60 protein-coding genes (1 of these 60 running past the window's edge) are annotated in these 54393 nt (G+C 63.9%); 31 read left to right on the forward strand and 29 right to left on the reverse strand.

The annotated features are described in order from the left end of the window. The first annotated feature begins 58 nt into the window (after nucleotides 1–58). Nucleotides 59–853, forward strand: a complete 795-nt coding sequence (locus BLR66_RS18080; RefSeq protein ID WP_093290049.1) for an MOSC domain-containing protein — start codon at nucleotides 59–61, stop codon at nucleotides 851–853. Nucleotides 854–958: 105 nt separating this feature from the next. Beyond that, the gene (locus BLR66_RS18085) at nucleotides 959–1387 is read left to right on the forward strand and encodes a VOC family protein (protein WP_093290050.1); all 429 of its coding nucleotides are present in this window, start codon (nucleotides 959–961) and stop codon (nucleotides 1385–1387) included. A gap of 16 nt (nucleotides 1388–1403) precedes the next feature. Here BLR66_RS18085 and BLR66_RS18090 read toward each other — a convergent pair whose 3' ends face one another. Further along, nucleotides 1404–1739, reverse strand: coding sequence for a hypothetical protein (locus BLR66_RS18090; protein WP_143014699.1), 336 nt, complete (start codon nucleotides 1737–1739; stop codon nucleotides 1404–1406). A gap of 162 nt (nucleotides 1740–1901) precedes the next feature. Here BLR66_RS18090 and bla point away from each other — a divergent pair, with 162 nt between their 5' ends. Beyond that, nucleotides 1902–2801 carry a class A beta-lactamase gene (gene bla, locus BLR66_RS18095; protein ID WP_093290052.1) on the forward strand — a complete coding sequence of 300 codons (900 nt, stop codon included), beginning with the start codon at nucleotides 1902–1904 and terminating at the stop codon, nucleotides 2799–2801. Nucleotides 2802–2900: 99 nt separating this feature from the next. Continuing rightward, entirely contained in the window at nucleotides 2901–3590 is a 690-nt protein-coding gene (locus BLR66_RS18100; RefSeq protein WP_093290053.1) for a GNAT family N-acetyltransferase, read from the forward strand. Between the two features lie 16 nt (nucleotides 3591–3606). On the opposite strand, the gene BLR66_RS18105 is transcribed toward BLR66_RS18100, so the two are convergent. Beyond that, nucleotides 3607–4278, reverse strand: coding sequence for an NAD-dependent epimerase/dehydratase family protein (locus tag BLR66_RS18105; protein WP_093290054.1), 672 nt, complete (start codon nucleotides 4276–4278; stop codon nucleotides 3607–3609). Nucleotides 4279–4353: 75 nt separating this feature from the next. Between BLR66_RS18105 and BLR66_RS18110 the strand changes: the two genes are divergently transcribed. Together BLR66_RS18110 and BLR66_RS18115 are read left to right on the forward strand one after the other, a co-directional pair. Then, on the forward strand, nucleotides 4354–4863 hold the full coding sequence (locus tag BLR66_RS18110) for a DUF1697 domain-containing protein (RefSeq protein WP_093290055.1): 510 nt from the start codon (nucleotides 4354–4356) through the stop codon (nucleotides 4861–4863). 288 nt (nucleotides 4864–5151) lie between these two features. Continuing rightward, entirely contained in the window at nucleotides 5152–6177 is a 1026-nt protein-coding gene (locus BLR66_RS18115; RefSeq protein ID WP_255402772.1) for a COG3904 family protein, read from the forward strand. A gap of 108 nt (nucleotides 6178–6285) precedes the next feature. Here the strand turns inward: BLR66_RS18115 and BLR66_RS18120 are convergent, their stop codons facing one another. From BLR66_RS18120 to BLR66_RS18135, 4 genes are all read right to left on the reverse strand, one after another. Continuing rightward, a complete protein-coding gene (locus BLR66_RS18120; protein ID WP_093290056.1) occupies nucleotides 6286–6567 on the reverse strand; it encodes a GIY-YIG nuclease family protein in 282 nt (93 codons plus the stop codon). An 85-nt stretch (nucleotides 6568–6652) separates the two neighbouring features. After that, nucleotides 6653–6877 carry an RNA-binding S4 domain-containing protein gene (locus BLR66_RS18125; RefSeq protein ID WP_093290160.1) on the reverse strand — a complete coding sequence of 75 codons (225 nt, stop codon included), beginning with the start codon at nucleotides 6875–6877 and terminating at the stop codon, nucleotides 6653–6655. Between the two features lie 117 nt (nucleotides 6878–6994). Next, nucleotides 6995–7660 carry a serine/threonine protein kinase gene (locus BLR66_RS18130; RefSeq protein ID WP_143014700.1) on the reverse strand — a complete coding sequence of 222 codons (666 nt, stop codon included), beginning with the start codon at nucleotides 7658–7660 and terminating at the stop codon, nucleotides 6995–6997. A 27-nt stretch (nucleotides 7661–7687) separates the two neighbouring features. Further along, nucleotides 7688–8188: an RNA polymerase sigma factor gene (locus BLR66_RS18135; protein ID WP_093290161.1), complete on the reverse strand. Its 501-nt coding sequence runs from the start codon at nucleotides 8186–8188 to the stop codon at nucleotides 7688–7690. Nucleotides 8189–8393: 205 nt separating this feature from the next. On the opposite strand from BLR66_RS18135, the gene BLR66_RS18140 reads away from it, so the two are divergent. The 3 genes from BLR66_RS18140 (at nucleotide 8394) to BLR66_RS18150 (ending at nucleotide 12525) form a co-directional block, all read left to right on the forward strand. Continuing rightward, nucleotides 8394–9419, forward strand: coding sequence for a fatty acid desaturase family protein (locus BLR66_RS18140; RefSeq protein WP_176943960.1), 1026 nt, complete (start codon nucleotides 8394–8396; stop codon nucleotides 9417–9419). 189 nt (nucleotides 9420–9608) lie between these two features. After that, a complete protein-coding gene (locus tag BLR66_RS18145; protein WP_093290059.1) occupies nucleotides 9609–11627 on the forward strand; it encodes a DEAD/DEAH box helicase in 2019 nt (672 codons plus the stop codon). Nucleotides 11628–11805: 178 nt separating this feature from the next. Next, a complete protein-coding gene (locus BLR66_RS18150; protein ID WP_093290060.1) occupies nucleotides 11806–12525 on the forward strand; it encodes a pseudouridine synthase in 720 nt (239 codons plus the stop codon). 7 nt (nucleotides 12526–12532) lie between these two features. On the opposite strand, the gene BLR66_RS18155 is transcribed toward BLR66_RS18150, so the two are convergent. Next, complete coding sequence (locus tag BLR66_RS18155; RefSeq protein ID WP_093290061.1) at nucleotides 12533–13480, reverse strand: DMT family transporter; 948 nt, start codon at nucleotides 13478–13480, stop codon at nucleotides 12533–12535. 57 nt (nucleotides 13481–13537) lie between these two features. On the opposite strand from BLR66_RS18155, the gene BLR66_RS18160 reads away from it, so the two are divergent. Next, complete coding sequence (locus tag BLR66_RS18160; RefSeq protein WP_093290062.1) at nucleotides 13538–13927, forward strand: TfoX/Sxy family protein; 390 nt, start codon at nucleotides 13538–13540, stop codon at nucleotides 13925–13927. A 247-nt stretch (nucleotides 13928–14174) separates the two neighbouring features. Here BLR66_RS18160 and BLR66_RS18165 read toward each other — a convergent pair whose 3' ends face one another. The 3 genes from BLR66_RS18165 to BLR66_RS18175 form a co-directional block, all read right to left on the reverse strand. Then, complete coding sequence (locus BLR66_RS18165) at nucleotides 14175–15041, reverse strand: DUF72 domain-containing protein (RefSeq protein ID WP_093290063.1); 867 nt, start codon at nucleotides 15039–15041, stop codon at nucleotides 14175–14177. Continuing rightward, nucleotides 15038–15466 (reverse strand): VOC family protein, encoded by a 429-nt coding sequence (locus tag BLR66_RS18170; RefSeq protein WP_093290064.1) that lies wholly within the window; start codon nucleotides 15464–15466, stop codon nucleotides 15038–15040. Before BLR66_RS18170 ends, BLR66_RS18165 begins: the two co-directional genes overlap by 4 nt. A gap of 77 nt (nucleotides 15467–15543) precedes the next feature. Beyond that, on the reverse strand, nucleotides 15544–16353 hold the full coding sequence (locus BLR66_RS18175; RefSeq protein WP_176943961.1) for a helix-turn-helix domain-containing protein: 810 nt from the start codon (nucleotides 16351–16353) through the stop codon (nucleotides 15544–15546). Nucleotides 16354–16538: 185 nt separating this feature from the next. On the opposite strand from BLR66_RS18175, the gene BLR66_RS18180 reads away from it, so the two are divergent. The 3 genes from BLR66_RS18180 to BLR66_RS18190 all read left to right on the forward strand — a co-directional run bounded on the left by BLR66_RS18180 (nucleotide 16539) and on the right by BLR66_RS18190 (nucleotide 20018). Next, the gene (locus BLR66_RS18180) at nucleotides 16539–17570 is read left to right on the forward strand and encodes a lipid A deacylase LpxR family protein (protein WP_255402773.1); all 1032 of its coding nucleotides are present in this window, start codon (nucleotides 16539–16541) and stop codon (nucleotides 17568–17570) included. A gap of 29 nt (nucleotides 17571–17599) precedes the next feature. After that, on the forward strand, nucleotides 17600–18079 hold the full coding sequence (gene rraA / locus BLR66_RS18185) for a ribonuclease E activity regulator RraA (protein ID WP_093290067.1): 480 nt from the start codon (nucleotides 17600–17602) through the stop codon (nucleotides 18077–18079). Between the two features lie 103 nt (nucleotides 18080–18182). After that, on the forward strand, nucleotides 18183–20018 hold the full coding sequence (locus BLR66_RS18190) for an ABC transporter ATP-binding protein (protein WP_304442088.1): 1836 nt from the start codon (nucleotides 18183–18185) through the stop codon (nucleotides 20016–20018). Between the two features lie 146 nt (nucleotides 20019–20164). Here BLR66_RS18190 and BLR66_RS18195 read toward each other — a convergent pair whose 3' ends face one another. Continuing rightward, nucleotides 20165–21979, reverse strand: a complete 1815-nt coding sequence (locus tag BLR66_RS18195) for a DUF885 domain-containing protein (protein WP_093290163.1) — start codon at nucleotides 21977–21979, stop codon at nucleotides 20165–20167. Nucleotides 21980–22102: 123 nt separating this feature from the next. On the opposite strand from BLR66_RS18195, the gene BLR66_RS18200 reads away from it, so the two are divergent. Both BLR66_RS18200 and BLR66_RS18205 read left to right on the forward strand, forming a co-directional pair. Next, nucleotides 22103–22453 carry a GFA family protein gene (locus BLR66_RS18200; RefSeq protein WP_093290068.1) on the forward strand — a complete coding sequence of 117 codons (351 nt, stop codon included), beginning with the start codon at nucleotides 22103–22105 and terminating at the stop codon, nucleotides 22451–22453. Then, nucleotides 22450–23370 (forward strand): DUF2785 domain-containing protein, encoded by a 921-nt coding sequence (locus BLR66_RS18205; RefSeq protein WP_218119680.1) that lies wholly within the window; start codon nucleotides 22450–22452, stop codon nucleotides 23368–23370. The genes BLR66_RS18200 and BLR66_RS18205 overlap by 4 nt, the downstream gene beginning before the upstream one ends. Nucleotides 23371–23406: 36 nt before the next feature. Here BLR66_RS18205 and BLR66_RS18210 read toward each other — a convergent pair whose 3' ends face one another. Continuing rightward, a complete protein-coding gene (locus BLR66_RS18210; RefSeq protein ID WP_093290069.1) occupies nucleotides 23407–24333 on the reverse strand; it encodes a LysR substrate-binding domain-containing protein in 927 nt (308 codons plus the stop codon). A gap of 113 nt (nucleotides 24334–24446) precedes the next feature. Here BLR66_RS18210 and BLR66_RS18215 point away from each other — a divergent pair, with 113 nt between their 5' ends. Both BLR66_RS18215 and BLR66_RS18220 read left to right on the forward strand, forming a co-directional pair. Beyond that, nucleotides 24447–25358 (forward strand): DMT family transporter, encoded by a 912-nt coding sequence (locus BLR66_RS18215; protein WP_093290070.1) that lies wholly within the window; start codon nucleotides 24447–24449, stop codon nucleotides 25356–25358. Continuing rightward, entirely contained in the window at nucleotides 25355–25579 is a 225-nt protein-coding gene (locus tag BLR66_RS18220; protein WP_093290071.1) for a cyclase, read from the forward strand. The genes BLR66_RS18215 and BLR66_RS18220 overlap by 4 nt, the downstream gene beginning before the upstream one ends. A gap of 87 nt (nucleotides 25580–25666) precedes the next feature. Here BLR66_RS18220 and BLR66_RS18225 read toward each other — a convergent pair whose 3' ends face one another. From BLR66_RS18225 to BLR66_RS18235, 3 genes are all read right to left on the reverse strand, one after another. Then, nucleotides 25667–27076, reverse strand: a complete 1410-nt coding sequence (locus BLR66_RS18225) for a DUF2867 domain-containing protein (RefSeq protein ID WP_093290072.1) — start codon at nucleotides 27074–27076, stop codon at nucleotides 25667–25669. Between the two features lie 39 nt (nucleotides 27077–27115). Next, a complete protein-coding gene (locus tag BLR66_RS18230; protein WP_093290073.1) occupies nucleotides 27116–27430 on the reverse strand; it encodes a metalloregulator ArsR/SmtB family transcription factor in 315 nt (104 codons plus the stop codon). A 177-nt stretch (nucleotides 27431–27607) separates the two neighbouring features. After that, nucleotides 27608–28534, reverse strand: coding sequence for a peptidylprolyl isomerase (locus BLR66_RS18235; protein WP_093290074.1), 927 nt, complete (start codon nucleotides 28532–28534; stop codon nucleotides 27608–27610). 145 nt (nucleotides 28535–28679) lie between these two features. On the opposite strand from BLR66_RS18235, the gene BLR66_RS18240 reads away from it, so the two are divergent. From BLR66_RS18240 to BLR66_RS18250, 3 genes are all read left to right on the forward strand, one after another. Continuing rightward, nucleotides 28680–29045 carry a PadR family transcriptional regulator gene (locus BLR66_RS18240; protein ID WP_093290075.1) on the forward strand — a complete coding sequence of 122 codons (366 nt, stop codon included), beginning with the start codon at nucleotides 28680–28682 and terminating at the stop codon, nucleotides 29043–29045. Beyond that, nucleotides 29042–29947: a sensor domain-containing protein gene (locus tag BLR66_RS18245; protein ID WP_093290076.1), complete on the forward strand. Its 906-nt coding sequence runs from the start codon at nucleotides 29042–29044 to the stop codon at nucleotides 29945–29947. Before BLR66_RS18240 ends, BLR66_RS18245 begins: the two co-directional genes overlap by 4 nt. A 133-nt stretch (nucleotides 29948–30080) precedes the next feature. Then, nucleotides 30081–30299, forward strand: a complete 219-nt coding sequence (locus tag BLR66_RS18250) for a DUF6289 family protein (RefSeq protein WP_093290077.1) — start codon at nucleotides 30081–30083, stop codon at nucleotides 30297–30299. An 82-nt stretch (nucleotides 30300–30381) separates the two neighbouring features. Here the strand turns inward: BLR66_RS18250 and phaZ are convergent, their stop codons facing one another. Together phaZ and BLR66_RS18260 are read right to left on the reverse strand one after the other, a co-directional pair. Further along, nucleotides 30382–31626 carry a polyhydroxyalkanoate depolymerase gene (phaZ, locus tag BLR66_RS18255; RefSeq protein WP_093290165.1) on the reverse strand — a complete coding sequence of 415 codons (1245 nt, stop codon included), beginning with the start codon at nucleotides 31624–31626 and terminating at the stop codon, nucleotides 30382–30384. Nucleotides 31627–31792: 166 nt separating this feature from the next. Continuing rightward, nucleotides 31793–32386, reverse strand: coding sequence for a class I SAM-dependent DNA methyltransferase (locus BLR66_RS18260; RefSeq protein ID WP_093290078.1), 594 nt, complete (start codon nucleotides 32384–32386; stop codon nucleotides 31793–31795). A 167-nt stretch (nucleotides 32387–32553) separates the two neighbouring features. Here BLR66_RS18260 and BLR66_RS18265 point away from each other — a divergent pair, with 167 nt between their 5' ends. Continuing rightward, nucleotides 32554–32985, forward strand: a complete 432-nt coding sequence (locus BLR66_RS18265) for a CopD family protein (RefSeq protein ID WP_093290079.1) — start codon at nucleotides 32554–32556, stop codon at nucleotides 32983–32985. Between the two features lie 137 nt (nucleotides 32986–33122). Here the strand turns inward: BLR66_RS18265 and BLR66_RS18270 are convergent, their stop codons facing one another. Next, nucleotides 33123–34814 (reverse strand): alkaline phosphatase, encoded by a 1692-nt coding sequence (locus tag BLR66_RS18270; protein ID WP_093290166.1) that lies wholly within the window; start codon nucleotides 34812–34814, stop codon nucleotides 33123–33125. A 140-nt stretch (nucleotides 34815–34954) separates the two neighbouring features. On the opposite strand from BLR66_RS18270, the gene BLR66_RS18275 reads away from it, so the two are divergent. Together BLR66_RS18275 and BLR66_RS18280 are read left to right on the forward strand one after the other, a co-directional pair. Beyond that, nucleotides 34955–36304, forward strand: a complete 1350-nt coding sequence (locus tag BLR66_RS18275; RefSeq protein ID WP_093290167.1) for a dicarboxylate/amino acid:cation symporter — start codon at nucleotides 34955–34957, stop codon at nucleotides 36302–36304. Further along, nucleotides 36291–36713 carry a GNAT family N-acetyltransferase gene (locus BLR66_RS18280; RefSeq protein ID WP_093290080.1) on the forward strand — a complete coding sequence of 141 codons (423 nt, stop codon included), beginning with the start codon at nucleotides 36291–36293 and terminating at the stop codon, nucleotides 36711–36713. The genes BLR66_RS18275 and BLR66_RS18280 overlap by 14 nt, the downstream gene beginning before the upstream one ends. 3 nt (nucleotides 36714–36716) lie before the next feature. Here BLR66_RS18280 and BLR66_RS18285 read toward each other — a convergent pair whose 3' ends face one another. The 3 genes from BLR66_RS18285 to BLR66_RS18295 form a co-directional block, all read right to left on the reverse strand. Continuing rightward, a complete protein-coding gene (locus BLR66_RS18285; RefSeq protein ID WP_093290081.1) occupies nucleotides 36717–37124 on the reverse strand; it encodes a hypothetical protein in 408 nt (135 codons plus the stop codon). Between the two features lie 78 nt (nucleotides 37125–37202). Beyond that, nucleotides 37203–38069: a bile acid:sodium symporter family protein gene (locus BLR66_RS18290; RefSeq protein WP_093290082.1), complete on the reverse strand. Its 867-nt coding sequence runs from the start codon at nucleotides 38067–38069 to the stop codon at nucleotides 37203–37205. Nucleotides 38070–38124: 55 nt separating this feature from the next. Further along, nucleotides 38125–38547, reverse strand: coding sequence for a hypothetical protein (locus BLR66_RS18295; protein ID WP_093290083.1), 423 nt, complete (start codon nucleotides 38545–38547; stop codon nucleotides 38125–38127). A 109-nt stretch (nucleotides 38548–38656) separates the two neighbouring features. Between BLR66_RS18295 and BLR66_RS18300 the strand changes: the two genes are divergently transcribed. Then, a complete protein-coding gene (locus BLR66_RS18300; protein ID WP_093290084.1) occupies nucleotides 38657–39172 on the forward strand; it encodes an acyl-CoA thioesterase in 516 nt (171 codons plus the stop codon). A gap of 36 nt (nucleotides 39173–39208) precedes the next feature. On the opposite strand, the gene BLR66_RS18305 is transcribed toward BLR66_RS18300, so the two are convergent. Then, nucleotides 39209–39931 (reverse strand): C40 family peptidase, encoded by a 723-nt coding sequence (locus BLR66_RS18305; protein WP_093290085.1) that lies wholly within the window; start codon nucleotides 39929–39931, stop codon nucleotides 39209–39211. Nucleotides 39932–40132: 201 nt separating this feature from the next. Continuing rightward, nucleotides 40133–40714, reverse strand: a complete 582-nt coding sequence (locus tag BLR66_RS18310) for a C40 family peptidase (protein WP_093290086.1) — start codon at nucleotides 40712–40714, stop codon at nucleotides 40133–40135. Nucleotides 40715–40809: 95 nt separating this feature from the next. Here BLR66_RS18310 and BLR66_RS18315 point away from each other — a divergent pair, with 95 nt between their 5' ends. The 3 genes from BLR66_RS18315 (at nucleotide 40810) to gorA (ending at nucleotide 44050) form a co-directional block, all read left to right on the forward strand. Beyond that, nucleotides 40810–41289: an FKBP-type peptidyl-prolyl cis-trans isomerase gene (locus tag BLR66_RS18315; RefSeq protein WP_093290087.1), complete on the forward strand. Its 480-nt coding sequence runs from the start codon at nucleotides 40810–40812 to the stop codon at nucleotides 41287–41289. 146 nt (nucleotides 41290–41435) lie between these two features. Continuing rightward, nucleotides 41436–42686, forward strand: a complete 1251-nt coding sequence (locus tag BLR66_RS19460) for an NAD(P)/FAD-dependent oxidoreductase (RefSeq protein WP_255402774.1) — start codon at nucleotides 41436–41438, stop codon at nucleotides 42684–42686. Continuing rightward, a complete protein-coding gene (gene gorA / locus BLR66_RS18320) occupies nucleotides 42683–44050 on the forward strand; it encodes a glutathione-disulfide reductase (protein WP_255402775.1) in 1368 nt (455 codons plus the stop codon). Before BLR66_RS19460 ends, gorA begins: the two co-directional genes overlap by 4 nt. A 33-nt stretch (nucleotides 44051–44083) precedes the next feature. Here gorA and BLR66_RS18325 read toward each other — a convergent pair whose 3' ends face one another. The 6 genes from BLR66_RS18325 to BLR66_RS18350 all read right to left on the reverse strand — a co-directional run bounded on the left by BLR66_RS18325 (nucleotide 44084) and on the right by BLR66_RS18350 (nucleotide 51023). After that, entirely contained in the window at nucleotides 44084–45244 is a 1161-nt protein-coding gene (locus tag BLR66_RS18325; protein ID WP_093290089.1) for an iron-containing alcohol dehydrogenase, read from the reverse strand. Between the two features lie 10 nt (nucleotides 45245–45254). Then, complete coding sequence (locus BLR66_RS18330; protein WP_093290090.1) at nucleotides 45255–46652, reverse strand: aldehyde dehydrogenase family protein; 1398 nt, start codon at nucleotides 46650–46652, stop codon at nucleotides 45255–45257. Between the two features lie 82 nt (nucleotides 46653–46734). Next, on the reverse strand, nucleotides 46735–47163 hold the full coding sequence (locus tag BLR66_RS18335; RefSeq protein ID WP_176943962.1) for a hypothetical protein: 429 nt from the start codon (nucleotides 47161–47163) through the stop codon (nucleotides 46735–46737). Between the two features lie 96 nt (nucleotides 47164–47259). Continuing rightward, nucleotides 47260–48627: a glutamine synthetase family protein gene (locus BLR66_RS18340; protein ID WP_093290091.1), complete on the reverse strand. Its 1368-nt coding sequence runs from the start codon at nucleotides 48625–48627 to the stop codon at nucleotides 47260–47262. A 65-nt stretch (nucleotides 48628–48692) separates the two neighbouring features. Beyond that, nucleotides 48693–50183 carry an amino acid permease gene (locus tag BLR66_RS18345; RefSeq protein ID WP_093290092.1) on the reverse strand — a complete coding sequence of 497 codons (1491 nt, stop codon included), beginning with the start codon at nucleotides 50181–50183 and terminating at the stop codon, nucleotides 48693–48695. A 39-nt stretch (nucleotides 50184–50222) separates the two neighbouring features. Then, nucleotides 50223–51023, reverse strand: coding sequence for an N-formylglutamate amidohydrolase (locus BLR66_RS18350; RefSeq protein WP_093290093.1), 801 nt, complete (start codon nucleotides 51021–51023; stop codon nucleotides 50223–50225). A gap of 105 nt (nucleotides 51024–51128) precedes the next feature. Here BLR66_RS18350 and BLR66_RS18355 point away from each other — a divergent pair, with 105 nt between their 5' ends. The 4 genes from BLR66_RS18355 to BLR66_RS18370 all read left to right on the forward strand — a co-directional run. Then, on the forward strand, nucleotides 51129–52043 hold the full coding sequence (locus BLR66_RS18355) for a MurR/RpiR family transcriptional regulator (RefSeq protein ID WP_218119681.1): 915 nt from the start codon (nucleotides 51129–51131) through the stop codon (nucleotides 52041–52043). A 9-nt stretch (nucleotides 52044–52052) separates the two neighbouring features. Further along, complete coding sequence (gene hutG / locus BLR66_RS18360) at nucleotides 52053–52829, forward strand: N-formylglutamate deformylase (protein ID WP_093290095.1); 777 nt, start codon at nucleotides 52053–52055, stop codon at nucleotides 52827–52829. Next, complete coding sequence (locus tag BLR66_RS18365) at nucleotides 52826–53785, forward strand: DMT family transporter (RefSeq protein ID WP_093290096.1); 960 nt, start codon at nucleotides 52826–52828, stop codon at nucleotides 53783–53785. Before hutG ends, BLR66_RS18365 begins: the two co-directional genes overlap by 4 nt. Nucleotides 53786–54274: 489 nt before the next feature. Then, nucleotides 54275–54393 carry the beginning of a TrbL/VirB6 family protein gene (locus BLR66_RS18370; RefSeq protein WP_093290097.1) on the forward strand. 2158 nt of this gene lie beyond the right edge of the window, so the window shows 119 of its 2277 coding nt (coding positions 1–119); it begins with the start codon at nucleotides 54275–54277; its stop codon lies off the right edge, out of view.

Raw genomic sequence — 54393 nt, forward strand, 5'->3', positions numbered from 1 at the left:
TCCGACAGATCGTAAACAGGCTCTACCATGCAGGTTTCCGTAATTCGGAAACCGTTCGATGCAGCTCTCCGGCCTCTATCTGTACCCGATCAAGTCCTCCGCGCCGCTCGAGATGCGAGCGGCGGTGGTGGAACCACGCGGCCTCCGGCACGACCGCCGCTGGATGGTGGTGGATGCGGAGGGCCGCTTCCTCACCGGGCGGCAGCTGCCGCGCTTGACCTTGGTGCGCGCGCAGCCGGACCCGCAGGGCCTTTCGCTGGACGCTCCCGGCATGCCGTCGTTGCAGGTCCCGTTTCCGCAAACCGGAGCGACCGTACCGGTCAACGTGTGGAAGAACGAAGTCGCCGCCAAGCGCGTAGACGCAGCCGCCGACGCATGGCTGAGCGAATTCCTGCAACTGCCCGTGCATCTGGTGCATATGGACGCCGGCGTCGCCCGGCCGATGACCGACCCGCATTCGCGGCCTGGCGATGAAGTCAGCTTTGCCGATGCCTTTCCCTTGCTGCTGATTTCGCGCGCTGCGCTGGATGGCTTGAACGCCCGCCTGGCCAAGCCCGTGTCAATGCTGCAGTTCCGCCCCAATCTGGTGGTGGACGGCGTGGCCGCGCATGCGGAGGACGGCTGGAAACGCATCCGCATCGGCGAAGTGGAGTTCGACGTGGCCAAAGCCTGCACGCGCTGCGTCTTCACCACGGTCGATCCAGCACGCGGCGAACGCGATCCGGACGGAGAGCCCCTGCGCACTCTGATCGGCTATCGCCGCACTCCCGAGGGCGTCACCTTCGGCCAGAATCTCATCCCGCGCTCCCTGGGCAGCGTGCGCGTCGGCGATGCGGTGGAAGTGCTGGCCTGAATCGAAAGCTGGGCGCCACCGATGTCGATTCCGGTTTCTCCGGTTCGTCGTCTTCATGAAAAGCGCGCTTTTATCCCGTCTACGATCAGCCTGTGAGGACCCATCATGTACATCCAGCCCTATCTATCTTTCGATGGCCACTGCGATGATGCCATCGCTTTCTACCGCCAGGCGCTGGATGCCGAGGTGGTCATGCTCATGCGCTTCGGCGAAGGCCCGGGAGGAAGCGCAGAATGCCCGGGCGGCGCGGCGCCGCCGGCCGACAAGGTGATGCACGCCTGCTTGCAGATCGGCCAGACGCAGGTATTCCTATCCGACGGATTCAGCGCCGGGAAGCCGGAGTTCAAGGGAATTTCCCTGTCGCTGTCGGCGGCCGACGATGCCGAGGCCAGACGTTTGTTCGATGCGTTGGCCGAAGGCGGCCAGATCCAGCAGCCATTGATGCCGACGTTCTTCTCTTCGGGCTTCGGTATGTTGCTCGACCGCTTCGGCGTGTCGTGGATGGTGGTGGTGCCGGGTCAGGCAACCGGCTGAGCACGGCCGCCCTGCGTCAAGGCGACGGCCTCTTCGGCTTGCGCTGCCGAGGCTTTTTGTCGGAGGTCGCCGCAGGTTGGCCGTAATCAGCGTCCTCAATGCGATCCCTGTCCTGGTTGCGGCTGGTGTTGTCGTCGCGGAATTGGTCCGCGGACCGGCTTACGTTCTCCACCAACGCGCCATAGGGATCGGTTCGCGGATCCTGCGCTGCGCGGACCGTTGGCGGTTGGGTTTTCGGCCGTGGTGCGCTCGTTGCCGGCGCCGGGTTGCGGGTCTGTTCTTCGAGTGGCTGTGCCGAAGCGGGCGCGAATGTAAATTGAGCGAAGACCAGGCTGAAAAACAGGGCTTTCATAGCCAACTCCATCCACGCGTCGGGACAAGGATAACCGAGGGCATCCCTCATGACGAAGCCGTGTGCTTCCAGTGATGAACCAGGCCCAAAGGGGAGGCGTACCGCCAGTGGAGCGCGTAGCGATAAACGCATCGATCGGAGCTACACTTTTCGCATCCAGGAATGAGAGGCGAACAGAACTTGAACTTCAATCCGACCCGTCGCTCGTTGCTGCTTGCCGGCGCCAGCGCTGCCGCGCTCGCGCACTTCGAGCGGGCATTCGCAAAGAGCCTGCCGACTCCCGATGCGAGCGGCCGGCTGCAGGCGCTCGAGAGCCTTCATGGCGGCCGTCTCGGCGTCTCCATTCTCGACACGGGCACCGGAAAGCGCATCGGCCATCGCGCCGATGAGCGCTTCCCGATGTGCAGCACCTTCAAGTTCCTGGCCGCGGCGCAGGTGCTGTCGCGGGTGGATCGCGGCGAGGAGCGGCTGGATCGCCGCATCGTCTACGCCAAGGACGATTTGGTCGCGTACTCGCCAGTGACCGAAAAGCATGTCGCCACCGGCATGACTCTGGCCGAGTTGTGCCGCGCCACCATCACAGTCAGCGACAACACCGCCGGCAACCTGTTGCTGGCCAGCTTCGGCGGCCCGGCGGGCCTGACCAGGTTCGCGCAGTCGCTGGGCGACAGCGTGACCCGGCTGGACCGTTGGGAAACCGAACTAAACGAAGCGGTTCCCGGAGATCCGCGCGACACCACTTCCCCGGCCGCGATGCTCGACGACATGCGCTCGCTGTTGCTGGGCGATACGCTCTCGCCGGCTTCGCGCAAGCAACTGACCGATTGGCTGATCGCCACGACCACCGGCGACAAGCGCATCCGCGGCGGTCTGCCGAAAGAATGGCGAGCGGGCGACAAGACCGGCACCAGCAACAACGGCGTCACCAACGACATCGCCATCGTCTGGCCGCCGGGCCGCGCGCCATTGCTTGTCGCCGCTTACTACGCCGAATATGCGCAGCCAAAGGAAGCTCGCAACGCGGTCATCGCCGAAGTCGGGCGCATCGCCGCAAGCCTGTAGCGATTGTTTGCGGACCGACCATGGCCGAAGAGCGGTGCCGCATTCCTGCCATAACGCGCTGGAAAAGTTTGCGCTAACGATGGCAGACTCTGCGCTTCTATGAACCCGCATCCTCTCGACAATCCCATCTGGGAATCCCTGGCCAGCCGGCACCGCTCGCTGGCCTTGCGCCAGCACGATGCGGCGCGCTATCCGCCGGATGTTGCGCCTTTCCTTGGCGTGCCGGCCGACGGCATCGACGCGACTGCATCGCTGGAAGCGCTGGTTCCGCACGGCGACACCGTATTGCTGCTGGGCCGGGCCCCGGCCGAAGCCGAGGGCTGGCGATTGCAGCAGCTGGCGTTGCTGGCGCAGATGGTTTGCCCGACACGGATTGCCGAAGTGGATGGCCCGGAGCTTATCGAACTGACCGAAGTCCACCGCGCCGACGTGTTGGCGCTGACGGCGCTGGTCTACCCGCATTATTTTCGCCCGCGCACTGTCGAGCTGGGCCGCTATTTCGGCATCTACCAGGACGGCCGGCTGGCCGCGATGATCGGCGAGCGCATGGGCATGGACGAGTACACGGAGATCAGCGCGGTCTGCACCCATCCCGATTTCAACGGACGCGCTTACGCAAGACGGCTGATGGCGTGGCTGTCCAACGATGTGCTTGACCGCGGCTTGACGCCCTTCCTGCATGTAAGCCACGAAAACCGCAGGGCCAAGGAACTGTACGAGAGAAACGGTTATCGCATCCGCCGCGACATCCCGTTCTGGTCGTTGCGACGCACGGACAGCAACGCTTGAAAGCCGATGGCGCGGCTTAGTCCGGCTGCGCCTCGCTGTTGATGTCGCGGCTTTCCAGCACCCGGCTGGGTCCGCCGCGCGCGGTCGCGTTGATCATGGCCAAACCCACGCGCTCGGAAGTCGTCATTCCACCCGGCGCGTAGCGCACGGCCAGCGACAACAGCGGCGCCGTCGCCGCGTAGATGGCGCGTATCCACCCGACCTTGGGCCGTACGCCATGCAGAGGTTGGATGCCGCCAGGCCTGAACAGATAGACGGCCTTGAACGGCAGGCGCAGCAATGCGTTTTCGGTGCGGCCCTTGATCCTGGCCCACATCGACCGTCCTTGCTCGCTGGAGTCGGTATTGGCGCCGCTGACGTAGATGAAGGTCATGCCGGGATTGAGCCGGGCCAGCACGTCGGCCACGGCCAGGGTCATGTCGTAGGTGATGCGCTTGTACTCGGCTTCGGCCATGCCGACCGAGGACACGCCAAGGCAGTAGAAGCATGCGTCGTAACCTCGCAGCCGGTCCTCTACGGCCGACAGGTCGTACAGATCGGCATGGACCAGTTCCTGCAGCTTGGCGTCCTGGCGTCCGCTGGCGGTGCGGCCGAGCGAAAGCACGTGTTCGACCCGCCGATCGCGCAGACACTCGATCAATACGCCTTGTCCGACCATTCCGCTGGCGCCCAACAGGATTATTCTCATTGCCGCTTCCCCGATAATGGAGGAAGAGTAACCCGCCCGCCCTACTATCCGCCGATTCGGCTCCACGAGACTCCCATGAACAATTACATCGCCTTGTTGCGCGCGGTAAACGTCGGCGGAACCGGAAAACTTCCCATGGCCGATCTGCGCGCGATGTGCGAGTCGGCCGGTTTCCAGGACGTGCGCACTTACATCGCCAGTGGCAACGTGGTGTTGCGAAGCACGTCCACTGCGGCGCAGGTGAAGGCGACGCTGGAAGCGTCTTTGGCGCGGTATGCCGGAAAGCCGGTAGGGGTGCTGCTGCGCACCGCTGCCGAGATGGCGGCGGTCCTGGCCGCCAACCCCTTTCCGAAGGCTGCGCCCAACCGTGTCGTGGCGATCTTCCTGGACAACGCACCGCCCGCGGACACGCTGGCCACGCTCAGCCATCGCAACGGAGAAGAAGTGGTCTTGGGAAAACGCGAGATCTATGTGCACTACGGCGAGGGCATGGCCGATTCGAAGCTCAAGATCCCCGCAGCAAAGAGTGGGACGGGCCGCAACATGAACACGGTCTCCCGACTGGCGGCAATGGCGATGGAGTGATGCGCCGCACGACGGAGCGCTACCGGCGCTTCGCTTCCGTGAATTGCGCGTGCACGGGAACTTCCCGTCATCGAGGGTGCATTCATCCTTGGTTTTGTTCGTTTCCCGGACACGCACTAGACTGGGCCCATCGCGCGACATCGCGATGCTGCGCCCCAGCGGTGCTCCCCTCATCCCGGAAAGCGACGCGGCATGCCCATTCCAAAAAGGTTTCTGTTCGTTCTGGCCGTCTGCCTGACGGCCTGTCAGCAAAAGGCTCCGGTCCAGGCTCCGGTCAGGATTGTCGATGTGCCCGCCAACGCAGGGCAGGGCGGCGCGCTGAGTGGCGGATCGCCGGCGCCCGCGCCGGTCGCGCGCAAAACCGATGTGTTGAAAGGCACGGATTGGCCGGCGGTCGAGTTGACTTCCGGAGAGGCTTCGATCAGCTGCGAATCCGTTCCGATCGAAGCCAAGGGTCCGATCAGGGAGAAAGATCAAGTCGAAGTAAACGGTCAAATCGAAGAGACGAGCGGTCAGACGCTCACCGATCTCTCGTATGCGGAGGTAACCGCAGCGCTGGAAAAATGTAAAGAACCCGGAACCCTTCGATTGAACTACGAGGGCAAGATCGCGACCGATTTCACCGCCCTGGTGGAGCGAGTGGGCAATGTCGCCGAGCGGCTGAAAATAGAGCAGCGCATCCTGGATCTGGATTCAAGCGGCGGCCACGTGGAAGACGCCATGAAGGCGGGCGACGCCATCGGCGCCTCGCAATGGACCATCCGCGTGGGGGAGCACGCCATCTGCCACAGCGCCTGCGTGTTGATACTGGCTGCGGGCGACGATCGCCAGATCGCCGGCAAGGTCGGTATCCACCGGATGATCCGCGTGGACTCCACCGCGACCACGCGCGCGGAGCTGAGCCAGGAGCTGCGCGAGGTCTACGAAAACATGAAGGAATACCTGGAGCGCAATGGCGCGTCGGTGGCGGTCGCGGATCTGATGATGACCGTGCCCAACCGTAAGCTGCGGCTGCTGTCGGCGGACGAGCTGGTGGAATACGGGCTGGATGGCACCAATGCCGTGCAGGACGATCTTGAGCGCATCCGGCTGACGCGCAAATGCGGCGAGGATTTCGTGCGGCGCAAGGACGAATTCATGCGCGCCTTCGAGCGTGAATGCCAGTTGCCCGACAGCTCCGCAGAGAAGGTGGATGCTTGCGGGTTGGCGTTGCGGGAAAGCTTCGGCTTCCCCGACGGCAAATGTCCCATCGAAAGTCCGCTCTCCGCCCATGGCGACACGCGGCCGGCGGCCGGCAATGTAGGCAGCGAATAGCCCGGCCTTCGATCAGCGTGTCGATGCAGCTGTGAGCGCCGCAGGAGCGACGTGAGTCGCGAATCCACAACGCCGAAACTTTCCCTTGCTTCGCGACTCACGTCGCTCCTACGCGCTCACTGCCCATTCTTCGCACAAGGCCCGCTTCTGCGCCGCCGTCAGCTGCTTGATGCGGTATTCCGCGCGGCTGGCCTCGGAGCGATCGGCGTACGCGCATTGGCCCAGCAGACGTAGCGGCGGATGCGCGCGGGTGTAGCGCGCTCCTTTGCCTGCCACATGCTTCGCATAGCGCGACGCCACGTCGATGGCGATGCCGGTATACAGGCTGCCGTCGCGGCATTCGATCAGGTAGACGTACCAGGACGAGGACGGTTTTTGATGTCCGGGCATAAATGACCTGTCTTCGTTGGCCGTACCAGTGGTTGTCGATAAGGCCGCTCTCGACTTCGGGCTGCGGCAAGGCGTACGCGGAAACTCAGTGGGACGGGTCGATCACGCGAATGGTCACGTCGTCCAGCTGCACGGTCTGGCCTGCGCGGATCTTGCAGGTCTTGCGCAGTTCGGTAGCGCCGTCCACCGAGACCGCGCCGCTGGCCACCAGCGCCTTGCCCGCGCCGCCGCTGTCGCACAGTCCCGCCAGCTTCAACAGCTGGTTCAGTTCTACATGGTCGCGTTCCAGTTCGAATTCGAGGACTATCATGGTCTGGCGGACAACCTTGCGGAAGAAGACGCATTGCGGGGCGGCAGGATCGCACGACGCCATCGCCGCCGCCAACGCCTGTCAGCTTGTCGATCAAGTCTGCGGCAGCGGACAGATTCATTCCTTCTCGAACTGCGCGATCTCGTCGAAGATGCGCTGTGCCTTGAGTAGGCTGCCGCCAGTAACGCTGTCCTCCATCGCCTTGGCCAATCTGGGGCGTTTGGCGCTACGCGACCAGCGATGGAACCACCAGGTCGCCAGCAGGCCGGCAACGCCGATGCCCAGGCCGATCCAGACCACCGAGGGGGCCCTGGCATACAGGTCCACGCCAGCCAGGCCGGACAACACCATCAAGACCGGAACCCACATCAGCCACCAGGGCAGCCCGGCGATCATGCCGTTGATGATGTAGAAGCGGCGTAGCTTGGCGAGTTGCTTCTGAATGGCCAGCACCGGCGCGGAGTAATCGATGGTCCTGATCAGGCCCATGGTGCAGCCCGCCAGCGCGATGGTCGCCACGCCGTAGACATGCACGAAAATACCGGCCAGCAACAACGGCAGCGGCGGCCTGCTTTCAAGCCCGGCCCACAGGCAGCCCGCCAACAAGACGAAGGGCAGGCCGATGAGCAGCATCTGGGCCAGCTGACCCCAGAACAGCGGACGCAGGCTGGTGCGGGCCTTTTCCAGCTTCTTGTCCTTGAACAGCTCAAGATTGATGCGGTTGTTCTGTTCCAGCCGGCGATCCAGCGCTTGCCAGGTGGCTTTCAGTTCGTCGAGTTCCATGATGTTTTCCATGATCGTCTTGTCGGGTCAGATTTCGTTGCGGATGCGCTGCTTGAGGCGGCTGATCTTGGTGGCCACGTTGGTTTCGCTGATGCCCAGGATTTCGGCGATCTGGCGATAGCTCTGGTCTTCCAGATACAGCAGCAGCAAGGCGCGGTTGAGCTTGTCCAGCTGCGCGATGAAGCGGTGCAGGGCGCGCACCTGCTGGTCGGTTTCGTGATCGGCGCCGTTGTCGTCGGCGATGTCGTGCAGGGTTTCGTCCAGCGGCACCGAGTGCTTGCCCCGGCGCGCGGTGCCGCGCACATGGGTGATGGCCACGTTCAGCGCGATCCGGTACATCCAGGTCGAAAACGGCCTTTCGGCGTCGTAACCGGGAAAGGCGCGCCATAGCTGGGCGGCGATCTCCTGGACAAGTTCGGCGCGGTCCTCCGGATGGAAGCCGTAGGTGTTGGCGACCTTGAAAACGATCCCGCGGTGCCGTTCCAGCAGCTCGCCGAAGCGCTCCTGCGGTTGCGTTTCCCCTGCCATGATTGCCATCTGCCCCATTCAGCTGCCTGCGCGATTGTGCTGGTCTGCACCATGATTCGCACCGGCGCGGCGAAAATCACGGCTCGGCGCGCCCAATGCGCCAATAAAGTGGGCAGGGATGAACAAAACCAGCCATACGCCGACGGATGTCATTGCGCTGTCTTCACGGGTCCCTGACAATCGGGGTTCCCATGGGAGATATTTCTTGAGTTCCGACCTTCAGGCGTCCACCACGGCCGCCCAGCTACGCAAGTTGTGCTCGCATTTCGCCAAGCCGCGCCTGAGCCGCGCCATCTGGCAGCTGCTCAACACCCTGCCGCCCTTGCTGGCCATCTGGGCGCTGATGGCCTGGAGCGTGGTCGATCAATGGGGCTACGGCTGGACGCTGCTGATGGCCGTTCCCGCCGCCGGCTTCTATGTGCGCCTGTTCATCATCCAGCACGACTGCGGCCACGGTTCCTTCTTCGCCAGCGAGCGCGCCAACCATATCGTCGGCGCAAGCCTGGGACTGATCACCCTGTTCCCGTTCGGCTACTGGAAGAAAACCCACGCGATCCATCACGGCACCTCCGGCAATCTGGACCGCCGCGAGATGGGCGACATCGAAACGCTGACTGTGGCCGAGTACGAATCGCGTTCGTGGTTCGGCCGCTTCTGCTACCGCTTCTACCGCAGCACGCCGGTGCTGCTGGGCATCGGCCCGCTGTACCAGTTCGTCATCAAGCACCGCTTCCCGTTCGACCTTCCTTTCAGCTGGAAGAAAGAATGGGCCAGCGTGATGCTCAACAACCTGATGCTGCTGATCGTCGGCGGTTCGCTTGGTTTCGCGATCGGCTGGCATACCGTGCTGCTGGTGCATCTGCCGATCGTGCTGTTGGCCGGCGCCATCGGCGTGTGGCTGTTCTACGTGCAGCACACCTTCGAAGGCGCCTACTGGACCAACAAGGAAGAGTGGGACGCCGGCAAGGCCGCGGTCTCGGGCAGCTCGTACTTCGACCTGCCGGCCGTGCTGCACTGGTTCACCGGCAACATCGGCTACCACCACATCCACCACCTGGCCAGCCGCATCCCCAACTACCGGCTGCGCGAGGCTTTCGAGTCCAGCGAACTGCTGCAGTCGGCCCCGCGCCTGACTTTGTGGTCAAGCCTGAAGTGCGCCCGCCTCAAGCTGTGGGACGAGCAGTCCCGGCGCATGGTCGGCTTCGGCTATCGGGCCAAGGCGCTGGCCTAACAATTGTTGTAGGGCGGGTTTTAACCCGCCGTCAGGCTGTCGCGACCACCCGAAAGGCGGGTTAAAACCCGCCCTACGCCATCCGCACAGCCTGCGCTGAATACCGGTTTAGGGCGACAGCTCTTGTCCCAGGGCGCACAATATCGCCTTGCGTAGGCCCTGTTCCGGGGCGCGCCGGAGTTTTCTGTCATGTCCAACGAGTCGCCCAACGAGTCCAACCCCCCCCTTCTTTTCGCCGATCTTGGCCTTTCCGAGCCCGTCATGGCCTCGGTCACCGAGGTGGGCTACGAGTCCCCTTCGCCCATTCAGGCGGCCACCATCCCGGCGCTGCTGCAAGGCAAGGACGTGCTTGGCCAGGCCCAGACCGGCACCGGCAAGACCGCCGCCTTCGCGCTGCCGATCCTGTCGCGCCTCAAGCTGGACCAGAGGAAGCCGCAGGCGCTGGTGCTGGCGCCGACCCGCGAACTGGCCATCCAGGTGGCCGAAGCCTTCCAGCGCTACGCCCGCAAGATTCCCGGGTTCGTGGTGCTGCCGATCTACGGCGGGCAAGGCTATGCGCCGCAGCTGACCGCATTGAAGCGCGGCGTGCACGTGGTGGTGGGAACGCCGGGCCGGGTCATAGACCATCTGGACCGCGGCACCCTGGACCTGTCCGAACTAACCACATTGGTGCTGGACGAAGCCGATGAAATGCTGCGCATGGGCTTCATCGACGATGTCGAGGCGGTACTGAAGAAGACCCCGCCGACACGCCAGGTCGCCCTGTTCTCGGCGACCATGCCGCAGGTGATCCGCCGCATCGCCCAGACCTACCTGCACGATCCGCAGGAAGTCACCATCACTTCCAAGACCACCACCGCGACCAACATCCGCCAGCGTTACTGGTTCGTCAGCGGCATGCACAAGCTGGATGCGCTGACCCGGATCCTGGAAGCCGAACCCTACGAAGCCATGATCGTGTTCGCCCGCACCAAGGCCGGAACCGAAGAGCTGGCGCAGAAGCTGCAGGCGCGCGGGTTGGCCGCCGCCGCCATCAACGGCGACATCCAGCAGCAGCAGCGCGAGCGCACCATCCAACAGTTGAAGGACGGCAAGCTGGACATCCTGGTGGCTACCGACGTGGCCGCGCGTGGCCTGGATGTGGAGCGCATCAGCCATGTGCTGAACTACGACATTCCCTACGACACCGAAAGCTATGTGCACCGCATCGGCCGCACCGGTCGCGCCGGCCGTAGCGGCGATGCGATCCTGTTCGTCACCCCGCGCGAGAAGGGCATGCTGCGTTCGATCGAACGCGCCACCCGCCAGCCGATCGACGAGATGAAGCTGCCCAGCGTGGAAGCGGTGAACGACCGCCGCGTGGAGCGCTTCCTGGGCCGCATCACCGACACGCTGGCCACCGGAGAACCGGGCGAATACCGTTCGCTGGTCGAACGCTATGAGCAGGAACACAACGTGCCCATGGTGGACATCGCCGCGGCCCTGGCCCGCTTGCTGCAGGGCGAAACGCCGCTGCTGCTGCGTCCGGACCGCACGCCCGCACCGGCGGCGCAGGCTTACGAACGCAACGAGCGCCATGAACGCAGCGAACGCCCTGCGCGTCCGCAGCGCAGTGAACGTCCGGCCACCGGCGAGCGGCCTGCCTATGCCGAACGCCCTGCGCGCGAAGAGCGTCCTGCGCCGCGTCGCGAGGAGTCTTCCGCACCGTTCGAACGGCCGGCCGCGCGCAGCTTCGACAAGCCTGCGCGCGAAACTTCGCGCATCGAACGCCCCAGCTTCGACAAGCCGACCGCTGAACGCCCGCGCATCGACAAGGGCGCGCCGCGCGAGAAGCCCGATGTGGGCATGGAGTCATTCCGCATCGAAGTGGGCCACGCGCATGGCGTGAAGCCGGCCAACATCGTCGGCGCCATCGCCAACGAGGCTGGCCTGGACAGCAAGTACATCGGCCGCATCGACATCCAGGACGACTACACCGTGCTGGATCTGCCCGAAGGCATGCCCAAGGAACTGCTGATGCACCTGAAGAAGGTGTGGGTGTCCGGTCAGCAGCTCCGTATCCACAAGGTGGGCGAGGGCGATACCGGCGGCGATGCCGCGCCGCGCAAGTTCAAGCCGGCGGCAGCGCGCACCGGCAAGCCCTCCGGCTTCAAGCCGGGCCCTCCTGGCAAGCTGCATCGCAAAGGGCCGCCCAAGCCGCGCGAGTAAACCAAGGCGTCGGTAGAATCAGGCCGTCGCCAACTCAACGTCGTCATCCCCGCGAAGGCGGGGACCCAGCGACTTTGCTTTTGCCTTTTACTCGTAAGCTTAAAGCGGAAGTCACTGGGTTCCCGCCTTCGCGGGAATGACGGACCCTATTTGCCAGCGCTAACTGCGAATTTCATCCATGACCACCCGCCTCAACAAACACATCGCCGAAACCGGCTTCTGCTCGCGCCGCGAAGCAGACCGGCTGATCGCCGACCGCCGCGTCACCGTCAACGGCATGCCCGCGGGCATGGGTGCGGTGGTGGGCGAGGGCGATGAGGTCAAGGTGGACGGACAGGAGCTGCGCGCACGCCAGAAAAAAGCTGGCGGCCGCAAGCACGTGTACATCATGTTGAACAAGCCGGTGGGCATCACCTGCACTACCGAGCAGGCGGTGGAAGGCAACATCATCGACTTCATCGATCACCAGGAACGCATTTTCCCGATCGGCCGCCTGGACAAGGATTCCGAGGGCCTGATCCTGCTGACCAGCAACGGCGACATCGTCAACGAGATCCTGCGCGCCGAGAACAAGCACGAGAAGGAATACCACGTGGCGGTGAACAAGCCGGTCACCGATGAATTCCTGCGCGGTATGGCGCGCGGCGTGCGCGTGCACAACCAGACCACGCTGCCGTGCAAGACCGCCAAGCTGGCCAAGTTCGGTTTCCGCGTCGTGCTGACCCAAGGTCTCAACCGGCAGATCCGCCTGATGTCGGCGGCGTTCGACTACCGGGTCAAGCAATTGCGCCGGGTGCGCATCGACAACCTCAAACTGGGCGCGTTGAAGCCCGGCCAGTGGCGCAATCTCACCGAGATAGAATTGCGGGGACTGCTGCCTCAGCGCACCGAGTGGTGAGAGGCGTTCACTCGACGATGCCTTTGGCCTCGGAGATGCCGATCACCTCGGGATGCTGGACGCGCTTGTTGCGGTCCAGCAGCGGATGCAGGAACACGGCCACCAGGATGATCGCCACGCCCAGATAGAACAGCGGCGTGAGTTCGCGCTGTTCGCCCAGCAGCACGATGGCCAGGAGGATGGCGTAGACCGGCTCCAGGTTGGTGACCAGTTGCACTGCGTACGCGCTGAGGTGGCGCAGAGCGACCAGCGACAAGGCGAAGGGCAGCAGCGTGCAGACCAGCGACAGCGCCAGCAGCAACAGGCCGTCGTGCGGGCTGGGAATCACCAGCAGGTCGCCGGCGAAGGCGGGAAACAGCATGGGCATCAGCGGCGCCAGCAAGGTCAGCAGCAGCGTGCCCGCACCCAGCTCCACGCCGGTCACGGTCAGCGGATCGCCTCCATCGACCATGTGCTTGTTGAGCGAACCGAAGACCGCGACCAGCAACGCGGACAACGCTCCCACGGCGATGCCCATGCGCATGCCGTCGGGCACGCCGCCGACCACCAGCGCCACGCCGGGCAAAACAGCCAGGCCGAAGGCGAGTTCGCGCATGGAAAACGGCCTGCGCGTCAGCCAGGGCTCGATCACCGAGGTGAAGGCGGGCGCCAGCGCGATGCAGGTTGCGGCCACCGAAGCATTGGCCAGCTTCACTGCACCGTAGAAAGTCAGCCAATGCAGCGCCACCAATGCGCCGATGCCGGAATACGCAAGCAGGGTGCGCAGCGGCATGGCCCGGAGCCCGCGCCATACCGTAGGCAACACGGCCAGCGCGGCCACCACCAGCAGCATCCGCCACCACACCAGCGGCAACGCGGGCAGGGTGATCATTTTTCCCAGGATGGCGGTGAAGCCCCATAGCAGCACGCAGAAGTGGATCTGCAGCTGGGCTTTGGCGGTAGGCGATAAAGGCATGCGACCATTGTCGCCGATGCCGGCACGCGCTGGCGATACGAGGTTGCGAATACGGCCATGAGCGAGTCTTTCACCAGTTACCTGCGCGATCTTTTTTCGGAACTGGGACCGGTCACCTTGCGCAAGATGTTTGGTGGGCAGGGTCTGTACCACGATGGCCTGATCATCGGGTTGGTGATCGGCGATGAGCTTTTCCTCAAGACCGATGCGGCCACCGTCGAAGCTTTCGAGCAGGCGGGCGGGCATCCTTTCGTCTACCAGGGCAAGGGCAAGCCGGTGACGATGAGCTACTGGTTGCCGCCCGCCGAGGCGATGGAGTCTTCGCAGGCGATGCGCCCTTGGGCGAGGTTGGCCTATGAGGCTGCGGTGCGGAAGAACTCCGAAAAGAAGCCTCTGAAGAAAGCGGCGAAGAAAGGCGCGAAGAAGACAGCGAAAAAAGTCGAATGACTAGTCGATTCGATACATTTCTGTTTTATCGAATTGCGGAAGAAGTACAACCAGGACTGTAGACACGCAAGAAACACTGAGCTCCGTTCGTGGTGAGCCTGTCGAACCACGCCTTTGCCACAAGCCCGCGCTTGCGACACGTCGCTTCATCGCGAAAAGCGTGGTTCGACAGGCTCACCACGAACGGTTCGGCGGGTTAATCCACGAGCCGGTTCGGCAGGCTCGCCACGAACGGGATCAATTGTCGTTACCGCGAGGCGATTGCGCCCAGGCGTTCGAGCAAAGCTATCGCAGCGGCGGGATTCCGCTCTTTGGCGCTGCTGATGAAATAGAGAAAGACTTCGCGCGGGCGTTTTGCTGCGGCGCTAGTTTCTATATGCGGAAGATCCGCCGGATCGTCGCCTTGCGACCAGCGCATGGCGCGCTCGGCCCATTGGTCGAGCGCGGCGCCCGGGTAGCCGGTCACGATCCCGGCTTGCGAGCGCATCAGCCGCGCATAGACGAAATCGGCGGTGAGATCGGCGAAGGAGGGATGCTCTTCCGAGTCGGTGAATACCGTCGCCAGGCCGTGTTCGCGTGCCAGCGCCAGATAATCCTTGTCCACGAACGCCGGATCGCGTACGTCCAGCACGTGCCGCAGCTTGCGCCCGGAATATTCGGCGGGCAGCAATCCGACGAAGGCCTTGAACTCCTCGGCATCGATGCGTTTGCCTTTGTCGAACTGCCAGACCAGCGGCCCCAGCTTGTCGCCGAGTTCGACGATCCCGCCGATGAAATCCTCGATCTGGTGGCCGGTTTTCGACAGCGCCTTCGATTCCATGATCCGCTGCGGCGCTTTGGCCGAGAACACGAAGCCCTCCGGCGTTTCATCGCGCCATTTGGCGTAGGTGGCAGGCTTTTGGACGCCGTAATAGGTGCCGTTGACCTCGATGGAATTCAGCTGCCTGCTGGCGTATTCCAGCTCGCGCCGCTGCACCAGCCCCGCCGGATAGAACATGCCGCCGCGCCACGGCGCGTAAGTCCAGCCGCCGATGCCGACGCGGATGCGCGACGGCATCGGCGGCGGCGGGGAAGAAAAAAGATCGGACGTGGGTTTGTCTTTGCGTGGGCTCATTCTGCCTTCCAGGGATCGTAACTGCCGAACCACCAGAGATGTCCTTCCGGGTCGCGGCAAGAATAACCGCGTCCGCCGTAAGCCTGGTCGGCGATCTCCATGACGATGGCTGCGCCAGCAGCCTTGGCCTGCGCGTAGTGCGCATCGGCGTCGGTGACGATCACGCAGGGGCTCTGGGTTTCGCGCAGGCCGATGTCTTGTGGCTGCACGATTTGCTTTCCCCATTCGCTGACGTTGTCGGCCGACCCCAGCATGATCATGCCGTTGCCGAAGGTCAGCTGTGCGTGATGCACGGTGTCGCCGTCGGCGTAGACCGCATTCCTGCTGAAGCCGAAGGCCTTGCACAGCCAGTCGATGGCGGCGTGCGCATCCCGGTAACGCAGGCAGGGAATGATGGTGCTGGTGGTGTCGGCGGCAAGCGTCATGGGATTGGCTCCTGGCATGGGCGTGCGTGCATCCTGGGTCGTTCTGCGGCGCGGGTCTTGTAGATTTCCGCGGGGGTTTACCGTAAGGCGATATGGCCGTTGAAGGCATCGCGCTGACGGCTGAAGGCGGCAGGGCTGAGCCCCGAGAATTCACGGAATTCGTGGCTCATGTGGGCCTGGTCGTGATAGCCGCAATCCAGCGACAGGCCGGCCCAGTCGATGCGGTCGCGGTTTTCGGTGGCCGCGACGACCTGATGGAAACGCCTGAGGCGCAGGTAGCGCTTGGGAGTGATGCCGACCTGCTGGCGGAAGCGTTCTCCCAATTGGCGCGGCGAGCAGCCACGATCATGCGCGGCGGCAGTCAACGCGCCGATGCGCGGATCCGAATCCAGAACAGCCAGCACGTGCAGAATGGGATGGTTCGGTACGGCCAGCGCTGAGCGTTTTTCCAGCCATCGCATGAGCAACGCCAATCGGTTGCGCGGGCCATCGGCTTCCAGCAGCCGCTCGCGTAGCAGTGGGACGTCGTTGCCGGCAAGGTCCTGCAGATCGACGCTGTCGTTGGCCAGCCGGTCCATCCTTTCGCGGAAGAACATCGCTGCGCCGCCGGGGCGGAACACCACGCCCATGACCGCGACCTGCTCTTCGCTGTCGATGATGCTGCTGCGGGTGCGGGGACCGTCGAGCGTCGATCCGCTGAAGCGGGTGCAGCGGTATTGCTCGTCGTAGACGCGGGTCTGGTCCTCGGCCAGATTGATGATGAGCCCGGCATTGGCGACCGGCAGCACCCGTTCCAGGCGGTGCGATTGGAACGCAGCTTCCCAATCCCAGATCATCTCGACCAGGAGGTTGAGCGGCGCTTGCGGGACCAGCGACAGGAACTGCACGGGTTTCTCCCTTGGTTTCGGCAGGATAGTCCAGGCTACCGGCCGTTGCCATCTTGAGTGACCCAGGTCGCAGAGCTTGCGATCCCACATGCGGAAACGGGGAAAAACGGGGCTCTTCACATTGTTTTTAGCCGCGCGCATCTACATCTTAGGCGGCACCCCCACAAAACCCCATGGAAAATCCGATGCTGAGAACAGGATGGCTGTTCCTGGCTGCGCTCGCCTGCGGCAACGCGCTGGCGGCCGACGCAGAGACATGCGAGAAACGCACCGACTTGCCGCCCACGGTCAATTTCCGTATCGACAACGACCTGTTCGGCAAGCAGGACCAGGGCTACAGCAATGGCGTGCAGCTGACCCTGGTGTCGCCCAATCTGGTCGACTACACCGACGATCCCTGCCTGCCGCGCCTGGCGCGCTGGTTGAATCGCCATCTGGATGCGCTGACGCCGGAAGGCTTCGAGCAGCAGAACATGGTGGTGACCTTCGCCCACGGCATTTTCACCCCGACCGATTACACCCGTAGCGACCTGGTCGTGGAAGACCGGCCCTATGCCGCGGCTTTGCTGGTCGGCCTGGGCTACAACGCCCGCAACGGCGACCACCTGCGTACCACCCAGTTGCAGTTCGGCATCGTGGGTCCTTCGGCCCTGGGCGAGCAGGTGCAGAACGAGGTGCACCGCATCCTTGGCGATCCGCGGTTCGAAGGTTGGGACAATCAGCTCCGTGACGAACCGGTGGTCCGCCTGGTGCACGAGCGCATGCGCCGTTTCTCGCCCGACAATGGGGTTTGGGGCTGGGATGCCATCACCCACTATGGCGGCAGTCTGGGCAACCTGGCCACCTACGCCAATGCAGGTGCGGAATTGCGCTTCGGACGCCATCTGCCCGACGATTTCGGCAGCACGCCGCTGCGTCCGGCCGGCGAAAATACCGCGCCCACGCCCAGCCGGCACGTAGGCGGCCCGTTCGGCATCCATATGTTTCTGACCTTCGATGCGCGCTGGGTGCTGTACGACATCACCCTGGACGGCAACACCTTCAAGCACAGTCACAGCGTGGACAAGAAGGCGCTGGTGGGCGAGGTGGGCTACGGCTTCGCGCTCACCAAGGGGCGCTGGAAGTTCGCATTGGCCCGCTACAACCGCAGCCGCGAATTCGAAGGACAGGTGGAGGCGCCGGTATTCGGCAGTTTCACCATCAGCCGGGCGTTCTAGAATGCGTTGAACCCGTCTCCGGAATCGCCATGAGCTGGACCACGCCCGATCTGTGCGACAACTATCCCGAAGCCGCCGTCGCCGATCCGGTTTTCCGCGACTACGGAGGCATCCCGGCGTTCTGTGGACGCATCGTCACCATCGACTGCTTCGAGGACAACTCGCGGGTGCGCGATCTGGTCGCCACCGACGGGCGCGGCAAGGTGCTGGTGGTGCAGGGCGGCGGTTCGCTACGGCGCTCGCTGCTGGGCGACATGCTGGCGGAAAGGGCCGTGGCCAACGGCTGGGGCGGTTTGCTCATCAACGGCTGCGTGCGCGACGTGGAGGCGCTGGCGAAACTGCCGCTGGGCGTAAAGGCGCTGGCCGCGTGTCCGGTCAAGACCGAGAAGATGGGGGTGGGCGGGGTGGATGTGGCGGTGGCCTTCGCCGGCGTCGAGTTCCTGCCGGGGCAGTGGTTGTACGCCGATGGCAACGGCGTGATCGTGGCCGAAAGGGATCTGCTCTTGTAGGAGCTGCGTAAGCTGCGACTGGATATTCGGTATTGCGCATGCTTTTGCAAGTATGACGGTCCATGGGTCGCAGCTTACGCAGCTCCTACGTGATAATGCGCGCATGATCTTCCGCTGGTTCGAATCGCTGATCGATGTGTTCGGGAAACCGGACCTGCGCATGCCGCCGCGCGGGGTGTGGCGTTTCTACGTGCATTACCTGCGCCAGGCGTGGCCGGTGCTGGGGGTGATGTGCGCGCTCGGCTTCGTGGTGGCGCTGGTGGAAGTGGCGCTGTTCGATTTCCTCGGCAGGCTGGTGGATCTGACCAAGGACGTGCCTGCGCCCGATTTCTTCGCCCGCCATGGCCGCGAGCTCCTGTTCATGGCGTTCGTCGCGCTGATCGCCAGACCGGTGCTGATCGGGCTGAGCGACCTGCTGATGCACCAGGCGGTCACGCCTGGCCTGACCGCGCGTATCCGCTGGCAGCAGCACCAATACGTGGTGCGGCAAAGCCTTTCGTTCTTCCAGAACGACTACGCCGGCCGCATCGCCAACCGCATCATGCAGACCGGCGCATCGTTGCGCGAATCGGCGGTGCAGATCGTCGATGCGCTGTGGTACGTCAGTGTCTACACCGGCAGTGCGCTGATCCTGTTCGCGCAGGCGGACTGGCGGCTGACCCTGCCCCTGATCGTCTGGGTGTTCCTGTACATCGGCGCGCTGGCGTTCTTCGTGCCGCGGGTGAAGGAGCGTTCGTGGAAAGCCTCGGAGGCGCGTTCGCAGCTGATGGGCCGTATCGTCGACGGCTACACCAATATCTCCACGCTGAAACTGTTCGCGCACACGCGGCAGGAAGACGCCTACGTGGCCGAGGCCGTGCAGGAAAACGTGGCCAAGGTGCGCGCCATGACCCGCATGACCACCGGCATGGACGTGACGTTGACAGTGCTCAACGGGCTACTGGTGGTGATCACAGCGGGCCTGGGATTGTGGCTGTGGCAGAAGGGCCTGATCACGGTGGGCGATATCGCGCTATCCACCGGTCTGGTGATCCGCATCGAGAACATGTCCGGCTGGATCATGTGGGTGGTGAACGGCATCTTCGAGGACATCGGCACGGTGCAGGACGGCATGGAGACCGTCGCCAAGCCCAATGCCGTCATGGACTCGCCCGAGGCGGGCAGGCTGGCGATCACGCACGGCGAGGTGGAGTTCAAGGACATCCACTTCCATTACGGCAAGCGGGGCGGCGTGATCGCCGGATTGAATCTGCACGTGCGGCCGGGCGAGAAGATCGGCCTGATCGGTCCGTCGGGCGCAGGCAAATCGACCCTGGTGAACGTGCTGCTGCGCCTGTACGACCTGGAATCCGGACGCATCCTCATCGATGGGCAGGACATCGCCACGGTCAGCCAGGAAAGCCTGCGCGGGCAGATCGGGGTGGTCACCCAGGACACTTCATTGCTGCATCGTTCCATCCGCGAGAACCTGCTGTACGGACGCCCGGACGCGAGCGAGGAGGAGATGGTCGCCGCGGTGCGCAGCGCGCGCGCCGATGGCTTCATCGCCGATCTGGTGGATGGCGAAGGGCGGCGCGGCTACGACGCGCAGGTGGGCGAACGCGGAGTGAAGCTTTCCGGCGGCCAGCGCCAGCGCATCGCCATCGCGCGCGTGCTGCTGAAGGACGCGCCGATCCTGGTGCTGGACGAGGCGACTTCCGCGCTGGATTCGGAAGTGGAAGCGGCCATCCAGGACAGCCTGGATACGCTGATGGAAGGCAAGACGGTGATCGCCATCGCCCACCGCCTGTCCACCATCGCGCGCATGGACCGGCTGGTGGTGATGGATCGTGGCGAAGTGGTGGAGACCGGCACGCATGCGGAGCTGATCGCGCGCGATGGCCTCTATGCTCGGTTGTGGAAGCGGCAGACGGGTGGGTTTGTCGCGGCCGACGTGTGATGTTCCTTCTCCCACCGGGAGAAGGTGCCCGAAGGGCGGATGAGGGAATGGAAAATCGGTGCTAGCAATCTTTTGCTAGCACGTCATTCTCATGCCCTCATCCGTCGCTGCGCGCCACCTTCTCCCGGTGGGAGAAGGGAAAAGCGTTACTGGATCGGCTGATCCAGCATCAGCTCACGCGCGAAGCGCACCGGCGGCGCGCCATACGACAGGATCTGGTCGTTGTAGGCCTTCAGGTTGAACTTGTTGCCCAGCTTGGCTTCCACCGCCTTGCGGGTGTCGAAGTGCTCCTGTACGCCGACGAAGTAGGTGGGCAACTGCGCCGAGGTCAGCTGCACGCGTTTCCACTTCCCATCGGCCTCGCGCTCCTGCTGGAAGGTCTGGCGGACCATCAGGTCCATGGCCTGTTCCTTGGTCCAGTTATCCACATGCACGCCCTGGTCCAGGATCGCGTTGGAGATCGCGCGCAAGTAGAACTTCAGCTGCACCAAGTGGAACAGCGGATCGTTATCCATGTAACCGGCGTCGGTCATCATCTTCTCGGTGTACACCGCCCAGCCCTCGGCGAACATGCCCGAGCGCAGCACGCCGCGCAGGGTCGAGGGGAACTTGGCCGAATGCCAGCCTTCCAGGTAATGACCCGGCGTGCCTTCGTGGATGCTGAGCAGGTGGATCATGCGGTTGTTGTATTCGCGCAGGAACGAATCGACCTGCTTGGCGTCCCATTCGTCGGGAATGGGCGATACCGCATAAAAGGTATCCAGGCCTTTGTCCAGCGGACCGGGTGAATCGCAGTAGGCCACGGACACGCCGCGCTGGAATTCCGGCATCAGGATGATCTTGACCGGGGCGTCGGGCAGGGTGACCAGATCCTTCTCGCGGACGAAGTCGGTAGCCGATTTCAGTGCGGATTCGGCGGCTTCCACCACTTTGTCGCGTGCCGGCTTGTCGGCATAGGCCAGTTCAAGTGCGGCTTCGATCGCCTTCTGCTGCTGCTCGTCGCTGGGCGCATCCGGCATCTCCGGCGCGCCGGCCTTGTCCTTCAGCACGGTGCGGGCGATGCCGTACATCTCTTCGCGTACGCGCTTGAGTTCGCCTTCGGCGCGCTGCTTGATATCGGCGCGCGACAGCGAGGACAGCAGCGCGAACTGCAGCTTCTGGTCGTACAGCTTGGCGCCGATGCGGAAATCGCCCTTGGCGTTCGGCACCAGGGTCTTGTCCAGCCATTGCTGATGTTCGGCGATGGCCTTTTCGAGAGTGGCGGTGGCCTTCTCGGCACGCACGCGGTCGGCTTCGGGCAGTTCCTTCAGGTGCGGAGTGATGAACGTCCCGACGATGCTCAGTACGCCCTTGTTCTGCTTGGCCACGGTTTCGGCATGTATCTTCGGAACGCGCGCCGGATCCAGGTTCTCGCGCGCCTGCGCCAGCAAGGCCGGGATCTTCTCCATGCGGGCCGTGGCGGAACGGATGCGGTCGGGCAACGGAGCGAATTCGCGCGCCATTAGATTGTAGATGGCGCCGCCAGTCAGGCCGCTGTACACCTGCGGATCCCAGGCCCAGCTCTGCAGGGTTTCGGTGCCCCAGATGTCGTACTGCAACTGGTTGCGCAGGATCGCCGCGTCGACCTGGTTTTCGCGCGAGAGCTTGCTGGCGTCCAGCGCATCCAGTTCGGCCAGGATCTTCTTGCCGAAGTCCAGGCTCTTCTGGCGGCCGGCGGCGCTCAGATCGTCCAGCTCGCTGTCGTATTTGTGTTCGCCGATCTGGGTGGCGAAAACCGGCGACAGCTGGAACCAGCCATCCAGCGCACGTTTGGACAGATCGGCGAACTTTGCATCGGCTTGGGCGGTGTCGGTTGCGACGGTGGCCGTTTCGGTCGCTGCCGGGGCGGCGGCGGGCGCTTCTGCTTTCTGGCAGGCGGCGAGGGAGGAGAGCAGGGCGAGGGCGAGCAGACTGTGGCGCATCATTCCTATGGTTCCCGTTGCAGTGCGGCATCGCACGAAGGCCAAAAGCATAGGCAATCCTGCCGGCCAATGCATGTGCCTATGGCTTATGCTCGCGTCCACACCAGCGAGGGGAAGACGCTCATGAAACACTCCGGAAGCTGCCATTGCGGCAAAGTCGCCTTCGAGCTCGAAGGCGACATCCACGAAGTCACCGACTGCAACTGCTCTCTGTGCCGGCGCCGCGGCGGATTGCTGTGGTTCGGCCCGCGCGAAGCGCTGACGCTGAAGACGCCCGAATCCGACCTGTCCACCTATACCTTCAACAAGCACCACATCCAGCATCGCTTCTGTGCGGCCTGCGGCGTTGCCCTGTTCGGTGAAGCCGACAATCCCAAGACCGGCACGAAGATGCTCGCGGTCAATGTGCGCTGCCTGCCGGATGTGGACCTCAAGACGCTCAAGGTGAACGAATTCGATGGCGCCAGCCTGTGAGTACCGGGCGCGTCGATCAGGGCCGCTGGCTGCCGCGCGCGCTGCTCGGTTTCGCATTGCTGTTGCCGCTTTCGGCCCGGGCCGAAGACGCCTGTCCGCCGGAGGGTACCGATGCCGGTTCGCTGCAGTTGTTGAAGCAGCAGGATTTCAAGGTCGATGATGCGGCCACGCGCAACACGCTTGCGATAAGGCTGCTCGGTTGCCTGTCCAGTCCGGACCCCGCGCTGCGCGACGGCATCGCCTACGAGGCGCTCACTGCCTGGTTGCGCGGCAACGGGCTGGAAGCCGACACGCGCGTGCGATTGCGCGACGATCTTTACGCGATGTTGCAGGCTCCCGATACGGAAGGCTTCGCACGGCCCTTCGCGGCGCTGGTGCTCTCCGAAGTCGCGCGCACCGACCGCATCGCTCCATGGATGACGCCGGCCGAACGCGTGAGCATGGTGGATCAGGCGACGGCCTATCTGCGATCGGTGCAGGACTATCGCGGATTCGACAATGCGCAGGGTTGGCGCCATGGCGTGGCGCACGGCAGCGACTGGTTGATGCAGTTGGCGCTCAATCCCGCATTGGAACGCCCGCAACTGGAAAGCATGCTGGCCGCGATCGCCGCCCAGGCGGTACCGGAAAGCGCGCACGCCTACGTGTTCGGCGAACCGGGCCGGCTCGCACGGCCGGTGCTCTATATCGCCAAGCGCGGCGTGCTGGCAGACGCCGACTGGTCGGCCTGGTTCCTGGGCTTGCCGGCACGCATCGGCGAGCGCGAAAAAGCCTATTCCGACACCGCCTGGCTGGCGCGGCGCCACGATCTGCTCGCGTTCCTGACCAGCGTGTATCTGGAGGCCGATCAGTCGGCCGATGCGCCGATCAAGGCGCTGAAGGGGCCCGTGGTGCTGGCTCTTAAAACCATTCCCTGATCACCCGCGCTTTTCCTACGGCAGTTGCCCACGGCATCATCTTCCCAGCAACGCTGCAGGAATCGCCGGCATCGGCGTGCGTTCGTCCAGCGCTTCCTGCTTCATCCAGTCGATGAACAGTGCGGCGGCGGGGTTGAGCGGGCGATGGGTGGGATAGACCGCGTAGTAGGCGAAGCGCGCTTTCAGGGCCGGGCCGGGCAGGCGGATCAGTTCGTAGCGTTGCAGGTAGGGCATGACGATCTGCTTGCGCGCCAGGGCTGCGCCGATGCCGTACACCGCCGCGCGCATGGCGTCGGTGCTGTCGCTGAAGATGTGCATGGGCGGCAGGTTCAGACCACGCACACCGGCGGCGCGGAACCAGTCGCGCCAGCCTTGCAGGGCCATGTCGCTCACCAGCGGTAGGGCGGCGATCTGGCGCGGTTCGCTGATCTTGTCGACGCCTGCCAGCGCTGGTGAGGCGACGGGGAATAGTTCGTCGTCCATCAAGTGGTGCGAAGTCAGGCCTGCCCATTGCCCGGCACCGTGGCGGATGGCCAGGTCGGGACCGTCGTCGTCGAAACGGGTCAAGGCGATGTTGGCGTCGATATTGATGCGGATATTGGGATGCGCGGCGCAGAAGCGCGGCAGACGCGGCAGCAGCCAGCAATAAGTCAGCGAATGCAGGGTGGAAATACGTAGCGAGGTGATGCTGCCGCTGTGGTGCAGGTTGGCGGCAACGGCAGCGATGTCGGTCATCGCGGCGGTAGCGGCATCGGCCAGCTGGCGGCCTTCCGGGGTCAAAGTCACCCCGCGGGCGTTGCGCTGGAACAGCACCACGCCGAGGTTGGCTTCGAGCTTGCGCACATGGTGGCTGACCGCGCTGGCGGTCAGGTGCAGCTCTTCGGCGGCATGGGCGAAATTCTGGTGGCGCGCGGCGGCGGCGAAGACGCCAAGGGCGGGCAGCAGGGCGGGGCGCAGATTCATGCGGGCTATTCCTGAGACACAAGCCAGATTTGTGGCTGGCCCGGATAGTACGCGCTTGTGGGCCTGTGCGGTTCAAGGAAAATAGCCAACAGACACAAAGCGGGAGTGGTCCGATGTCGGCGAATGATGCAGCGGTAGCGGTCGTGCAGGAGCCCATAGTGGCCGTGCGCGACTGGCGGACCCCGCTGGAATTGCTGTTGCTGGGCGCCATCTGGGGCGGCTCGTTTCTGTTCATGCGGGTGGCGGCCAAGCCGTTCGGCGCGTTCGCGCTGGTGGATATCCGGCTGGCGTTGGGAGCGTTGGTGATGCTGCCCTTCCTGTGGCGCGACCGTGCCGCTTTCAGCCGCGGAATCTGGCCGAAGTTGGCCTTGATCGGCCTGATCAATTCCGCGATTCCTTTCCTGCTGTTCGCCTGGGCCGCGCAGCGGTCGCCTGCGGCGATCGGCGCCATCTGCAATGCGATGACCGTGCTGTTCGCCGCCTTGGTGGCTTTCCTGTTCTTCGGCGAAAAGATCGGCATGCGCCGCGCGCTGGCGTTGCTGGTGGGTTTCGCCGGGGTGGTGTTGCTGGCCACCAGCAAGGTGGCCGGCTTGAGCGTGGGCTGGGCCGTGGTGGCCGGCGCAACCGCTGCGCTGTTGTATGGCGTGGGTTTGAACCTGGTGCGACGGCACATGGCGCATCTGCCACCGGCGGCGTCCGCAGGCAGCACCTTGGGTTGCTCGGCCTTGTTGCTGGCGCCGTTCGCGGCCACCCACTGGCCGACGGAACCCGTTTCAGGAGCGGCCTGGTTCAGCGCCATCGCACTGGGCGTGCTGTGCACCGGTTTCGCCTTCCTGATGTATTACCGCCTGATCCAGCGCATCGGCCCGACCCGCACGGCGGTGGTGACCTATCTGGTGCCGTTGTTCGGCGCGGCCTTCGCCTGGCTGTTCCTCAACGAGCCGGTGACGCCGACCATGATCGCAGCGGGCCTGCTGATCCTGGGCAGCGTGGCGGTCAGCCAGCGGGCGGCGCCCAGGAAATGAGCGCTGTCGCGACGACGCAGAAACGGGTGGTGTTCGATTTCGAAATCGATTTCAGCAATGGCGGCGGTTTGCAGGGGCAGCAATTCCGGCTGGATATCGACGGCGATGATATTTCCGATGCAGAGCTGGCCGACTACATCGTCGATGACATGCGCTTGTTGATGGTCGGCGCGGTACGCATCCTCAACAAGCGCATTATCGAAGAAGCGCACAAGCGGTAGGTCGGGGCTACGCCCCCGACGCCCGCGATCTGATACCCCTTGGGTCGGCCACGTAGAGCCCGCCTCGTACTTGACGCGGGGGTCAAACTACGCCAACACCCCGATATCCTGCGCCAAAGCATCTCGCTGCGAAGCGCTCAACACCGCATTGCGCAGCATCGCTGGCGCGATGTAGCCGCGGTGCACGTGGTCGATCAGCGACATGTACACGCGCCCGAACAGGTTGTTGTAGCGCACTCGCGTACCCAGGGTGAAATCGATCTGGCTGTCGCTGACGATGTGCACGCCCACGCAGGAACGGAACACCAGATGCCGGTCGTCGGCGCCCAGCACCACTTGCGCACGCTGGTCGCCGTCGCTGGTGCGCGATCCCAGCACCGGATACTTGCCGGCGAAGGTCGGTCCGTCCTGTTGCGACAACAGCGAGGACACCGGGCAGCCCAGCGGCGAGGTACGCAGTTTCAACGGCATTACCAGGAAGTTGCGCACGCGCATCAGCCAGGAGACGCCGGCCGGGCGCCGCACCAGAAAGCCTTCAAGCACTTCCCCCAACAGCTGTGCGGACGACAGCCGCGCAAAACCCTGGCCGCGTATCGTCAGCCTGAACATGTCCTGGTGGTCGTGCCGAGGAAGCTGATCCTGCAGCAACGACTGCCCGGGTAGATTCTCCAGTTCTTCGATCAGCAACGGACGGCTGCCGGTTGCGATGAAGCCGGGTGCGTCGCGCAGTGCGCTCCATGCGCCGCGAAACAGACCGGCGAAGCAGCGCATGATCCGGTGCGCGGCATGCCGCAAGCTGCCGGGCGCGGCATCCAGCGCAAGCCGGGTGGTGGGGATCTGCGCATGCACGATGGGTTCGCGCGCCAGCAGCTCATTGACGGCCTCGGGCAACAGCTCGGTCAGCGTGGCGATGCCCGCTGTGCCCGACAGCACCTGTTCGCGCGTCGCCTCGGACAGCTCGCCGCCCAGTTCGTTGGTATGGCAGGACAGCGCGAAGAACACCGGGTGGCGTCCATGGTCGCGCCGCGATGCGAACTGGTGCCAGGTGCCGCCGCCGAAGCGCACGGTGAACAGGCAGTCCGGTGGGATGTCCACGTAACGCAATGCGCTGATGAAACTGCGCGGGTCGTTCTCGATCTGTTCCTGCGAAGCGGTCGAAAAGCGCAGCTGCGCACCGCCACTGCCGGATATGGCGGTGAATACGCGATGCCCCGCGTGACGGTGGAAAGGGTGCCCTTGCGCACCCACGGCGAAGGAAAACAACGCGGTGTTCTCGCCTTTGGCGAAATCGGTGCCGGCCAGGCGCGTGGACGGTTCGTCCAGCTGGTCGACGAAGTCCTTGTGCGCGCGTTGCCGCCGCAGTGCCGCCGCGAACAGCTGGTTGCCCGAACCATGGCCGAGCTGCGCGATCAGCGACACTTCCACTGGCAGGCCTCCGCAATGCGAAGGAATGATGGCGCCTGGAAAGGTGTTCACTACTTCTGCATGGGAAACCATATTGCCTCCGAGCGTTGTTTATTCGACTGCTTCCGTGGATCAGGTGGGCTTCTTGGCCAGCTTGCGCGACTCGCGTTTGAGTGGCCCGGCGGTGGGGCAGACTTCGAAGGCGAAACCGGTCAGCGTATTGACCAGGTTGTCGGCCACCAGCCGGTAGACGATGAACTGGCCGCGGCGTTCGCTGGCCACCAGTCCGGCCGCGTCCAGCAACGACAGGTGCCTGGAGATGGCCGGAGCGCTCATGTCGAAGCGGTTGGCGATCTCGCCCGCGGTCAGTTCCTGCGCGGACAGATAGGCCAGGATCTGGCGGCGGGTGCTGGAAGCGAGGGCTTCGAAGATTCGATCGGCGGCCATGTTTATTTAAATAATTAACGTATATGTGAAATATAGGCGAGTGGCACAGCGGCTGTCAACAGCTGGCTACATGCTCTCAAAGGACGTGCTCTCAACGGACGTCATCCCGGCGAACGCCGGGATGACGGCCCCAACGTGGGGGCTTTCCCGCTGTGCTGGCTTTTTTTGGTGCCGCGATTATTTCTTGGCAGCACGCACAGGCAACGGCACATTGCACAGATCGATATGCCCGGCAGGCCGCTTGTAGAAATCGTCGCGGCGGTTGCGGCGGGCTTCGGTGGCTTCTACGAAGGTCTTGCTGTCGGTGCGCAGCAACTGCAACGGCACGCGTTCGGCTTCCGGCAGCTCGCTGGCCAGCTTGATCGATTTGATGGTGGTGCGCAGTTCGGGCTTCTCGTAGAAACCCATCGGCGCCGGTCCGCGCGGGATCACGCTCAGCAATTCCATTCCCTGGATCACGCGGCCCACCACGGTGATGTTGTCGTCCAGCTGGCGCGGCGACTGGCCATCGACGACGTACAGTTCCGCGCCGACGCTGCTGTCCGCTTCGTTGTTGCGCCCTGCGCCCAGGGCGCCGTAGCAATGCGCCAGCCAGGTCTGGCCGGTTTTGGGGTCGCGTCCGACCGGGAAGCCATCGACGAAGCCGACCTGCGGCGCCCAGCCGTCGGGGTCGGGCAGCCGGTCGAACTTCAGACCGGCGGAGGCGCGATGGAATTCGGCCGGCAACTTTTTCTTCGCCGTTCCCAGCGATCGCGCCTTGGCCGGATCGTCTGCGTCCGGATCGCCGAACTGCACCACGAAGTTGTCCTGCGAGCGGTAGATGCTCAGCCCGTCCCAGAAGTGTTCGCTGGCCAGCGTGCGGATGTTGGCCACGTGCTCAGGCGCGAACTGCGGCGCCAGTTCGATGATCACCCGGCCCGTTTCCAGTTCGAGATACAGGGTGTTGGCCGGATCCAGGGTGCGCCAGGCATCGGCAGGCGCGGCATCGACGATTTCCTGCGCGCTTCTGTACTTGGGCGGTTCGGCTTTGGATTGTTCCGCAGCCGCCGACGACGATGAAACCAGGGCGATGGCGCAGGCGAGCAGGGCAGGACGCAGGGTCATGTGGGTAGCCGAAAGAAAGTGAGCCCCGATTCTCGCCGGACTCTAAGCCCATGACCAAGCGCCCGGTGACTAATGGCACATTCGCTATACCTAACTCAACACTAGTATTCTCTCCAACCTAGCGGCCTTGCCGAAAGGGGAGGCCATGAACGATCCCGACATCCAACTGAAGAAGTTCCAGAAAGAGCTCAGCGCCGGCACTGTTTCGCTGGCCCTGCTGGCGGTGCTGTCGAAAGCGGAGGAGCCGATGTACGGCTATCTGATCGCCAAGCAGCTGGAGCGCGTGGGGGAAGGCGTACTCAGCGGCAAGCAGAGCGCGCTGTATCCGGTCCTGCGCAACCTGGAGGGCGCAGGATTGCTCGACAGCTTCGTCGAGCCTTCCATGTCCGGTCCGCCGCGCCGTTATTACCGCATCACCGAAGCAGGGCGGCTCACCCTGCGCGAATGGATTGGCGCCTGGCGCGCCACCCGCGACTCCGTAGATTCCGTCCTGTTGGGGATACTCGAATGAACGCTCAAAACCTACCCACCACGATTCCCGAATACCTGGAGCAGTTGCGCGCCGCGTTGCGCGGAGCCGATCCGGCCATGATCCAGGATGCGGTCTACGACGCAGAGGAATATCTGCGTTCCGAACTCGCCGAACAAAGCGGCAAGAGCGAAGCCGAGGTCATCGCCTCGGTCGCCGGCAGCTATGGCGCGCCGGAGGAAGTCGCCGACATCTATCGGGATACCGAGGTGACGGTCAATCGCGCCTTGCGCGCGCCGGCCCCGCAGAAACGCAAGTCGGCCATCGGCAAGTTCTTCGGCGTCATCGCAGATCCGCACACCTACGGCGCGCTGTTCTACATGTTGCTGTCGCTGGCCACCGGCACCGTCTACTTCACCTTCGTGGTGACCGGCGTCAGTCTGTCGGCCGGGCTGATGATCCTGATCATCGGCATCCCGTTGCTGGTGTTGTTCCTGGGCCTGATACGCGTGCTGTCGCTGGTGGAAGGGCGCATCGTGGAAGTGCTGCTGGGCGAACGCATGCCGCGCAGGCCGCTGTACACGCAGCGCGGCAAGGGCTGGCTGGAACGCATCAAGGAGATGTTCACCGACGGACGCACCTGGACGGCGATGCTGTACTTCCTGCTGATGCTGCCGCTGGGCACGGCTTATTTCACGGTGGCGGTGACGTTGCTGACCGTGTCGCTGGCCTTCATTGCCGCGCCGATCGGGTATTTGTTCGCAGGTGAAAATTATGCCTTCACCATCGACAGTTACAGCGTGATACCCAATGCGCCCTGGTTGTTGCCGCTGATGTGCGTGGCTGGCGTGCTGCTGCTGTTCGCCACGCTGCATCTGGCGCGCGGCATCGGCAAGCTGCACGGGCTGCTGGCCAAGCATCTACTGGTGAAGCAATCGGAATGACGGACACGTAATCGGTCGCATCGTGACCAGTGTCACAGGGAAGAATCACGAGCTCCCGCGTTAACGAAAACCCCACGCAGGCAAGCCTACTTTCTGGGTGCGGAACGGTCCGCACCCTCAAAGGAGAAAGCACATGCGTCGCACCCGGAACTTCACAGCGGCCCTATCACTGATTTTGTTGGCACTCGCCTCGTTCAATGCTTCGGCGAACTGGCAAGGCACGTTCATGTACTACGATGAGGAAGGCGCATTGGTGGGTTCCTGGACCGAAGGTTGCGGAGCCGCGGACGGCCGCTGGGGCATAGCGACCGACAACAAGGTCTTCATCCAGGGTTGCCGCGACGCCAGTTGAGTCCGTAGGTCGGGGCTACGCCCCCGACATTCGTAGTCCATGGCAACCCGTGCGTCCCATGCGTCGGCCGCGTAGGGCCGACCTACGCAGCGTATTTCGCGATGAAGTCCCGCACATCCGGATAAACCACTTCGCGCCAGCGGCGGCCGCTGAAGATGCCGTAGTGGCCGGCGCCTTTCACCGTCATGTGCTGGTGCTTGGCTTTCGGAATGCCGGTGCACAGGTCGTGCGCGGCGGCGGTCTGGCCCAGGCCGGAGATGTCGTCCAGCTCGCCTTCGATGCTCATCAGCGCGGTCTTCTTGATCGCCGCCGGATTCACCAGCTCGCCCTTGACCTTCCACTTGCCGCGCGGCAGCAGGAACTCCTGGAATACGGTGCGGATGGTATCCAGGTAGTACTCGGCCGGCATGTCCAGCACCGCGTTGTACTCGTCGTAGAACTTGCGATGCGCATCGGCGTCGTCCAGGTCGCCCTTGACCAGGTCGGCGTAGAAATCCCAGTGCGACATGAAATGCCGGCTGGGGTTCATGGCGATGAAGCCGGCGTGCTGCAGAAAGCCCGGGTACACCGATCGCCCGTGGCCGGGATAAGCCGACGGTACGGTGTGGATGACGTTGTTGCGGAACCAGGACAGCGGATTCTTGGTGGCCAGATCGTTGACCTGGGTGGGGCTGTGGCGCGCATCGATGGGTCCGCCCATCATCACCAGCGAACGCGGCGTGGCTTCGCCGCGCGCGGCCATCAGCGACACCGCCGCCAGCACCGGCACGGTGGGCTGGCAAACGCTGATGACGTGCAGGTTTTCGGCACCGATGTGGCGGATGAAATCCTCTATGGTGGCCACGTAATCGTCCAGGCCGAATTCGCCTTCCTCGGTCGGCACCAGACGCGCGTCGATCCACTCGGTCACGTAGACCTTGTGGTCCTGCAACAGCGTGCGCACGGTATCGCGCAGCAGCGTGGCGTGATGGCCCGACAAGGGCGCCACCACCAGCACCGCCGGTTCCTTCTTCATCGCCGCGATGCTTTTCACTTCATCGGTATAACGCTTGAAGCGGAGCAGGCGGCAGAACGGCGTGGCGATGATTTCCTGCTCCACCACCGGCACCTTGGCGCCGTTGACTTCCACCTGGTGGATGTTCCACGGCGGCTTCTCGTAATCCTTGCCCAGCCGGTGCACCAGCTCGTTGCCGGCAGCGATGCGGTCGGCGCCGGGCAGGGTGGAGAGCCAGCTGTTGGGGTCGGAGAAGAGCTTGACGTTGGCTTCGGCCTGGTGGATCCAGGGAGCCATCAGATTGCGGCTCAGTTCATGCCATTGGTAGAGCATCATCGGGTGCGGAGTCCGGCGGGTAGCGGGTTGCTGCGTCGCAGCATACCGTAAACAGCCGCTGGTCTCCTCCCTTGCCCGCGCAGTGGGCAGGAAAGGCCGGGAGGTACGCTTTTGCGGGATATCAGATGAATCCCTGTTCAGCCTGTCCCTGCTTCTGAACGGGCTAAATGCTCCTTTCCAGTGCCGCGGCTTCATCCGCGAGGGCGGGAGACAGCCAGCAATGCGATCCGACCGACTGCAGACCATGAGCGCCGAACTGTTTGCGGTACCAGCCCGCAGTGCGGGGCTGGAAGCCCACATGGTCGCCCTCGAACTCGTCCTCACGGGTGAAAGTCTCCAGAAACGCAACACCGCCGCACAGTTCCGCCAAGCCTGGCAGGCCGCGCTGCAGTTCGCGTGAGGGCAGGTAGTGCAGCACGTCCGCGCAGATCAGCAGGTCCACCGGCGGACAGGGACGCAACTGGGCGAAATCGCCGAAATGCGCGTAATGCAGGTTGCGGCGAGGGCCGTATTTGGAAACCGCGAACTCGCTGCTGTCGAAACCGAGATAGCGCAACTTCGGCCGCAATTTCAGCAGCGGCGCGCGCCAGGCGCCTTCGCCGCAACCGATGTCCAGCACGGTACGGACGGGACGCTCCAGGTAGTACTCGGCGCAAGCCACCGCCAGCGCGACTTTGCGCGCCAGCCGTTGCGGGCCGCCGATGTCGCTGCGGCGGTACCAATGCTGGAAGTAGGCTTGGTCGTATTGCTTGGTCATTGGAAAAGAACCCGATTTGAAATTCAGGAAGCCGAGGAAATGAAAGACAAGAAAATTCCGTCATCCCGGCTTTCGCCGGATGACGACCTGGAGAGCGATGGGCTGGAGGTGAGGCCAGGGATGTCAGAGTATCCTGTTCGCCCATCCAATCAATCGAGTTCGCTAGCGTGGACAAAGCCAGCCTCTACTTCTGGGTCAAGACCGCACATCTGGTCTTCGTGATCGCCTGGATGGCGACCGTGTTCTATCTGCCGCGGATCCTGGTCAATCTGACCGAAACCACCAGTCAGCCGGAGGTGCAGGCGCGCTTGTTGCTGATGGGGAAGAAGCTGTATCGCTTCGGCCACAACATGTTTGGATTGGCGCTGATTCTGGGCTTGGTGTTGTGGCTCTACTTCCACATCAGCGGTGGCTGGCTGCACGCCAAGCTCACCCTGGTGATACTGATGCTGGCGCATTTCATCGTCGCCGGGCGCTGGTTGAAGGGCGTCGAGAAAGGCCGTGCATTGCCTTCTTCCAAAGCGCTGCGGTGGTTCAACGAGTTGCCGGTGCTGTTGTTGATAGCGGTGGTTTATCTGGTGCTGGCCAAGCCGTTCTGACGCCGGAATCGCCGTAGGAGCGACGTGAGTCGCGACTGAAAAACGCGACACATCGTGGTGCCGCTTGTTCGAGCACGTTGGATCTCGCGGTGAGGCCCTTCGCGACTCACGTCGCTCCTACGACACGCCGGGCAGCGTTATTTCTTCTCGAAGTCGCTGGGCTTCGGCAATTCCACCGGTACGCCGTTGGCATCGCAGGTCTTCGCCGCGCACAGGCGCTCGCGCAAGCGGGGTGTGGCCTGAACGATGAAATGATAGATCGTGTTCTGCTCCACCGTGCCGCGCACCGCGTCGCTGCCGGGGCCGCGCGCCCAGATGCCGACGTCTTCGCCGCCATGCGATTCGGCTTTCAACGGAACCAGCGATTCCTGCAGATAGTCCGGATCTTCGGTGTCCACCGCGCTCAGGTCGGGCCTGCCTTCGCGCGCTTCGTAATTGCTGGGCGCATGCAGGAAAGTTTTGGGGCCGACCGGCTGCTGATTGCTGGCGCCCGTGTTTCCGGGTCCGTTGGCATAGGTGAGCGTGGTGAATACCTGTCCGGTCGCGTCGCGCGCCAGATCACCCGGCGTATCGTCTTCGCCGCCCATGCCGCGGACCTTGCCCAGGATGGGATTGCCGCGTACCGGATAACCCACGAAATTGAGCGTATGCGAATGGTCCGCGGTCACCAGGATCAAGGTGTCCTCCGGCGAGGTGGCCTCGGCCGCCGCTCTCACTGCGTCGGAAAGCGCAATGGTTTCGTCCAGCGCACGGAACGCATTCCCGTAATGGTTGGCGTGGTCTATGCGCCCGCCTTCCACCATCAGCACATAACCGTCCGGATTGCGCGACAGCGTGCGTATCGCTGCGCTGGTCATTTCCGCCAGCGAGGGCTCACCGTCGGGGCCTTTATTGCGGTCGTGGTCGAACTGCATGTGGTCGGGTTCGAACAACCCAAGCAGCGCCGGCGCGTCGCCGGCCGCTTCGAGTCCGCGCTTGTCCCAGACATAAGCGCCCTGCGGATGGGCATGGCGCCATTCTTCGACCAGATCGCGTCCATCCAGGCGTTGGCCGACCTTGTCGTCGTATTCGGGGTCGCGTTGTTCGACGGTGGTGTATTCGCCGCGGCCTCCACCCAGCGCCACCGTGGGGCCCTTTCCGAAGTGCGGACTCACGAGCTGCTGCGCTATGTCCCTGCAACCATGCGCTTTGGCTTCGGCCGGCACGTCGGTGTCGTTTTCCCAGTTGCGTTCCGGGGCATGGGCGTAGGTGGCGGCGGGCGTTGCATGAGTAAGGCGGGTGGTAGTGACGACGCCGGTGGCCATGCCGGCGCTGTCGGCAAGCTCAAGCCAGGTGAGCGCGGATTTGCGCAAGCTGTCGGCGCAGTCGTCGCGCGTGCCGGCAGTGACGCCGATAGCGCCCATATGCGTCTTCACGCCGGTAGTGATCGCGGTCATGGTGCCGGCCGAGTCCGGCGTCTGCGAATCGGTGTTGTAGGTCTTGCTCAACGCGGTGTTGGGAAAGGTTTCCCACGACAGCTGGTTCTCTTCGCCGGGGCCGCCTTTGCGTTGGCCTTCCAGGATGCGGGCGGCGGCCACGGTGGTCAGGCTCATGCCGTCGCCCAGGAACAGGATCACGTTCTTCGCGCGCCCTTTCATCGCGCCGTTGCCCGCCGCGCGCGCTGCGCCGCTGCGGTACCACCAGGCGGGAGTTTCTCCTGCGGGATGCGCGACGGCAGGTACTTCGATGGCGGTGGGTGCGGGCGGCTGGCTGCGGTCAGGCGTTGTCGCGGCGCAGGCGGTAAGCAGGGTTAGGGAAAGGCAAGTCAAAGCAGGGGCCAATCGACGCATCACGGGTTCCATGCAAGGCAATGCGCGATTATGCCCGCGGCACAGTGTCCTGCCGATGACATTGCGCAATTCCAATGCTGCCGTCGCGCCGCAGGACCAGCTGGGCTATCGTTCGCATACGTTTATTGCAGGCCGATGAAATGAAGCTAGTGGCTGCCTGGTTCAAAATCCCGTTCTGGCAACGCGTGGTCGCCGGTTTCGTGCTGGGCGCGCTGGCGGGTTGGGCGTTCGGGCCTTCGGCGGAAACCTGGTTCGGTCCGCTGGGCGATCTGTACGTCACCCTGATCAAGATGATCGCCATACCGCTGGTGTTCTTCGCGGTGATCAATGCGGTGTCCAGCCTGCACGGCCAGAAATCGGTCGCCGCGCTGGGCGGACGCACCTTCCTGTGGTTCGTGATCACCGCCGTGCTGGCGGTGGGCGTGGGCCTTGCGGTGGGGATAGTGATACAGCCCGGTGTGGGCGTGACCACGCTGCAGGTCGATCCCAACTATGTGCCCAAGGACGTTCCCAGTCCGATCCAAGTGCTGCTGAATGTGGTGCCTTCCAATCCATTCCAGGCGCTGACCGGCATCGGCACGGTGAAGAACGCAGCCGGCGAAACCGTGCTGGCCGCAGGCAAGGGCTCGATCCTGCCGGTGATCTTCTTCGCCATGTTGCTGGGCTTCGCCCTGGTGAAGCTGGGCGAACGCGTGGCCGGCGCGCGCAAGCTGGCCGGCGAAGCGAGCGAGGTGATGATCCAGGTCACGCGCTTCGTGCTCGAAGTCACCCCCATCGGTACCTTCGGTCTGATCGCGGCGCTGGTGGGCGCCTATGGCTTCGAAAAGCTGCTGCCGCTGTTGAGCTTCGTCGGCGCGCTGTACCTTGCCTGCGCCCTGCATATCGTCTTCGTCTACAGCGGCTTGCTGTTGGCGCATGGATTGAACCCGCTCAAGTTCTTCCGCGGCGCGGCGGCCGGCATGCAGGTAGCGTTCGTCAGCTCATCGAGTTTTGCGGCGATGCCGGCCTCCATCCGCAGCGTCACCCACAACCTGGGTGTCGACAAGGACTACGCTTCTTTCGCGGTGCCGTTGGGCGCCAGCATCAAGATGGACGGTTGCGGTGCGATCTATCCGGCTTTGTGCGCGGTGTTCATTTCCCAATACACCGGACATCCGTTGAGCGCGGACCAGTACTTCATCGTGATGATCGCCTCGGTGCTGGGCAGCTTCGGCACCGCCGGTGTGCCCGGCACGGCGGTGGTGATGGCAACTGTGGTGCTGAGCGCTGCGGGCCTGCCGCTGGAAACCATCGGCTATCTGTATGCGATCGACCGGGTGCTGGACATGATGCGCACCATGACCAACGTCACCGGACAGATGCTGGTGCCGGTGCTGGTGGCGAAGGAGACCGGGGTGCTGGACCGCAAGATCTACGATGCGGCGCCTACCAACATCGGCCTCGAAGACGAGGACCTGAAGGCACCGGAGAAACTACGTGAGCGAGCTTGAAGAGATCGTCCTGGTGGAACGTTTCCCTGGCGTGGACGACTACCGTCGCCTGCGCAGCGTGTCCGGGCTGTCGCCAAAATCGGCGGAGGCGGCTGCGCGAGGGCTGGCGAACACGCTGTATGGAGTCAGCTTGAAGAAGGGTGACGACACCATAGGCATGGGCCGGATCATCGGCGACGGCGGTTGCTTCTTCGTCGTGGTCGACATAGCGGTGCAGCCCGAATACCAGCGGCGCGGGCTCGGCAAACGCATCATGACGGCGCTCGATGCCTGGCTGCGCGTCCACACCCTGGATTCTTCCAATGTTTCCTTGTTCGCCGATGGCGACGCGCGGCATCTGTATGCCCAATACGGATTCGTCGAGGCCGGTCCGGTTTCGGTAGGGATGGACTACACCGTCAGAAGATGACTTTCAGATTTCGTTGCGGGGCATCGCCATCAGCGCGGCCAGGACCGCGAACGGAATCGGCAGCAGCACGCCGACCACGGTCATCCATTCGGCGTTGGGAATGAGCGTGGCATAGACGATCACCGTGGCCGTCAGCAAACCCCCGATCACCAGCGCCGCGCCACCGCGGTGCGCATGCGAGATCCTTGCCGCCGTCCAGCCGCCCAGCAGTCCCGCCAGCGCCCAAGCGCCCAGGATGCAGGCCAAGGCGGAGGAGGGGGTCGCCGCGGCGTAAGCCGATAACGATTCGTTGGTGGCGAAATCGGCGTGTGTCGGCAGCGGGTAGATCTGCGCTATGCCGTACCAGCAGCCGATCAGCGCCAGGCTGGCGACCAGCGCGCCAGAGAAAGTCCCCAAAACTGTGCGTACCATCGCATTGTTCTCCTAGGTTCGAACTACAAGCATGGCGCGACTAAAACGAACTCGCAACCCATTGGCCCGGCAAGGCTTTCACGCAGGCTCCCGCGCCCGCCGATTGAGCGTGAAAGCGAACACCGCCGCGGTCGCGAACATCAACAGGCTGTAGACGGCGGCCGGCACCGAGATTCTGGCGTTGCCCAGCACGTTGAGCGCTATGAAGATGGCCAGGGTGCCGTTGTGGATCCCGATCTCCATGGCGATGGCGATGGCCTGACGCCGCGGCAACTTCAGCGCGATGGGCGCGGCGTAGCCCACGCCCATGCTGATCAGGTTGAAGGACAGGCACGCCAGTCCCACCACCGCGAAGAAACTTATCAGCGTGTCGCGTTCCTGCGCCACCGCGCCCGCCACCAGCAACACCAGCACCAGCACCGACAGCAGCCGCAGGGGGTTTTCCACGCGCGCGGCGAATCGCGGCGCGTACGCCCGCACCACCATGCCGATGACGACCGGGAACACGATGATTACCGCGACTTCGATCACCTTGCGCACCGGCGGCGGCACGTACTGGCCGGCGCCAAGGAAATATTCCAGCGACAGGTTGAGGATCAACGGCAGGGTCAGCAGGCAGAGCAGGCTGTTGATCGCGGTCAGGGTGATGTTGAGCGCCACATCGCCGCGCGCCAGGTGGCTGTAGATATTGGCGGTGGCGCCGCCGGGCGATGCCGCCAGCAGCATCAGCCCCACCGCCAGTTCAGGCGGCAGGCCAAAAGCCAGCGCCAGTGCGAACGCCACGGCAGGCAGTATCAGCACCTGCAGGATCAGGCCCGTCAGCACCGCCCGCGGATAGCGCGCGACGCGGCGGAAATCGTCCAGCGTCAGCCCCATGCCCAGGCCCAGCATGATCACGCCCAGGGCTAGCGGCAATAGCAAATTGGTCAGCAAGGAAGCCTGCATCGTCTATCTCCTCGGCGCGACGGAAGCTTTTACCGCCGGCATCGCGGGCGCATGCTCAAGCCGTTGTCGGTGGGCGTGTGTTGCGCTGCTTCGCCAGGCGCGCGGCGACAAGCGCGGCCGGTATCGGCAGCAGAATGCCCAGAACGCTCATCCAGAGGGGATGGTTAGGCATCATCGCAATCATTCCCGCCACGCCTGCCATAACGCCCAGCGCGACCAGGACCGCGGCGACCCGTGGATGCTTCGCGATCCGCGCGGCGACCCAGCCGCCGGCGAAAGCGCCCAATACCCAGGCCAGCACCACCATGGCCAATGCGGCCGAGGGCGAGGCGGCCAGTATTTTCTCGAGGTCGGCCGTTTGCATGGGATCCAATCCGGCCGGAGGCGGATAGATCAGGTGGCTGGCGAATTCGATGCCCGCCACCACCAGCCACATCACCAATACGCCGACCACCACGCCAAGCAAGGTACGCCACATCGGTCGATCCCCATCCGAACCCCGTGCCGCGCAGGATGACGCCAAGCCTTGCGGCCTGCAACCGGATAAGCTGCAATCTGGCACCAAGAATGATGCGGGAGATCGATGCATGAGCGGCGAACAACGCGAACTGACTTTCCGTTTCCTGGCCGAACCCACCGATGTGAACTACGGCGGCAAGGTGCACGGCGGGGTGGTGATGAAGTGGATCGATCAGGTGGGCTACGCCGCGGCGGTGGGCTGGAGCGGCCACTACAGCGTGACCGTGGCGGTAGGCGGCATCCGCTTCGTCGCACCCATCCGCATCAGCGATCTGGTCACGGTTACGGCCACCCTGGTCTACACCGGCACCAGCAGCATGCATTTCGCCGTCGATGTGCGCGCACGCGATCCTGGGCTGGACGCCAGCCAGGCGGAGAACCGTTTGTGCACCCACTGCATCATCGTGTTCGTGGCGCTGGATGGCGTGGAAGGCAAGCCCATGCCGGTGCCTTCCTGGAAGCCCGAGACCGACGACGACCGGCGCATGTCCGAGTATGCGATCAAGGTGATGGAGTTGAGCAAGGGTATCGAACAGACCATCGCCCACTATCAGCAGCCCACAACGAAGAAGGCCGCGGATTAGGCGGCCTTCGGACAGTATTGAAGCTGGGTATACGCGTTACATCGCAACGCGGCGCGCCTGCATGAACTTGGCGCTCCAGTAGCCGGTGAGCAGGCTGTCCACGCGCACGTCCTTGCCGGTGCTGGGCGAGTGCAGGAAGCGGCCTTCGCCGACATAGATCCCCACATGGTTGACCCGGCCCTTGCGGCCGAAGAACACCAGGTCGCCCTGGCGCAGCTCGTCGCGGTTCTTGATCAGTTCGGCGTCGGTCTTGCTGGCCATGTCGCGCGACACGCGCGGTAGCTCGATGCCCAGCGCGGTGCGGAAGACATAACCGACCAGACCGCTGCAGTCGAAGCCGCTGTCGGGCGAAGTGCCGCCCCAGCGGTACGGCGTGCCCAGCAGGGTCAGCGCGCGCTTGAGTACGGTCTGCACGTTGCCGCCGTCTTCCTTTGCGGCCAGCACGCCGGTGTTGCTGAGGTCGTAATTGGCCAGCAGGCGGCTCAGGTCGCCGGCGAACATGGCCGAACGGTCCAGCATCGGCATGGTGTCGCTGGCAGCCAGGCGCGGCAGCAGGGCGGTCAGGGTAGCGGCGGCGGCTTGCGCGGCCTTGTCGCGGACGACGCTGGAAGCGGTTTTCTCGGCAACGGCCGGCGCAGGCTTGGAGACGGCATCGGCGACCACGGCATCGGCGCTGGCGGCGACCAGAGTGGTGGCGGGGACGTTTTCCAGTGGGGTCGGCGCAGGCGCGGTCTGGGCCTGGACCGAAAAAGCCGCCATGCAAAAGGCGGCCGAACAGAAGAGGGTAAGGGTCACGCCCCGGAGGGGGCGGCGGGCGGCGGGCAGGCCTTTTTGCAGGTCGTCGGTCGTCACGCGGAATTCTGTGTAGCGAATTAGGCAACGATCATGCCGTCATCAGTCCTTCACGTGGTTCAAATTTCGTTAGAAAACCGTGAACGTAACGCGATTTGTGTCACATTTTCAGTTCAGTACGCGTTTGGCGCCGGAATAATGGTCACGCCAGTAAGGGCCGTCCAACCGGTCCAGCCGCACCGTCCCACCGGTGCTGGGCGCATGCACGAAACGCCCTTCGCCAACGTAAATACCCACGTGGCTCACGTTGCCTTTGCTGCCGAAGAACACCAGATCGGCGGCGGCCAGCTTCTCCGGGGCGATCCGCGGCCCCTGAATGCCGGCAAGCTCGCGCGAGGTGCGCGGCAGGCGCAGATCCAGCATGTCGCGATAGACGTAGGCGACCAGGCCGCTGCAATCGAAACCCGATTCGGGGGTATTTCCCCCATAGGTATAAGGCGTGCCCACCAGGCCGATGGCCCGCATCAACACCGCATTGGCGGCCTGGGGATCGGCGGGCCTGACCTGCGGCCAGTGCCGCTGGCTTGCGCCGGTGGGCGCGGTGGGGCGCACCTGCTCCTTGCCGCATGCGGCCAACAGCAGCGTAAGCACAAGCAGGGCCGCACCACGGAAAGCGACGCCGCGACCTGCCGCGCTACGGGCGGCAACTGGCGTGGGACCCGGCAAGCCGGGATAATGCGCGGCCTTCATTGCGGGCAATATTGACCGCAATCCCCTGCGGCCCACAAGCCGCCCCCGTCTGCGATCGCCCAGTCAAGCGCGGTGCAGCCCAGCCAGAGCCGAACATGAAAATCGCAAAAGACAGCGTGGTCCGTTTCCACTACACCGTATCGGAGGTGGGCCAGGAATCGCTGGAAAGTTCCAAAGACCGCGAACCGTTGGCCATCCTGTACGGCCACGGCAACATCATCCCGGGCCTGGAAACGGCCATGCTGGATCGCGAAGCCGGCGCCAGCTTCGGCGTGGACGTCGCCGCGGCCGATGCCTATGGCGAAAAGCGCGACGGCCTGAGCCAGCGCGTGCCCAAGAAGCATTTCGGCGCGCAGAAGCTCGAGCCCGGCATGCAGGTGGTCTTGCAGACCAACTTCGGCCCGCGCGCGGTGACCGTCCAGAAAGTCGGCATGAGCGTGGTCGATGTCGACCTGAACCATCCGATGGCCGGCAAGGATCTGCATTTCGACGTGGAAATCGTGGAAGTGCGCGAAGCCACCGCCGAGGAACTGGAACACGGCCATGTGCATGGCGACGGCGGCCACCACCACTGATACAAACTCCGGATCGATACGGACGGCTCGCCCAGGCGGGCCGTCTTCGTATCCGGCGGGCGGTGGCAGGATTCCGGCTCCTGTCGTTCGGCCATGCATGAAGACGCGCGGCGCATACAGATCCGTCGCTGCCATAGACTAGGGCGATGACTGCACAACGCGACGAAGTCCTAATCATCGGCGGCGGCGTGATCGGCCTGGCCACGGCGCTGGCGTTGATCGAAGCCGGCCGGAGCGTACGCGTGCTCGAAGCGGCCGCTGCCGGCAGCGGCGCCTCGCACGGCAACTGCGGCACCATCACGCCGAGCCATGCGCCGCCGCTGGCCGCTCCCGGCATGGTCGCGCAGGGGCTGCGCTGGATGTCGACCCCCGATGCGCCGCTTTACCTGAAACCGCGGCTCGATCCGGCCCTGTGGCGCTGGCTGGCGCATTTCGCCGCCCGCTGCAACCCCAGGGACTGGCGGCAGAGCACGAAATCGCGCTCGGCGATCCTCAACGACTCGCGTACCCGTCTGAGCGACTGGGTCGCACGTTACGGGCTGCAGTGCGAATTCGCGGAAGAAGGACTCGATTACGTATTCCGGGAGCGGGCCAGGTTCGACCACTACGCGGAAGAATGCGAAGCGCTGCGCGAATTCGGAATCGTCAGCGAGATATTCGACGGCGCCGACTATCTGCGCCAGGAGCCGGCGCTGAAACCTGGCGTCGCCGGCGCGGTGCGGTTCCCCGACGACGCGCGCCTGCGCCCGGACCGCTACGTGGCGGAGCTGGCGAGGGCGATGCGGGAGCGCGGCGGCGTGATCGAAGAAAATTGCCGGGTCCAATCGCTGCAGGATTCGGCCAATGGTGTGAGCGTGGGAACGAACCTGGGTCCGCGCAGCGGCAGCGAGGCGGTCATCGCGCTCGGCGCCTGGTCGCCAGCGTTGGCGCGCACGTTGGGAATCAAGCTGCCGATCCAGCCCGGCAAGGGTTATTCGATCACCTATTCGCGTCCCTCCCTGGTGCCCCGGCGCGCCATGGTGCTGAAGGACCGTCAGGTGTGCGTGACGGTATGGGACAGCGGTTTCCGTCTGGGCAGCACCATGGAGTTTTCCGGTTACGACGAGAGCTTGAACGCCACCCGCTTGAATGCACTGGAACGCGGCGCCGCCGAATATCTGCACGAACCCGTAGGCGCCACCGTGCAGGAGCGCTGGTACGGCTGGCGGCCGATGACCTGGGACGATCTGCCGATACTGGGGCGGGCGCCGCGCCATCGTCACCTGTGGCTGGCCGCCGGGCACGGCATGCTCGGCGTCAGCATGAGCGCCGCCAGCGGGCAATTGATGGCCGACCTGATCGCCGGGCGAGCCACCGCGATCGATCCGGCGCCCTATCGCCTGGAGCGGTTCCTGTGAGCAGAGACAAAGCGGCTTACGACTACGACCTGGTGGTGATCGGCGGCGGCTCCGGTGGCCTGGCCGGCGCCTTCCGCGCCGCGGCGCATGGCGCGCGCGTGGCGTTATTGGAGCCTGGCGAGTTCGGCGGCACCTGCGTCAATGTGGGGTGCGTACCGAAGAAGGCGATGTGGCTGGCGGCCGAACTGGCCCAGCGCATCGATACGGCTTCGCGGCTGGGTTTCGGCCTGCCGCCGCCCAAGCTGGACTGGCGCGAATTCATCGTCCATCGCCAGCGCTACATCGCCGGAATCCACGACAGCTACCGCAAGCGGCTGGATGCCGCAGGCATCGTGCATCTGCCGTGCTACGGACATTTCCTCGACGCGCACACGGTGGAAACCCATCAGGGATTGCGCATCACCGCCGCGCATGCGCTGATCGCCACCGGCGGCGCGCCCAAGCGTCCCGACATTCCAGGGGCGGAGCTGGGGCTGATCTCCGACGATTTCTTCAATCTCTGCGACGCACCGGAACGCGTCGCGATAATCGGCGGTGGTTATATCGCCGTCGAACTGGGCGGGGTGCTGCAGGCGTTGGGCAGCAAGGTGGAATTGTTCGTACGCGGGCCGCGCCTGCTCGATTCCTTCGATCACGAGTTGACCGACGAACTGGCGGAGAACCTCAGACAACACGGCGTCCATTGCCATTTCGCGCATCCATTGGCCTCAGTGCAACAGATGGGCGAACAGCGGGTGTTGCATGCCTGCAACGGACAGGTAAGCGAGCCTTTCGACAGCGTGATCTTCGCCACCGGCCGTACGCCCAACAGCCGGCAGCTCCGGTTGGAGAATATCGGCGTGACCGTCGATGGCGAAGGTTTCGTAGTGGTCGATGAATTCCAGGACACCAGCGTCGCCAATGTGCATGCGGTAGGCGATGTTTCCAGCCGGCTCGCGCTTACGCCGGTCGCCATCGCCGCCGCGCGCCGCCTGATGGACCGTCTGTTCGGAGGCAAGCCCGAAGCCAGGCTGGATTACGACGACATCGCCACCGTGGTGTTTGCGCATCCTCCGTTGGGCATGGTTGGCCTTACCGAAACCGAGGCGCGTGAACGCCATGGCGATACGGGGGTGAAGACCTACAGCGCCCGTTTCCGTCCGATGCTACATGCGCTGGCCGATTCGCCGCAGCGCAGCCTGTTCAAGCTGGTGTGCGTGGGCGAAGAGGAACGGGTGATCGGCATTCACCTGCTGGGAGAAGGTGCGGACGAAATGCTGCAGGGATTTGCGGTGGCCTTGAAGAAAGGCATCGTCAAGCGCGATCTGGACGACACCATGGCGATCCATCCGACTTCGGCTGAGGAAGTGGTGTTGATGCGATGAGGCATGCTTTCCTTCTCCCAGTGGAAGAAGGGATCAAATGCGCCCCGCCATCGCCGCATCGAACACCTTGCCCGCCGCCGCCGCGTCGAACTTCACCGGATTGCCCCCCGCCGACGGGTCCGCTTCGGCCATCGTCGCGATTTCCCCGGCACGGTCGCCGTTCACGCCGAACTCCTCCAACGTATGCGGCACGCCCAGCGAGGCGCGCAATTCGAGGATGAAATCCAGGAAGCCGGTGAAATCCTGGCGCGGAAGCCGCAGGTAGGCGGCCAGACGTTCGATGCGTTCCTCGACCGCGCTGCGGTTGAAGGACAGCACGTAGGGCATGAACACCGCGTTGGTCATGCCGTGATGGGTGTCGTACAGCGCGCCGACCGGATGCGACAGCGCATGCATGCCGCCGAGTCCCTTCTGGAATGCGGTGGCTCCCATCGCCGCGGCGGCCATCATGTCGCCGCGCGCCTCGATGTCTGCGGGCTGCGCGTAGACGCGCGGCAACGCCTGCTTGACCAGACGCATGCCTTCGACCGCGATGCCGTCGGCCATCGGGTGATAGCCGGGCGCGCAATAGGCTTCCAGGCAATGCGACAGCGCATCCATGCCGGTGCCGGCGGTGATCCTGGCGGGCATGCCCACGGTCAGCGCCGGGTCGCAGATCACCACGCGGGGCATCATCTTCGGGTGGAAAATAATTTTCTTGGTATGGGTCTTTTCGTCGGTCAGCACGCCCGCGCGGCCGACCTCCGAACCGGTGCCAGCGGTGGTGGGCACGGCGACGATGGGGGCGATGCCGTCGGGATCGGCACGGGTCCACCAATCGCCGATGTCTTCGTAGTCCCAGACCGGGCGCGACTGCCCGCTCATGAAGGCGATCAGCTTGCCGGTGTCCAGCCCGCTGCCACCGCCGAAGGCCACCACTCCGTCGTGGCCTCCGTCGCGGTACGCCAGCAAACCGGCGTTGAGGTTGGCTTCGACCGGGTTCGGTTTCAGATCGGCAAACAGGGACGCATCCAGTCCGGCGGCACGCAACGACGCCAATGCGTCGGTGGTGATCGGAGCGTTGGCCAGGCCAGCGTCGGTCACCAGCAAGGGTTTGCGGATGCCGTTGGCCAGGCAGACTTCAGCCAGTTCGCTGATGCGGCCTGCGCCGAAGCGGATCGAGGTGGGGTAGTTCCAGTTGGCGCGGACGGTCATGCGTGGTTTCTCAGTTCGTGATCGCGTGGCGTAGATGGAAGGATTTGGGGCGGGTCAGGGTTTCATAACCCACACGCGACAAGGTGGCGCCGCGTCCGGTGTGTTTGACGCCGGTCCAGGCCAGCGATGGGTCCAGGTAGTCGCAACGGTTCATGTACACGGTGCCGGTGGCGATGTCGTCGCCGATGCGTTCGGCGGCCTCCAGATCGCGGGTCCACACCGAAGCGGTCAGACCATAGGGGCTGTCGTTCATCAATTGCAAAGCTTGCGTATCGCCATCGACCGGCATGATGCCGACCACGGGGCCGAAGCTTTCTTCGCGCATCACCGACATCGAGTGATCGACGTCTATCAGCACCTGCGGAGCGAGGTAGGGCGTGCCGATGGCGTCGGCGCCGAAAGTGGAGGCGTCGATCAGCGCTCGTGCGCCGCCGGCGATGGCATCGGCGATCTGTCCGCGCACGAAGTCGGCGCTGGCGGCCTTGACCAGCGGACCAAGCGTCGTCGCTTCGTCCAGCGGGTTGCCCAGCACGTAGGAACGGGTCAGTTCGGTGAAGCGCTCCACGAATTCCGGGTATACGCCGCGGTCGACGTAGATGCGTTCGATGCCGCAGCAACTCTGTCCGGAATTAAAGAAGCTGCCATCGACCAGGTTCTCCACCGTAAAGTCCAGGTCCGCGTCGTGGCGCACATAGGCCGGATCCTTGCCGCCCAGCTCCAGGCCCAGCCCGAGAAAGTGGCCGCTGGCAGCGCGCTCCATCGCGCGTCCGCCTTCCACCGAGCCGGTGAAGTTGACCTGCTGCACGCGGCCCGAGGCGATCACGCGCGCGGATTGTTCGTGGTCCAGCAGCAGGTTGCGGAACAGGCCTGCGGGCAGGCCGGCCTGCTGGAACGCGCGCTCGAAGCGCTCGCCCACCAGCAAGGTCTGGGTGGCGTGCTTCAGGATCACCGCGTTGCCGGCCATCAGCGCAGGAATGATGGAATTCACCGCAGTGAGGTAGGGATAATTCCAGGGTGCGATCACGAAGACCGTGCCCAGCGGTTCGCGGCGCACGAAGCGGCGGAAGCCGGCCTTCTCGCCAGAATCGATGTCGGCCAATGCATCGGCGGCGATGGCGATCATGTGGTGCGCACGTTCCTCCAGGCCCCGCAACTCGCCGGCGCCGTAGCGCACCGGGCGCCCCATCTGCCAGGCGATCTCGGGCGCGATTTCCTCGCGCATAGCCAGCAGGGCTTCCACCGCCGCCGTGCAGTAGCGCGCGCGTTCTTCCAACGGGGTTTTCTTCCATGCGCGCTGGGCCTGTGCCGCGGCTTCAAGCGCTGCGCCCACAGTCTCGTCGCTGGCATAGTGGCGTTCGGCGTAGACGTGTCCATCGACGGGGGAAACCAGTTTTACTTCGTTGCTCATACAATCCTCAAATACGGACGAAACTTGCTTACGCGGATGTTGTTCATCCTCCAGTCCTGCGATCACTCGCCCGGGCGGGATGTCATGTCGAACTTGCCTCTGACAAAGTGTCATGTTCCCGGATGACATGGCGGCCATTCCCGTCGAGCTCGTCAGGATCGACCAGAACAACGGATTGCCGTCCGGCACTGGATACATGCACGAATGAGTAAGGGTCCGCCGTTGCGTCGTTTGCCAGGAGCAAGGACCGGTCGAGCGCCGCCGCCAGACGCGAGGCGCTCTCGACAATATCGAGGCTTGGTAAAGGATCTGGCAAATAGAGGGTGATGAGCTGGGAGTACGGGTCAGCGGTTGAATTGTCGACCACGCACGTCACCGGAGCAGCCCCTATTTCCGTAATGCTGTAAACGACGTCCACGCTTTCTTCGGCTACGCCGAGCATTGCCGCAATGCCGCGTTGCAGCGTTCTATCGTCCGCTGGCTTGTTCAAAGACGCATCGAACCAGATCATTTGCCCAGATCTCCACAATACTATTTCCTTGGAGCATCATAAGTCGCAGTAAAGCTCTGCGGGGCGTGATTTACGTCCCTTCTGCGAGAGATGATTTCAATACCTCTCGAATCCGCGCCGCAATTCCCAATCGGTCACCCGGCGATCGCATTCGGATTGTTCCCATTCGGCCGTATGCACATAGTGATCGATCACTTCATCGCCCAGCGCCTTGCGCAACATCTTCGAGCCACGTAACGCATCGGTGGCGTCGCGCAGGGTCTTGGATACTTCCGGCAGTTTCTCGCCGCCATAAGCATCGCCGGAGAACGGCTTGCCCAATTTCAGTTTCTCGTCGATGCCGGCCAAACCGGCTGCGATCAAAGCCGCATAGGCCAGATAGGGGTTGAGGTCGGCGCCGCCGATCCGGCATTCGATACGGATGCCCTTGCCGCCTTCGCCGCAGAGACGGAAGCCGGCGGTGCGGTTGTCGACGCTCCACACCGCCTTGGTAGGTGCGAAAGTGCCGGCCTGGAATCGCTTGTAGGAATTGATGTACGGCGCCAGGAACCAGGTGATGTCGCGGGCGTACTTGACCTGTCCGGCCACCCAGGCGCGCATCAGCTCGGACATGCCGTACTCGGCCTTCGCGTCCAGGAACAGCGGCTTGCCGGTCTTGGCGCTCCACAGCGAGTTGTGGATATGGCTGCTGGAGCCGGCCAGGTCGTAGCGCCACTTGGCCATGAAAGTGATGGCCTTGCCGTGCTGCATGGCGATCTCCTTGCAGCCGTTCTTCATGATCGCGTGGCGGTCGGCCATTTCCAGCGCTTCGGCGTAGCGCACGTTGATCTCTTCCTGGCCAGGGCCCCATTCGCCTTTGGTGTTCTCCACCGGAATTCCCGCCGCCTGCATGCCCTTGCGCATGGCGCGCATCACCGGTTCCTCGCGCGTGGTCTGCAGGATGTGGTAGTCCTCGATGTAGTAGCCGGCGGTTTTCGGATTGCGATAGTCGCGTGCGTGAATGTCCACGTAGCTTTCGTCGAACAGGTAGAACTCCAGCTCCGAAGCGAACATGCCCACGTAGCCGCGTTCGGCCAGCCTCGCGATCTGTTTCTTGAGGATGGCGCGCGGACTGTGCGGCAGGTCGTGGTGCTCATGATCCAGCACGTCGCATAGAACCAGTGCCGTGCCTTCCAGCCAAGGGATGCGGCGCAAGGTTCCAAGGTCGGGCTTGAGCGCGAAATCGCCGTAGCCTTTATCCCAGCTTGCCGCGGCATAGCCGGGCACCGGTTCCATGTCGATGTCGTCGGCCAGCAGGTAATTGCAGCCATGGGTTTCGTCGTGCGCGCTGTCGATGAAGAACTCGGCCTGGAAGCGCTTGCCGATCAGACGGCCTTGCATGTCGACCATGCAGGCCAGCACGGTATCGATACTGCCGTTGGCGACGGCGCGCTTGAGTTCGGCGAAGCTAAAGGGTGCGGTCATTTCGGTTTCCGTGAGTAGGAAGCATGCGGCGGCGCTTGCGCGCCGCCGCTCTCCATATCGATGGGTCAGGCGCCGGCTTTCAGCTTGTGTTCCAGCGCGAATTCCTCTTCCGGCGACAGGATCAGGCGATGGCGTCCGCGCACGGCGAAGTACAGGATGCCCACCACGAACCAGATCGCCACCCACATGACCGCGGTGCTGTAGGCGGGGTCCTTGATCTGATAGAACAGCGTTACCACTGCGATGATCATGGTCAACGCCGCACCGAATACGCCGAACGGACTCCGATACGGGCGGTGGATGTTCGGCAGCTTCCTGCGCAGCACAATGAAGGACAGCGCCTGCATGAAGTAGCTGAACATCGCGCCGAAGACCGCCATGTTCAGCAGCGTCGCGCCGATGACCTTGCCGCCGTGGTCGGCGCCCAGTCCGAACCACAGTGCGAACATCACCCCGAGCGCGACGATCGAACCGAACACCATCGCTACATGCGGCGTCTTGCGCGTGCCGTGGGTAAGCGAAAGCGCCGGCGGGAAGTAGCCTGCGCGCGCCAGGGAATAGATCTGCCGGCCTTTGGCGAAGATGATGGTATGGAAGCTGGCCACCAGGCCCAGCACCGCTACGCCCGCCAGCAGCTTGGCGGTGCCTTCGCCATAGATCGCCTTGAAGCCGTCCAGCAGCGGCTCGCCCGAAGTGGACAGCTTGAACGAACCGATGCCGGCCACGGCCGGGTTCAGCCACATGATCATGAACGCCGAAACGATCAGCGTGAGCATGCCCAGAATGATGCCCTTGGGCATGTCGCGTTTCGGGTCCACCGATTCCTCTGCCGCCAGCGGCAATTGCTCGATCGCCAGGAACAACCACACCGCGAACGGCAGTGTGGCCAGCACGCCTTTCCAGCCGAACGGGAACCAGCTGCCGCCGCCTTCGGCCAGTTCCACCGGTGCGCCGTCGGGGCCAGCGCCGATATTCAGCGCCCAGCGATTGAAGTCTATGTGCGGCAGCGCGCTGATCCAGAACACCACCAGGCAACCCAAGGCCAGCAGTGTCACCACCAAAGTGATCCGGAAGGAGAGTTCCACGCCGATGACGTTCAGGCCCACGAACAATATGTAGAACCCGATCCACCAAAGAGGCTGCGCTTCGGCGGGCGTGCCGAAGATTCCTCCCATGTAACTGCCGATGAAGAACACGATCACCGCCGGAGTCAGTACGTATTCCACGTTTTCAGACAGCCCGGTGAGGAATCCTCCCCATGGGCCCATCGCCGTGCGCGCGAACGAGTAGGCCGCGCCGGTGTGCGGCAATGCCGGGCTCATTTCGGCGATGGAGAAGGTCAGGCCCAGATACATCACCGCGATGATGATGCCGGCCGCCAACATGCTGCCCCAGCCGTTGGCCAGGCCGAAATTCCAGCCGGAGAAGTGGCCCGAGATCACCGCGCCCACGCCCAGCGCCCACAACGACCACACGCCGGCGTAGCGCCGCAATCCGCGTTTCTCGAAATAACTCTGGTCTACCTTGGTGTATTGGACACTCGATGGTTCGGACATTTCCAATCCCCTTGCGGTGGCTACAACGGTGGGTAGTGGTTAACGACGCGCGGCCGCCCCCTCAACGGCGTGGACGTCCTCGAAGGCGCGCAACAGCAGCGGCGCCAGCCGTTCGGCCCAGGACAGTTGCCCCGGGGTGTCGCGGATCAGGTCGTTGCGGATCTCCAGCATCACGCAGGGCAGGCCATGGGCTTCGGCGTGCCGCTCCAGCGTGTGGTACACGCCGTCGCGCGGCGCATACGGCTGGTTGTCGCCTACTTCAAGTCCGGCATCCGCGCGCAAGGCACGCAGCAACGGGTCGGCCATGCGGCGGTCGCGGTGCGACAGCACGCCCACCTGCCACCGGCGCGGCACGCCTTTGAACACGGGGGTGAAAGAGTGGATCGAAATCATCGCCGTGGGTTTGCGCGCGGCGATGCGCGCGGCCACGACGGTTTCTATTTCGCGGTGATAGGGCGCGTAGATCCAGTCGCGCCGGTGCTGGCGCTCGATCGTGTCGATCGAATGATTGCCGCGGATGACGGTGTCTTCGCTGGTGACGACGATCGAATCGTGCGCGTCGGTATCCCGGTTCACGTCCAGCAGCAGGCGCGAGACGGTGGGGTGCAGCAGCGGCGCATCCAGCAGCCCGGAGAGCTGTTCGGCCAAGCCCAGCGCGCCGATATCCCAGGCGATGTGACGCTGCAGATCCGCCGCCGGCAATCCCAGGCCGGCGTAGGCGCGCGGGATGTGTGCGCTGGCGTGGTCGCAGGTCAGCACGAACGCGCCGCCGCCTTCGCGATTGCTTACCGCCACCGCGCTGTTTTCCTGGTCCGCTGCGCTGACCGCCGCCATTGCCATGGGTCGTCCGCCTTCATGTAACGAAAAGTACAAAACGGAAGAGGATTGCCTTTCCTGAAGAAAGTCTAACAATAGGCGGCGGTTGTCAAGTCGGAGGGAGGGATCATGCGGACGGTCATGGAGAGGTTGCGCGACGGCTTGGCGGGTTTTCCCGCCAGCGAGCGGCGGGTGGCGCAGCGGATCCTGGCCGATTACCCCGTTGCCGGCCTGCAGAGCGCCAGCGATCTGGCCCGCGAAGTCGGCGTCAGCGCGCCCAGCGTGCTGCGCATGGTGGCGCGGATGGGATTCGCCTCGTACCCGGATTTCCAGCGGGTCATGCGCGAAGAACTCACCGCCCAGCTGAGCTCTCCCTTGAGCAAATCGCCCGCCACCGCACGTCGCGGCAGCGGCGCGGCCGCGCCGCGGCTGCAGAAATTCGCGACCGTGCTGGAAGGCAATCTGCACGAAACCTTCAGCCATCTGCCGGCCACTGAGTTCGACCAGGTCGTACGCCTGCTCGCCGATCGCCGCAATCGCCTGCATCTGATCGGCGGGCGTTTCACCGATGCGCTGGCGCGCTACCTGTCGGTGCAGCTGCGCATCCTGCGTCCGGGCATCAACCATCTGGAGGACCAGGAGGACAACTGGTACGACCAGGTATTGGACATGGGCAAGCGCGATGTACTGCTTGTTTTCGACATCCGCCGTTATCAGCCCAGCCTGCTGCGCCTGGCCCAGGCCGCCAGCAAGCGCCAGGCCAAGGTGGTGCTGGTCACCGATCAGTGGTTGTCGCCGATCTCACGCCTGGCCACCCATGTACTGCCGGCACGGGTGGCGGTTCCCTCGGTGTGGGATTCCAGCGTGGCCTTGATGGCCATAGCCGAAGCGCTGCTGGCCGAAACCACCGAACAGGATTGGGAATACGGACAGAAGCGCATGCGCGAGCTGGAAGCGGTGCGCGGCCCTGCGGCTGGGTTCCCGGGCGCGCTGCCTGCGGCGGAATCGCCGCCCAAGAAAGCCGTGCGGCCGCGCAAAAGTTAAACTGTGCGCATGGAAACCTACACCCTGCATCGTGGCACCGCGCCGCTGCTGATCAGCCTGCCGCACGACGGCACCGCCGTTCCCGACGACATCGCCGCGCGCCTGACCGATTCGGCGCGGCGCGTGCCCGACACCGACTGGCACGTATCGAAACTCTACGATTTCGCGCGCGAACTCGGCGCCTCGATGATCGTGCCGAAATATTCGCGCTACGTGATCGACCTCAACCGGCCGCCCGACGATGTGTCGCTTTATCCGGGGCAGAACACCACCGGCCTGTGCCCGCATGTGCAGTTCAGCGGCGAACCGGTCTATCGCGAAGGTCAGGACCCCGACGAAGCCGAGGTGGCCGAACGCGTCGAGCGCTACTGGCGCCCGTACCACCGCGCGCTGGCGGGAGAATTGCAACGCATCCATGCGCAGCATGGCCGCGCTGGGTTGTGGGAAGGGCACTCCATCAAAGGCGTGGTGCCGTTCCTGTTCGAAGGCCGGCTGCCGGATCTCAACCTGGGAACCGCGGGAGGCACGAGCTGCTCCGCATCGCTCCAGTCGCGACTGGAATCGGTGCTGGAATCGCAGGATCGCCACGACTTCGTAGTCAATGGCCGCTTCAAGGGCGGCTACATCACCCGGCAGTACGGCGATCCGGCGCAGAACATCCAGGCGGTACAGCTGGAAATCAGCCAGCGCATCTACATGGACGAAGACAGTTTCGAATGGGATGCCGGCAAGGCGGCGCGGACGCAGGTAGTGCTGCGGGAGTTGCTGGACCAGATGCTGGCATGAGCGAAGCCGCACCTGTTCCGGATGAAACGCTGCCCGTAGACGTTCCACCCCAGCCGCCTTCGCGCCCCGGGCATCCCTGGTCGGGCGTCGCATTGGCCCTGTTCGGCGCTATCGCGTTTTCCGGCAAGGCCATCATCGTCAAGCTCGGTTATCGCCACGGCGCCGACGCCATCACCTTGCTGGCGCTGCGCATGCTGGTGGCGCTTCCGTTCTTCGCGATAATGGCGTGGTGGGCCCGGCGCGACTCGCAACGTTTCCGTTTGCGCGGAAGCGACAGGTGGAAAGTCGTTGGACTGGGGTTCAGCGGTTACTACCTGGCCAGCTTCCTGGATTTCGCAGGTCTGCAGTACATCACCGCCACGCTCGAGCGGTTGATCCTGTATCTCACTCCAACACTGGTTCTCTTGATCAGCGTGTTCTTGTTCAAGCGCAGACCCGCGCGACGCCAGCTGTGGGCGCTGGCGGTAAGTTACATCGGCGTGGCACTGGCTTTCGGACATGACCTGGAAATCGGTGGCGATGGCATTGCGTTGGGCGGGCTGCTCGTGTTCCTCAGCGCACTCAGTTACGCGGCTTATCTGGTCGGCAGCGGCGAAGTAGTGGCGCGGGTCGGCGCGGTACGCCTGACCGCCTATGCCAGTGCGGTGGCCGCAGGGTTCTGCATCCTGCATTTCTTGCTGGTGCGGCCTTGGCACTCGCTGTTGGAACTGCCGCACGAGGTTTACGGGCTGTCGTTGCTCAACGGTACGCTGTGCACGGTATTGCCGGTACTGGCCACGATGACGGCAGTGCAGAGACTCGGCTCCGCACTGGCCTCTCAGCTCGGCATGATCGGCCCGGTTTCGACCATCGTGCTCAGTCTGTTTCTGCTGGGCGAGCCGATGGGCGTGTGGCAGATCGCCGGCACGGTGCTGGTGCTGATTGGCGTGTTTACGGTGACGCGGCCGGTGAAATAAGCGGGCCGGGATCGTTCAAACCTCGAGTGGAATCGGATTCTTCTGAGGCACGTTGAAATTTTTTGATATTGATCTGCTTTCCGCTGGCACGCAGAGTGCGTGGGTCTGCACCTGTTTTCGCCTGATATGACGGAAGTGAACCTGGCTCCTGACACGGACATTGTCGGGAACTTCCAAATTCGAACGGATATTTACTCTGGCCCCTTTTTTTCGTCATTCGGTAGTATGGCGATCCGGCGCAGAACATCCAGACGGTGCAGCTGGAAATCAGCCAGCGCATCTACATGGACGAAGACAGTTTCGAATGAAATGCCGGCAAGGCGGCGCGCACGCAGATGGTGTTGCGGGAGTTGCTGAGCCAAATGCTGGCATGAGCGGCTAGCCGCACATTTGTTCATTGGCTCACGCAAGATATTTGTTCATTGATTCACACAAATAGTCGGCACTACGCTCCTGTCTTGGCCAAGAAGGCTAAGCACAGGCGGCATCATGGAAGAGCTGAGAAACTTCTTCTTCTTTCGCGTCATCTACGATTTCATCCACAGCGAGATAGACCAGTTCGCCATCCAGCTGCTGGCCCGAACCATGGCGCTGGTCAGCGCTGCGGC

The sequence above is a fragment of the Pseudoxanthomonas sp. CF125 genome, from assembly GCF_900104085.1.
Lineage (GTDB): Bacteria > Pseudomonadota > Gammaproteobacteria > Xanthomonadales > Xanthomonadaceae > Pseudoxanthomonas_A.

Coding starts and splice junctions, on each gene's coding strand:
- BLR66_RS18200 (WP_093290068.1), top strand. CDS start 22,103: ATGAAACACTCCGGAAGCTGCCATTGCGGCAAAGTCGCCTTCGAGCTC.
- BLR66_RS18305 (WP_093290085.1), bottom strand. CDS start 39,931: ATGGCGGCTTTTTCGGTCCAGGCCCAGACCGCGCCTGCGCCGACCCCA.
- BLR66_RS18130 (WP_143014700.1), bottom strand. CDS start 7,660: ATGGAACTCGACGAACTGAAAGCCACCTGGCAAGCGCTGGATCGCCGG.
- BLR66_RS18125 (WP_093290160.1), bottom strand. CDS start 6,877: ATGATAGTCCTCGAATTCGAACTGGAACGCGACCATGTAGAACTGAAC.
- BLR66_RS18100 (WP_093290053.1), top strand. CDS start 2,901: ATGAACCCGCATCCTCTCGACAATCCCATCTGGGAATCCCTGGCCAGC.
- phaZ (WP_093290165.1), bottom strand. CDS start 31,626: ATGCTCTACCAATGGCATGAACTGAGCCGCAATCTGATGGCTCCCTGG.
- BLR66_RS18180 (WP_255402773.1), top strand. CDS start 16,539: ATGCTGAGAACAGGATGGCTGTTCCTGGCTGCGCTCGCCTGCGGCAAC.
- BLR66_RS18160 (WP_093290062.1), top strand. CDS start 13,538: ATGAGCGAGTCTTTCACCAGTTACCTGCGCGATCTTTTTTCGGAACTG.
- BLR66_RS18240 (WP_093290075.1), top strand. CDS start 28,680: ATGAACGATCCCGACATCCAACTGAAGAAGTTCCAGAAAGAGCTCAGC.
- BLR66_RS18330 (WP_093290090.1), bottom strand. CDS start 46,652: ATGAGCAACGAAGTAAAACTGGTTTCCCCCGTCGATGGACACGTCTAC.
- BLR66_RS18105 (WP_093290054.1), bottom strand. CDS start 4,278: ATGAGAATAATCCTGTTGGGCGCCAGCGGAATGGTCGGACAAGGCGTA.
- BLR66_RS18135 (WP_093290161.1), bottom strand. CDS start 8,188: ATGGCAGGGGAAACGCAACCGCAGGAGCGCTTCGGCGAGCTGCTGGAA.
- BLR66_RS18120 (WP_093290056.1), bottom strand. CDS start 6,567: ATGCCCGGACATCAAAAACCGTCCTCGTCCTGGTACGTCTACCTGATC.
- BLR66_RS18260 (WP_093290078.1), bottom strand. CDS start 32,386: ATGACCAAGCAATACGACCAAGCCTACTTCCAGCATTGGTACCGCCGC.
- BLR66_RS18300 (WP_093290084.1), top strand. CDS start 38,657: ATGAGCGGCGAACAACGCGAACTGACTTTCCGTTTCCTGGCCGAACCC.
- BLR66_RS18165 (WP_093290063.1), bottom strand. CDS start 15,041: ATGAGCCCACGCAAAGACAAACCCACGTCCGATCTTTTTTCTTCCCCG.
- BLR66_RS18340 (WP_093290091.1), bottom strand. CDS start 48,627: ATGACCGCACCCTTTAGCTTCGCCGAACTCAAGCGCGCCGTCGCCAAC.
- BLR66_RS18270 (WP_093290166.1), bottom strand. CDS start 34,814: ATGCGTCGATTGGCCCCTGCTTTGACTTGCCTTTCCCTAACCCTGCTT.
- BLR66_RS18335 (WP_176943962.1), bottom strand. CDS start 47,163: ATGATCTGGTTCGATGCGTCTTTGAACAAGCCAGCGGACGATAGAACG.
- BLR66_RS18230 (WP_093290073.1), bottom strand. CDS start 27,430: ATGGCCGCCGATCGAATCTTCGAAGCCCTCGCTTCCAGCACCCGCCGC.
- BLR66_RS18145 (WP_093290059.1), top strand. CDS start 9,609: ATGTCCAACGAGTCGCCCAACGAGTCCAACCCCCCCCTTCTTTTCGCC.
- rraA (WP_093290067.1), top strand. CDS start 17,600: ATGAGCTGGACCACGCCCGATCTGTGCGACAACTATCCCGAAGCCGCC.
- BLR66_RS18275 (WP_093290167.1), top strand. CDS start 34,955: ATGAAGCTAGTGGCTGCCTGGTTCAAAATCCCGTTCTGGCAACGCGTG.
- BLR66_RS18210 (WP_093290069.1), bottom strand. CDS start 24,333: ATGAATCTGCGCCCCGCCCTGCTGCCCGCCCTTGGCGTCTTCGCCGCC.
- BLR66_RS18235 (WP_093290074.1), bottom strand. CDS start 28,534: ATGACCCTGCGTCCTGCCCTGCTCGCCTGCGCCATCGCCCTGGTTTCA.
- BLR66_RS18195 (WP_093290163.1), bottom strand. CDS start 21,979: ATGCGCCACAGTCTGCTCGCCCTCGCCCTGCTCTCCTCCCTCGCCGCC.
- BLR66_RS18295 (WP_093290083.1), bottom strand. CDS start 38,547: ATGTGGCGTACCTTGCTTGGCGTGGTGGTCGGCGTATTGGTGATGTGG.
- BLR66_RS18080 (WP_093290049.1), top strand. CDS start 59: ATGCAGCTCTCCGGCCTCTATCTGTACCCGATCAAGTCCTCCGCGCCG.
- BLR66_RS18090 (WP_143014699.1), bottom strand. CDS start 1,739: ATGAAAGCCCTGTTTTTCAGCCTGGTCTTCGCTCAATTTACATTCGCG.
- bla (WP_093290052.1), top strand. CDS start 1,902: ATGAGAGGCGAACAGAACTTGAACTTCAATCCGACCCGTCGCTCGTTG.
- BLR66_RS18110 (WP_093290055.1), top strand. CDS start 4,354: ATGAACAATTACATCGCCTTGTTGCGCGCGGTAAACGTCGGCGGAACC.
- BLR66_RS18225 (WP_093290072.1), bottom strand. CDS start 27,076: ATGGTTTCCCATGCAGAAGTAGTGAACACCTTTCCAGGCGCCATCATT.
- BLR66_RS18325 (WP_093290089.1), bottom strand. CDS start 45,244: ATGACCGTCCGCGCCAACTGGAACTACCCCACCTCGATCCGCTTCGGC.
- BLR66_RS18310 (WP_093290086.1), bottom strand. CDS start 40,714: ATGAAGGCCGCGCATTATCCCGGCTTGCCGGGTCCCACGCCAGTTGCC.
- hutG (WP_093290095.1), top strand. CDS start 52,053: ATGGAAACCTACACCCTGCATCGTGGCACCGCGCCGCTGCTGATCAGC.
- BLR66_RS18245 (WP_093290076.1), top strand. CDS start 29,042: ATGAACGCTCAAAACCTACCCACCACGATTCCCGAATACCTGGAGCAG.
- BLR66_RS18155 (WP_093290061.1), bottom strand. CDS start 13,480: ATGCCTTTATCGCCTACCGCCAAAGCCCAGCTGCAGATCCACTTCTGC.
- BLR66_RS18250 (WP_093290077.1), top strand. CDS start 30,081: ATGCGTCGCACCCGGAACTTCACAGCGGCCCTATCACTGATTTTGTTG.
- BLR66_RS18190 (WP_304442088.1), top strand. CDS start 18,183: ATGATCTTCCGCTGGTTCGAATCGCTGATCGATGTGTTCGGGAAACCG.
- BLR66_RS18220 (WP_093290071.1), top strand. CDS start 25,355: ATGAGCGCTGTCGCGACGACGCAGAAACGGGTGGTGTTCGATTTCGAA.
- BLR66_RS18290 (WP_093290082.1), bottom strand. CDS start 38,069: ATGCAGGCTTCCTTGCTGACCAATTTGCTATTGCCGCTAGCCCTGGGC.
- BLR66_RS18215 (WP_093290070.1), top strand. CDS start 24,447: ATGTCGGCGAATGATGCAGCGGTAGCGGTCGTGCAGGAGCCCATAGTG.
- BLR66_RS18365 (WP_093290096.1), top strand. CDS start 52,826: ATGAGCGAAGCCGCACCTGTTCCGGATGAAACGCTGCCCGTAGACGTT.
- BLR66_RS18355 (WP_218119681.1), top strand. CDS start 51,129: ATGCGGACGGTCATGGAGAGGTTGCGCGACGGCTTGGCGGGTTTTCCC.
- BLR66_RS18350 (WP_093290093.1), bottom strand. CDS start 51,023: ATGGCAATGGCGGCGGTCAGCGCAGCGGACCAGGAAAACAGCGCGGTG.
- BLR66_RS18285 (WP_093290081.1), bottom strand. CDS start 37,124: ATGGTACGCACAGTTTTGGGGACTTTCTCTGGCGCGCTGGTCGCCAGC.
- BLR66_RS18315 (WP_093290087.1), top strand. CDS start 40,810: ATGAAAATCGCAAAAGACAGCGTGGTCCGTTTCCACTACACCGTATCG.
- BLR66_RS18345 (WP_093290092.1), bottom strand. CDS start 50,183: ATGTCCGAACCATCGAGTGTCCAATACACCAAGGTAGACCAGAGTTAT.
- BLR66_RS18085 (WP_093290050.1), top strand. CDS start 959: ATGTACATCCAGCCCTATCTATCTTTCGATGGCCACTGCGATGATGCC.
- BLR66_RS18150 (WP_093290060.1), top strand. CDS start 11,806: ATGACCACCCGCCTCAACAAACACATCGCCGAAACCGGCTTCTGCTCG.
- BLR66_RS19460 (WP_255402774.1), top strand. CDS start 41,436: ATGACTGCACAACGCGACGAAGTCCTAATCATCGGCGGCGGCGTGATC.
- BLR66_RS18170 (WP_093290064.1), bottom strand. CDS start 15,466: ATGACGCTTGCCGCCGACACCACCAGCACCATCATTCCCTGCCTGCGT.